This window comes from Neptuniibacter sp. CAU 1671 (assembly GCF_029222905.1).
Taxonomy (GTDB): domain Bacteria; phylum Pseudomonadota; class Gammaproteobacteria; order Pseudomonadales; family Balneatricaceae; genus Neptuniibacter.
Genome location: NZ_JARHUE010000003.1, coordinates 288,358 through 345,220, shown reverse-complemented (window position 1 = coordinate 345,220; position 56,863 = coordinate 288,358). Strand labels below are relative to the sequence as shown.

Genomic DNA, 56,863 nt, shown 5'->3' with positions numbered 1-56,863 from the left:
TGGGGCCAGAGCAGGCTGGTCTGATCATCTCTCACTACGGTAAGCAGGTAGATATTGAACCGGAACAGCCAGAATTTCCGGGTGAGATCATTCGCTGTCACCTGCGAACCAATCTGGGACAACTGGTTACCGGTGATCGGATAATCTGGCGTCGCGGCAAGGAAACCGGCGTGGTCGTGGCCGCGCTGCCCCGTAGCAGCGAGCTGCTGCGACCCAACCCCTACGGTGAGATGAAACCGGTGGCCGCCAATATCGATTCCATCATTATTACGGTGGCTGTCGAACCAACGCCCCACGCCAATCTGATCGACCGGTATCTGGTAGCAGCTGAACTCAGCCAGATTGAACCGGTTATCCTGCTCAACAAAACAGATCTGCTGAATGATAACAATCGAGAGGTGATCGACGCGCTGCTGGACCAGTACCGTGTGATTGGTTATCAGGTCCTGACCGCCTCATCCTCGACCGAAGAGGGCCTGGAACCTCTCAAAAACTACCTGCACAACCGAATCAATGTTTTTGTCGGCCAATCCGGGGTCGGCAAATCATCTCTGATCAACGCCCTTCTCCCGGGAGTTGATTTAAAAACCGGCGAACTCTCAACTCAGAGCCGAAAAGGCCGACATACTACGACAACTGCGCGATTGTTCCACTTCCCTGATGGCGGCGATCTGATCGACTCTCCCGGGATTCGCGAGTTTGGACTCTGGCATATCAAAGCCGAAGACGTCATTGACGGCTTCCGCGAACTGCGCCCGCTGGCAGGGCTATGTCGGTTCAGGGACTGCAAACATGAGCAGGAACCCAATTGCGCACTGCTTGAAGCCGTTGAAAAAGGCGATGTGAGCGTTGCCCGCTGGAACAGTTATCGCAATATACTGGGATCAATCGAGATGAATGGTTAATTTGTGTCTGAGCAGCAGCTGATCACCATTGAGGCCCCGCACGGCAGACGTGAATGGGTCGAATTTCTGCAGGAGCGATCGTTACCGATCCGCAACAGCGTACTGCTCCGCCTGCAGAAACAGCTGCATGATCCCAACAGCTCACTGAATCAGATTACCCAGATCGTCAGAGGCGACCCGGCACTCTGCCTCGCTGTTGTCCAGACCGCAGGTCTGCGCCATCAGGCAATCAACTCCCGGGTCACCAGTCTCGACCATGCCATCAACTCCCTCGGTATGGACCAGTTATCCGCCCTGCGCTACCAGCTCACACCGCATAAGCTGAACCCGAACAGCGTAGGGCAAAAGATGTATTTCCGTTCCATGGCTACCAGCTATCACGCTATGACCCAGTGTCATCAGTGGCTTAGTCAGCGCAAATCTCCGTTTCTTGAAGAGTCCAGCCTGGCCAGCCTGTTTTACGGCGTGGGGTACTGGTTCCTGTGGCAACATGCCACCCGGCACATGTGCGAAATTCAGATCCGCATTCGAGAGCAACACCGTGAACCACAGTTGGCCGAAAGCGACGTACTGGGCTGCGCGGTTGACCAGATCAGTCAGGGACTGCTGGAAGCCTGGGGTATCTCCGAACTGGCCCAGCAGGGACTGGAGCATGACGAGGTCAGCAACCGACAGTTTATGCGCCAACTGCATCGCCGGGTGCTGGATGAGAACAGCCTGAATAAAGACGCCCGCCGAGAAGTCAGCCTGTTAATTCAGGAAAAATTTTTCCCGGTTAAGCTCTCCAACTGGCTGGCGCAGAGTGTTGATTTTGGCTGGCAACGTCCGGCATCTCTGCAGGTCATCGACGTGGTTAATGATTACCTCAAAGGCGAAATTTCAGCCACCCAGACCCAGCTGCACATTAACTGTGTCAACGCTTCACGGCAGTATCATGTCAGAGGCACGCTGGCGCTGGCAGCCGAGTTGCTGATGTTGCCCTCTGCAACCACAATCAACTACCGGCTGGAGCAGACAGAGGCCGACAATCTTGAGCTGCAACCACCGCTGACAGTAAACCAACCCACAGCAAACACAGGCAATGCGGCGTTTGATCAGCCACTGGATCACAAACCAATTGATCAGGCATTAATGGATCAGACCCTGACCAAACTGCAACAACCGGCAGAATACTTCAAACTGCCCAAGGATATCCTGCGGGAGCTGCTGCTGACCCTGAATCACAGCCTGAAATTCGAGCGTGCGGCACTGTTCCTGATCAATCCCAGACACCGTCAGTTAAAAACAGCCTTCAGTTTTGGCTTTCCTGACCAGCACCCCATCTCACGCTTCAACTTTGATTACCATATCGCCAGTCTGCTGAAACAACTGAGCGAACAGCCCAAAGTGGTTTGCATCCGCCCGGAGCATCGCCAGAAAGTGTTACGGTTTCTGCCGGAAAACTACCAGCAGTGGGCGCCTATCAACGGCTTTATGCTGTTGTCACTCTTCAACGGCGCACAACCGATCGCCATTATTCATGTCGATAACGGCATGGGTGGAGACAGCATCTCCGAGGCGCAACAGAAAGCCGCAACCAAACTTGCGCACCTCACCACCAAGGCTTTGACTCTGTTACAGAACACCAGCGCAGAGATGAAATAAGCGGTTGAACCCAGTATATTAGCCGCCTACTTATCTGTTGGAGTCTGTGATGTCACTGCCCGTGCTTATAGAACCGGATACACTGGTAAACCTGCTCGGACAATCCAATCTGATCATTGTTGATCTGTCCGGCTCAGAGGCCTATCAAAATGGCCATATTCCGGGTGCTCTGCATCTACCTTCAAGCCGACTGCTTCGGGGTGAAGGCGATATCCCCAACAAAGTACCCACTGAACAGCAGCTACAAACACTCTGCCAGGATCTGGGACTGACCCCGGAAGACCATGTCATTGCTTATGATGATCAGGGTGGCCCCTGGGCTGGCCGGCTTATGTGGACACTGAACCTGCTGGGACATGAGCGCTGCTCTGTACTGAACGGCCAACTGGCAGGCTGGAAAGCAGCATCGCTGCCACTGGAACAGACAGCCCAAAAAGCGAAAATAGCGGACCAATACCCCATCAGGCTCAAGCCTGAGCTGCTGGCCGATGCTGCCTACATTCTGGCGCACCTTGAAGATAAGAGTGTTCAGATCTGGGATGCCCGGGCAGCGGACGAGTACCGCGGCGAAAAAGTCATCAATGCCAAACGCGGTGGACACATCCCCGGTGCCATTAACCTCGAATGGACCGACTGTCTGGAAAGCACAGAGCTGCCTCGCCTTAAGAGTGTAGAGGCACTTCAGCAACTGCTGACCGAACACGGTATTGATGCCTCATGCGAAATCATTACCCACTGCCAGACACACCGGCGTTCCGGTCTGACCTATCTGGTCGCGAAGCACCTGGGGGTCAAAACAATCCGTTGTTATGACGGTTCCTGGTTTGAGTGGGGCAACCTGCCTGATACACCGATTGAGGCGTAACACCCGATGAAAGATCTGAAAACCCGTCTGTTTATTCTGTTACAGCATCTGCTGCCGCAGCATCTGCTGTCCCGCCTGGTGGGGCGATTAGCAGCCAGCCACACCCCGATGATCAAGAACCTGTTTATCAACTGGTTTGTACGCCAGTACCAGATCGATATGAGTCAGGCACTGGAAGAACGGCCCACCGCCTACCGTAGTTTTAATGCTTTTTTTACCCGCGAACTGAAGCCGGGCATTCGTCCCATTGATACAACACCAGGCAGTGTCGTCAGCCCGGCAGATGGTGCCATCTCTCAACTGGGCCAGATCGACTATGGCCGTATCTTTCAGGCCAAGGGCCGCAGCTACAGCCTGACCGCCCTACTGGGTGGCGATAATAAAGCCGCCGCTCCGTTTCTGAATGGCCGTTTTGCGACCATTTATCTGTCACCACGTGACTACCACCGGGTCCACATGCCGATTGACGGCACCCTAACCCGAACTGTTTATGTGCCGGGCGATCTGTTTTCCGTCAATCAGGCGACAGCAGAAGGGGTTGAGCACCTGTTTGCCCGCAATGAGCGTCTAGTGGCTTTTTTCGATACGCCGCTGGGACCCATGGCGATGGTGATGGTTGGTGCGATGATCGTGGCCGGAATTGAGACAGTCTGGTCCGGTGTCGAGGCGCCCCGTCTGCGTCAACCAATCACCCAGCATTTCAACAAACTTCCCGCGCCAGTCGTGCTGAAAAAAGGTGATGAGATGGGTCGCTTTTATCTGGGCTCCACTGTCATTCTGCTGTTCGGCCCGGACGTGATGGAGTGGGAAACTTCTCTGACTGCCAACAGCCCGGTCAGTCTCGGCAACAGAATTGGCATGGCGGAAGACTGAACCTGCGTTCAGTTCTCTGATCAGAGGTAATATCCTGAACAATAAGACTCACTGCAGAGGGTCTCAATCAGTGGCTTATTACCTCTTTAAAATATTGCTGACCAGCATTGTCATTGTTGTGATCTCCGAAATTGGTAAACGCAATACCCTGCTGGCAGCATTACTGGCTTCAGTACCGCTGATTTCTGTGCTGGCAATGCTCTGGCTGTATATTGAAACCGGGGATCTGGTTCAGGTTAAAAATCTGGCCAGCAATATTTTCTGGCTGGTTTTACCGTCACTGACACTGTTTATTTCTCTACCCTGGTTTATCACCAGAGGATGGGGATTTTACCCCGCCATGGCGGCAAGCCTGGCAATCATGCTGGTCTGTTATGGCCTGACGCTGTTACTTAAAGACTGGATCAGCCACTTAATCAACTAACGCCGCTTTTTGCGGCTGACTTTTAATCTGTTTCTACCTTGATTATTGCCAGCAGAGTCCCCATTTAAGATGATAATCTCTGCAGTATCCCCCAGAACAATCCAGATGGAAGTACCCCAGCCCGATGAGTACCTTTAGCGAACGTCTTACCCAGCAAGGTATCTGTTTCAGCCCAAGCGGTGATTGTGTTTCCGCGAACAGCCAGAAATCCACGCTGGCCATTCCACTCGAGCAGTACCGTATCTTCGCCATCAAAGGGCCTGATTGCTGGAAGTTCCTGCAGGGCCAGTTGACCTGCGATATGACTGAAGTGCAAAACCGCGGCAGCAGTCTGGGCGCACACTGTAATATCAAAGGCCATATGCTAAGTCTGTTCCGCCTGATGCGGGTAGCCGAACAGGAAGTCTGGCTGCGCATCCATGCCAGCATCGCGGACAGTGCGATCGCCAACCTGAAAAAATACATCATCTTTTCCAAAGCCGAACTCAGCGAGATCTCGGATCAGGTGACTGGACTGGGGCTGATTGGTCCCGGCACAACGGCTGCCATCGACAAGCTGTTTGAGCGCGTACCCAGTGAAGATAACGGCATTATTGGACTGAATTATGGTGTAGTAATCCGCGTACCCGGCGACCGGTTTGAACTCTGGCTGCCAGAGGAAAAGCTGCTGGAGCAACTCAGCCATCTGCCTGATCGCGTGGGTATCGGTAGCGAAGAAGCCTGGACCCTGAGCGAAATTCAGGCCGGTATTCCTGACCTGCGCCCCGAGATTCAGGAAGCGTTTATTCCACAGATGACCAACCTGCAGGCTGTGGCTGGCGTCAGCTTCCGTAAAGGCTGTTACACCGGTCAGGAGATTGTGACCCGCCTGCAGCACCGGGGGCAGCTGAAGAAATCGATGTATCACCTCAGCGTTGCCACTGCTAACCGCCCGGAGCCGGGACAGCCGCTGTTTACGGCTGAACAACAATCCTGCGGCCAGGTGGTCGTGGCCGCCGCTGACTGCAACCCTGAGCAGTTCAGTCTGCTGGCGGTCATCACCAAAAAAGCCGCTGACGAAGGGCAGGTATTTCTTGAAGACGGCACACCGGTCGTCTTTAACGCGCTGCCCTACACCCTAGATCCGGCGATGTTTCTGCCTAAAAATTAATTCAGTTCCGGCAACCGCCAGTCGATTGGCTGGCGGCCATGCTCACTCAAATAGGCATTCGCCTGACTGAAATGCCCGCAGCCAAGAAAACCCCGATGGGCCGATAAAGGCGAAGGGTGCGGCGCCTGCAATACCAAATGTCGCTGTCGGTCGATTACAGCTCCTTTTTTCTGGGCATAGCTGCCCCAGAGCAAGAACACTACGTGCTCACATTGAGCATTCACCGCAGCGATAACGGCATCGGTGAACTGTTCCCAGCCTTTGCCCTGATGCGAGGCTGCACTACTGTCCTCCACTGTTAGCACACTGTTCAGCAGCAACACCCCCTGATTGGCCCAGCTCTCCAGAAATCCATGTTGTGCGGGCGGTATACCCAGATCTCGCTGCAGCTCTTTGTAGATATTGACCAGTGAAGGCGGTGTTTTCACCCCGGCCTGCACGGAAAAACAGAGACCATGGGCCTGACCCGGCTGGTGATAAGGATCCTGCCCCAGAATTACCACTTTCACCTCACTCAGCGGTGTGGTTTCCAGTGCTTTGAACCAGTGATCGGAATGGGGATAGATCACCTTTTTCAGATTTTTCTGCTCGCGCAAAAACGCTTTCAGCTGCTGCATGTAGGGTTGCTGAAACTGATCTTCAAGGACCGCCTGCCAACTCGGCGCCTGCTCCAGTGCCATAGGATACCTATATGTCCAAACTCATTTGGAACAGCATCATACCTTAAATAAAGACAGGCTGTTGCTGCAGCTGCGGTTGACAGTCTGATCTCAGGATTCTAGGGTGAAAAGCTCCTCTCTGATGGAGCCCGATGTGATCGCAACTTTCTTTTCCCTCCTCGCACTCTATGTCAGCTGTTTTATTCTGATGCTGGGTTTTGGCCTGATCGGCCTGCTGTTGCCTGTGAGGATGGGACTGGATGGCGTCAGTACCGACACCATCGGCCTGGTGCTCTCCATGTACGCTGCCGGCATGTTATTAGGCGGACTTTACAGTCGTAAACTGATTATTCGCGTGGGCCATATCCGCGTATTTACTGCCTGTGCGGCGCTCAGCGCGGTGGCAATCCTGATCTGCGGCCTGAAAACCGACCCCTGGACCTGGGGCGCCATGCGTCTGCTGATGGGTTTCTGTCTGGCCTGTAATTTTGCGGTGTTTGATGGCTGGCTGAGTGATACCGCGACTGAAAAAACCCGTGGCCGGATTATGGCCACCAGCCAGATCACCATTATGGGCGCTGTAGTGGTGGGGCAATTTCTGTTCAATCTGGCACCGATCTCAGAACCCACCCTGTTTATCCTTGCTGCCATTCTGCTCTGTCTGGGGCTGGTGCCCCTGGCACTGAGCCGACGCAGCGGGCCACCGATTACAGAAACCCAGAATATGACTCTGAAAAACCTGCTGCACCACGCCCCATTCGGGGCCGTGATCTGCCTGTTTTCCGGGGTACTCTATGGCGCCTTGATGAACCTGATGCCGGTTTACGCGGGCGAGCGCGGCATTGCCGACTTCCAGCTTTCACTGTTTATGGGCTGTGCGGTGCTGGGGGCATTTTTGCTGCAATTCCCCATCGGCATGTTGTCAGACCGTTTCGACCGACGTCAGGTACTGGCCGGCCTGTTGGGGGTTAATCTGGCAGTGACCCTGTTGCTACCAGGCGTTGGCCACAGTGGGCTGTTTATGCTGATGCTACCGCTGGTAGGCATCCTGACTGGACTGCTCTCCTGTATTTACCCGATGAGCATTGCCGAAACCTTTGACCGAATCCGCAAAGCCGAGATGGCCGCGGCCATGGGGCGAATGCTGACACTCTATGCCGCTGGCAGTATCGCCGGACCCGCCCTCTCCTCGAAAGCAATGTCCTGGTTTGGCAGTGACGCCCTGTTTTTCTTTCTGGCACTGTTTCAGCTACTGCTGCTTGGCTTCTGCATCTACCAAATGCGCCATGGCCGCAAGGCACTGCCGGTGGAAGAGCAGGAGCAGTATGTTATTCACACAGAAGTGGGTTCTACCCTGTATGATCTTGACCCACGTTTGCCGGGTGATGACACAGAAACACCCAACAGTCTGGAAACCCGGGTTGCCATCCGTATTGCCGAAAGCAATCCCGCGGCGGCGGTTAAAATGGCACGCGAACTGGTGCTGGCGAACCCGGATAAAGCGATGGAACTCTCCGCCGCACTGGTACAGGTCGAGCAGATCGATATTGGCCGCCTGTATGCTTCCATTACCCGCGCAGCTCCAGACCTGAGTCTGGACATTGCCAAGATGCTGGTCAGCAATGCGCCTGATCAGGCCAACCGACTGGTCAGCTGGCTGGCTGAACATCAACCGGAAACCCTGAGTCGCATCACTCAGGCCATCAGTGAACAGTATCATGTTGAACAGGAGTTCGAGACACCTGAAGCCAGTGCCGAGGTACCCCTGCGGCGAGCTGACCGGGATGCCATGCATGAGTCAGCGTCCGAGCTGGTCAGTCACTTCTCTGAACACTATCCGGATCAGGCAATGGAGATTGCTACAGCCGTAGTGGAAACCCTGCCGGAGTATGCATCAGAGGTGGTGAATATCCTGCAGGAATCAGAACACTTTGATCAGGAGCTGATGGATCAGGTGCCCCAACAGAAACCTGAGCAGACACCCAAAGAGACTGGGTGACAGGCGTCGCCTGCCACCCAAGCGCGATTAGCCGCGTGGGCGCATCGCCGGGAACAGAATGACGTCACGGATCGACGGTGAGTCGGTAAACAACATCACCAGACGGTCAATACCAATGCCTTCACCAGCGGTTGGCGGCAGACCATATTCCAGTGCGTTGATGTAATCCGCATCGTAGTGCATCGCTTCATCATCACCGGCTTCTTTCTCCGCCACCTGGGCCTGGAAACGTTCCGCCTGGTCTTCAGAGTCATTCAACTCGGAGAAACCATTCGCCAGCTCACGGCCACCGACAAAGAATTCAAAGCGGTCGGTCACAAACGGGTTGCTGTCACTGCGACGTGCCAGCGGAGACACTTCCGTTGGGTATTCAGTAATGAAGGTTGGCTGATCCAGACGGTGTTCGACGGTTTTCTCGAAGATCTCGATCTGAACCTTGCCCAGACCCCAACCGTCTTTGACATCAATGTCCATGCGCTGCGCAATCTGGCGCGCCGCATGATCATCTGCCAGTGCTTCAGCGGTGATCTCCGGGTTGTAATGCAGAATGGAATCAAACACGCTGAGACGCTGGAACGGTTTAGCCAGATCGTATTCAAAGGTTTCCAGCACTTCACCGTCTTCATTACGCACGGTGTTCACCAGCGTGGTAGTACCCAGAACATTCTGCGCCAGGGTACGCAGCATATCTTCGGTCAGGTCCATCAGGTCATGGTAATCCGCATAGGCCTGATAGAACTCGATCATGGTGAATTCCGGATTGTGACGGGTGGACAACCCTTCGTTACGGAAGTTACGGTTGATCTCGAACACGCGCTCAAAACCGCCGACCACCAGCCGCTTCAGATACAGCTCAGGCGCGATACGCAGGTACATATCACGGTCCAGCGAGTTGTGATGGGTAATAAACGGACGCGCACTGGCACCGCCCGGAATCACCTGCAGCATCGGTGTTTCGGCTTCAATAAAACGACGTTCGGTCAGGTACTGACGGATGCCGGCAACGATTTTGGAGCGAATCTCAAACACCTTGCGTGAATGATCATTGGTGATCAGGTCAACGTAACGCTGACGGTAACGCATCTCGGTGTCCTGCAGACCCTTGTGTTTGTCGGGCAGCGGACGCAGGTTTTTGGTCAGCAGCTGATATTCCGCCATATCAACATACAGATCGCCCTTGCCGGACTTATGCAGTTCACCGGTGACACCGATGATGTCACCCAGATCCAGACCTTTGGCAAAGGTACGGGCTTCTTTGTTGACATAAAACTGGATACGACCGGTCATATCCTGCACTACACCAAAGGCGCCACGGTTCAGCATGACACGGCCCGCGATGCTGACGCGGATGCCTGCAGTTTCAAGCTCTTCCTTGCTCTTGTCGCCATACTGAGCCTGCAGATCCGCCGCATAGCTGTCACGACGGAAAGTATTCGGGAAGGCATTGCCTGTTTCACGCAGGCCATTCAGTTTGGCGCGACGTTCAGCGATCAGGCGGTTTTCATCTTGCTGTATATTGTCAGACATCGGCGTGATAGATCCGTAGTAATTCGTTACTTATAAACCAGCCTTCAGGCTGGCCTCGATAAACATATCCAGATCACCGTCCAGTACTTTGTCGCAGTTGGAGGTCTGAACATTGGTACGCAGGTCCTTGATGCGCTGATCATCCAGCACATAGGAGCGAATCTGGCTGCCCCAGCCGATATCGGCTTTGGAATCTTCCAGTTCCTGGGCTTTTTCGCTGCGCTTGAGCATCTCCATCTCATACAACTTGGCACGCAGCTGTTTCATACAGGTGTCTTTGTTCTGGTGCTGTGAGCGCTGGCTCTGGGACTGCACCACAATACCTGAAGGTTCGTGGGTAATACGCACCGCGGACTCGGTCCGGTTAACGTGCTGACCACCTGCACCGGAAGCCCGGTACACATCTACACGCAGATCAGCAGGATTGATCTCAATTTCGATATTGTCATCAATTTCTGGCGAGACAAACACGGAACAGAATGAGGTATGACGACGGCCACCGGAGTCAAACGGTGATTTACGCACCAGACGGTGCACACCGGTTTCGGTTCGGAGCCAGCCAAAGGCATACTCACCCATAAAACTGATAGTAGCGGATTTAATACCCGCCACTTCACCCGGGGACACCTCAATCAGCTCGGTTTTAAAGCCACGGCTTTCACCCCAGCGCAGGTACATGCGCAGGACCATATTGGCCCAATCCTGGGCCTCGGTACCGCCGGAGCCCGCCTGAATATCCAGATAGGCATTGTTGGGGTCGGCTTCACCAGAGAACATACGACGGAATTCCAGCTGCTGCAGTTTTTCCATCAGTGCGTTGACATCATCTTCAACCACAGCAACGGTTTCTTCGTCGTTTTCTTCTACCGCCATATCCAGCAGATCGCGCGTATCCGACACACCCGCCGTCAGTTCTTCGATGGTTTCAACCACGGTTTCCAGCGCTGCACGCTCTTTTCCCAACTGCTGGGCGTATTCAGGTTTCTCCCATACCGCAGCATCTTCCAGCTCACGGCTGACCTCTTCCAGGCGCTCTTTCTTACCCTCATAGTCCAGAAAGCCACGTAAAGCGCGGGTGCGCTCGGCTATATCTTTCAGGTCATTTAGAATTGGGTTAATTTCCATGCTATGCGTCACTACCGGCGGTGATGAAAAAGGGGCGTTATTTTAGCCAAAAAGCAGACTAAACACTACCGCCCCGGATGGCTGGCTTTTAAATACACCCGACCTTTAGAATAGTAGGCTCAATTGCCGCATAGGACGTCTTCAGGACAATGAAAGCGCTACTGTTCAGCCTCGCTTCTCTGACAGCTCTGCTTCTGGCGACCTCCGTATCAGCGGCCGAATCCGCCCTGCCCCTGCAGGATTTCACCACCAGCGCCTATGGCGTGCTGGCGCTGATGATTTTTGTACTGGGTTACATCCTGGTTCTTAGTGAAGAGTTTATTCATCTGCGTAAATCCAAACCGATCATGGTTTCGGCCGGTCTGATCTGGATTCTGGTGGGCATTGCCTACGCCACCACCGGGGATACGGAAACCGCTGGGCTGGCAGCACGGCAGAATATTCTTGAATACGCCGAGCTGTTTCTGTTCCTGCTGGCCGCCATGACTTTTATCACCACCATGGAGGAGCGACTGGTATTTGCCTCCCTGCGGGCCTGGCTGGTCGCTCAGGGTTACAGCCTGAGGCAAATCTACTGGATCACAGGCCTGCTGGCATTTTTTATCTCCCCGGTGGCCGACAACCTGTCCACAGCGCTGTTGATGGGTGCCGTGGTGCTGGCGGTCGGTAACTCCTATCGGTGTTTTATCACAGTGAGCTGTATCAACATTGTGATCGCCGCCAATGCCGGCGGAGCTTTCAGTCCGTTTGGCGACATCACCACCCTGATGGTCTGGCAGCGTGGTCTGGTAGAGATAGAACAATTCCTGTTGCTGATGCCTCCGGCACTGGTCACCTGGCTGGTCCCCGCTATATTGATGAGTTTTACCATCGAACGAGAGCCCCCCACCGGCGACGGTGAACTGCAACCGATGAAAAAAGGCGGCATCACCATCATCTTCCTGTTTCTGGCAACCATTGCCCTGAGCATCAGTATTCACAGTACCCTGCACCTGCCGCCGCTGCTGGGCATGATGACGGGATTAGGGGTTTTGAAGCTGTACGGGTATTACCTCAGCCATTATGAACCAATTGAGGGTGAGCATGGCCATATCAGCCACCATCATGCAGAAACCATGCAGACCCATCAGCAGACACAGGGGGACAACATAGAGGTGGTGCGCCGCTTTAATATTTTTAAAGTGGTTGAGCGCTCGTCCTGGGATACGCTGATGTTTTTTTATGGTGTGGTCTTGTGTGTGGGAGGACTGGCCAGCCTGGGTTATCTGGCGCTGATGGCAGAGTGGCTCTATGTGGATCTGGGCGCGGTACCGGCCAATATTTTGATCGGCATGATGTCTGCCCTGATCGACAATATTCCGGTGATGTACGCCGTCATCACTATGAATCCGGAGATGGCTGTCAGCGACTGGTTGCTGGCAACCCTGACCATCGGCATTGGTGGTTCGTTACTGTCGATCGGATCGGCAGCGGGCATCGCCCTGATGGGGCAGGCTCAGGGCACATACACCTTTGCCAGCCACCTGCGTTGGAGTTGGGCTATTGCCCTCGGGTATGCCGCCGGAGTGGCAACACACCTGTTGATAGAACACTTTGTCTGAGATCAGTCAGGCAGACCAAATTCCGCCAGCACCTGCTGACACCAGCGGGTGACGCGCTCTTCAGTTTCGTAGCTCTGACTATCCTCATCGAGTGCCAAACCGACAAACTGAGTACCATCGGCAGTCAGCGCCCTGGACGCTTCGAAGTTGTAACCTTCATTAGGCCAATAGCCTGAAAAAAGCGCACCACGCTGCTGCAGGCATTCATGCAACATGCCCATCGCATCGAGAAACCATTCGCCATAACCGATCTGATCACCCAACCCGAACAGCGCACATCGCTTGCCGGAAAAATCGATGTTTTCCAGTTCAGTCCAGAGATCCTGCCAGTCTTCCTGTAACTGCCCAAAGTCCCAGGTTGGAATCCCCAGAATCAGATAGTCATACTCGGCAATGGCAGTCAGCCCATCAGTGGCAATGTTCAACCGGTGCACCCGGTTAAAACCGATTTTTTCCGCAATGAGTTCAGCAACACTTTCGGTATTGCCGGTGGTGGAACCGTAAAGCAAAGCGATCGCATGCGTCATATCACGCGTCGCCCTGTGCAATAGAGGTCACTGGGGTCAATCTGAATAACATCACTTGTTGAATACATCAAACGTAGACTGAGTCATCTGCTCAATTTCGGATCGAGCTTCCTGCAACACTTTCATATTGCTTTCACTTGCCAGACGCAGGGTATTTTCCAGGTCCTTGGCATAAGTACGCTGCAGATCAAGCAGATCTGTCGGTGAATCACATTTCTGCAATTCACGGGTCTGCTGAATCGTCGCTTCAATACACAACTTGGTGCATTCCATCTGCTGGCGGGTCAGTTCCTCCAGCATACGCGTCTGAATGTTTACCAGCTCTTTAAAAGGAGCCATGGAATCTTCGATTTTTTTGTTTAGATCCTGGAACATACCGCTATCCATCCTGATCAGATACTGAACCAACCGTATAACGCCATTATCAATCACAGCCTGATATACTGAGTAGATCACTGATAACCTGGTCGGGCGAACGGTTGTACCTGTGATAATACCAAAATCAAACGATAAGGGGATGAGTTAAAGTGCGTATGTTACATACCATGCTGCGGGTCACTGATCTGGAGCAGTCAATTGAGTTCTACTGCGATGTGATGGGCATGAAACTTCTGCGTCGCAAGGATTACCCTGAAGGAAAATTCACACTGGCGTTTGTCGGCTATGGTGATGAAACCGATCACACCGTGCTGGAGCTGACCCACAACTGGGATACCAACCAATACGATATGGGCAACGCCTATGGCCACATCGCCATTGAGGTTGAGGACGTTTATGCCGCCTGTGATGCTATCAAAGCCAAGGGCGGTAACGTGGTGCGTGAAGCCGGTCCGATGAAAGGCGGCAACAGCATTCTGGCCTTTGTAAAGGACCCTGACGGTTATATGGTTGAACTGCTAAGCCCCGACCGTAAGGACTGATCATCGTGGCGGGCACCTCGGGTGCCTGCCATGTTTCATAGCGCAGAGTTGATCTGGCGCAACAAAAGCCGGATTCTCATTCTGGCACGCTGGCCTCACCCACAGCCTCACTTTAGCATTAGCAACCTCTGATTTATCGGACACACAACAATCACCTCTATCGTGCACTCACCTTTGTGATGATCAACATTTATGCATGATTCTGGTTATAATGTGCGGCCTCAGACCTTATTTCGTTTCAAGTACGGGTTGAATCCATGAAAAAACAGCTCATCTACGCTCTGGTGCTCTCCTGCAGTTTAGGTTCAGGTATGGCCTTGGCTGCCAGCCTTGCCAAGGGCACACGCGCCTTCGAAAAGCAGGACTACGAAACCGCACTGGCTGAACTCAAGCCTCTGGCACAGGACGGAGATCCTGAAGCACTCAACATGCTGGGGCAGATGTACGAACACGGCTGGGGCGTTGAGCAGAACGAAAAAACCGCCAAGCGTTATTATCTGCGCGGGGTCTCTCAGGGCCATTTGGGCAGTGTTAACAGCCTGCGGGCACTGAAAAACAAAGCCTATGTGGTCGAGTTCGCCAAAATCGAACCCGACGCTGAAAACGGCAACGCTTCTGCCCAGAATCGTCTGGGTGAGATGTATGAATTTGGCTACGGCACAAACCGCAATGCAGATATGGCATACAGCTGGTACCGTAAAGCCGCTGAGCAGGACTACCTGCCGGCGCTGCATAATCTCGGCCGCTGCTATAACTTCGGCACTGGCGTGGAACAGAATTTCGAACAAGCCGAAATCTGGTACCGCAAAGCTGCTGAACGTGGACACACCGATGCCATGTTCTTCCTGGGTACACTGTATTCAAACCACCACGGCAGCCATTCCGAACAGGACAGTGATATTCAGGCCTATGCCTGGATGCACAACGCCGCTGAACTGGGTAATCAGACCGCTAAAGCAATTGAAAGACGCCTGATCATGAAGCTGGACCCTCAACAGCAGGAATCAGCCACTGCGTTATCTGAAGAGTACCGTCAGCAGTACGTGCTGCCGTACAAATAATCAAACCCGGCATCGGGGCTTAGCCGCCCCGATCGCCCATCGACCCTCACTTCCTGTTATCAGTAAGGAAACATCTCCATGCCCCGGCACTTCCGCCAAGCCTATTCTGATGTCACCACCGCGTCGCCTCTGAAGCGTCTGTTGTCACTGGTCTACGATGGCATGATTCTGATTGCATTGTGGATGGTGATCGGCATGATTGCCGTGTCACTGAACGATGGTGAAGCGGTACAGGGGCCGTTGTTTAAATCGGTCCTGCTGGTAATCACCTATTTCTTTTTGAGTTTTTTCTGGATGCGCTCCGGACAGACACTGGGCATGCTGGCCTGGCGACTGCGTATACAGACACTGGCGGGGGAACCGCTGAATCCCACCCAGACCCTGCTGCGGTTTTTCACCGGCATGTTGTCGATTGCATGTTTTGGTCTGGGATTTATCTGGATGTTTATCAACCGCGACCGTCAGGCCTGGCATGATCTGGCGTCAGGCAGTTGCGTGGTGCAACTACCCAAGCAGAAAAAGGATTAATGAGCTCGGCGTAGTAGCAAGGCTCCGGCGCCGAGACAGATCAGAATCGGTAACAGAACCGCCAGCAGCGGCGCAATGCCAAACACACTGCTGGCCGGTTCCAGCAGATCGCGACTCAATTTAAATGTCAGTCCAACAATAATACCGGTCATCAGCCGCTGCCCCAGTGTCACACTGCGCAATGGCCCAAACACAAACGACACCGCAATCAGCACCAGCGCCATCACCTCCAGCGGCAACATCAGCTTGCCCCAGAACGCTACCTTATAATTTTCAGATGCCAGCCCCTGCGACACCAGATACTCAATGTAGGTGCTCAATTCAGTCAGTGACAGGGTTCCAGCATCCACGGCAGCCGCACTGAGCAGCTCTGGTGTCAGCTGGCTGGGCCAGACATCCAGTGCCTGCTTACTGATCTGTAATGCGGCTGGCGGCTGATCAGCTACAGCATCCGGGAACAGCGTTGACTTCACACCGGTCAGATACCACTTACCGTCACGATACTCCCCCTGCTGGGCAAAACTGGCCCGATGCAGACTGAGATCCGGATTGAATTCATAACGGGTCACACCACGGATCTGCCCACCCGGCACCACAGCATTGATATGCACAAAGGTCATCTGGTCACGGTGCCAGACCCGGCTGGCCTCGCGCACCACATCCGAACCATCCAGCTTAAGCTGGCGGTAACTCTGCGCATGCTGCTCACTTTGCGGCACGACAAGCTCACCCAGCGCCATGGTCATTACAATCAGCAGCAACACTGGTTTGGATACCGCAAGAATAATGCGCCAGGTCGAAATGCCAGCGGCGCGCATCACGGTCAGTTCAGAGCTGGAAGCCAGCATCCCCAACCCCAGCAGGCAGCCAATCAGGCTCGCCATCGGCACAAAATCATAGATGCTCTGCGGCATCGTCATCAGGACATACCAAATCGCCGACCAGAAGGTGTATTCCGGAGTCAGATCCGGCAGCTCTTCAATCACTGCAAACAGGGTGTCCAGCCCCAGGATCACCAGCAGAGTAACACCTACAGCCGCCAGCACCTGACGGGCAATATAACGATCCAGTACGTTCATCAGCGCCCCTTGCCGAAACCAAAAGAAGGCAGCGCGACCTGATCAAACAGGTGTCGCCAGAAACGCCCAAACATCAACATGTTCAGCGCCAGCATGATAAATACACCATGGGCCAGCCATAACAGGGCGGCCGGAGCACCATCCGCCACCAGGCTTTTCACATTGCTCAGCGCCGCCAGATAGATCAGATACACCACGATAGACGGCACCAGACGACCATAACGCCCCTGCCTTGGGTTGACCCGACTCAGAGGCACCGCCAGCATGGTCACCACAATTGCCAGAATCGGCAGGGACAGACGCCAGTGCAGTTGGGCACGCTCTTTCGGTTTATTCGACTGCAGCAACACCGAGGTGGGCAGCGCCTCCGCCCTAGGATATTTCAGGGTTTGGGTTTTGACCGGCAACAGCGTGCCGTATTCAGCAAACTGCAGTTCAGTGAAGTCGCCCGCCCCCGGCACACCTTCATAACGATGCCCCTGCTCCAGCACCAGAAAACGCTCGTCCAGATCCTCTAACACACGGGTTTCCCCTGCCTGCGCCAGTGTTACCTGCAGCCGGTTAGTCTGAGGATTACGTTCAGCGGTAAACACCAGACCGAGGCGGCCGTCATCGTCCATGCTTTCGGTATAGACCACCCGCGGTGACCGGGCGGGTTGCTGGAATCGTCCCGGTACCAGGGCATCCAGCTCGCTACGCTGTTTCTGCTGATCAAAAATAAGATTGGTATGCTGTGCGCCCAGCGGGGCCAGCCAGAGAGAAAGCAAAGCGACAATAACGGCTACCAGCAACGCCGGACCCATTGCATAAGCCAGCAGGCGTTTACGGCTCATGCCGCAGGCTTCCAGCACGGTCATTTCACTTTCAAGATAAAGTCGACCGTAACCCAGCAGAAAACCGAGAAACAGGCCCAGCGGCAAAATCAGCTGCAGAAAATCAGGCAGTCGGAACAGAATGATCTGCAGTAGTACATCCGCATCCAGTGCACCACTGGCCACCTGCGCCAGGTAGCTGACCAGACGACCGCTCATGATGATCACCAGCAGCACAGCGCTCACTGCCAGCATGCTCAGTAAAACTTCACGGGCCAGATAGCGAAATACGATCAATGCGGAAACCTGTTACCTAGAATAAAATCGTTTATAGTAGTGATCTTTCCAAGCGGTCTGTAAACCAAGCGCCTGAATTGTAACCGGCATTATCCTTGAAACCGCTTTTAATGTCTTGTCTGGAGTCAGCATGGATTTTGAGATTATCAATGGCGACATCGCCGCACTGGAAACCGAATGTTTAGTGGTGGCTGTTGCACCTGAGGGGCAACTTTCTCCTGCCGCCAGCGCCGCAGACAGTGCCAGCAACGGTTACCTGCAGGAGATTCTCGCAGGCGGTGATATCAGCGGTAAAACTGCGCAGACCCTGTTATTGCACAAAGTACCGGGCCTGACCGCCAGGCGCGTCTTGTTGCTGGGTGTCGGCAAAGAGGAAGAACGCAATAACCGCAACTACCGCAAAGCGATCACCGCAGCGATGGGCGTGGTTAAAAGCACCGGAATCAGTCATGTCATCTTTGCGCTGGACGGCGTGCTGACCGACGACACTGACCAGTACCGTCAACTGCGTCATCTGGTGGAATGGAGCGGTCAGGAGCTCTACCTCTACGATGAAACCAAGAGCAAAAAAGCTGACCCGCTGAAGCTGGAAAAATTCAGCATCCTCTGCGCTGAAGAGGATACCGATCTGGCTGAGCAGGCACTGCTGGATGGTACTGCCATCGTTAACGGCACCAGCATTGCCCGTGATCTGGGTAACCTGCCGCCGAACATCTGTACCCCTACCTATCTGGCTGAACGCGCGCTGGAACTGGAAGCGGAATTTGAAGCCCTGACCACCACCATTCTTGATGAAGACGAGATGGCCGAGTTGGGCATGCACTGCCTGCTGTCTGTCGGTAAAGGCAGCGAACAGCCGTCTAAACTGGTGGTTATGCAGTACAACGGTGGCGTCGAAGGCGAAGCACCACATGTACTGGTAGGCAAAGGCATCACCTTTGATACCGGTGGTATCTCCCTGAAGCCGGGCGATTCCATGGACGAGATGAAATACGACATGTGCGGTGCCGCCAGCGTATTCGGCGCGATCAACGCCGTCTGCGAAATGGCCCTGCCAATCAACGTGGTAGGCATTGTTGCGGCCGCAGAAAACATGCCAAGCGGCCATGCCAGCAAACCGGGTGACATCGTCACCACCATGTCTGGCCAGACCGTCGAAATTCTGAACACCGATGCCGAAGGCCGTCTGGTGCTGTGTGATGCCCTGACCTACGCGGGTCGTTTCAATCCTGCGTCCGTTGTCGACATTGCCACCCTGACCGGCGCCTGCATTATCGCGCTGGGCCACCAGGCCAGTGGTTTGATGTCAAATGATGACCAGCTGGCTCAGCAGTTGCTGGAAGCCGGTGTTCAGGCAGGTGACCGCGCCTGGCAGCTGCCATTGTGGGACGAATATCAGGAACAGCTCGACAGCAACTTTGCCGATATGCAAAACATCGGCGGTCGTCCTGCGGGTTCCATCACTGCGGCGTGTTTCTTGTCCCGCTTCACCAAGGAATACCGCTGGGCACATCTGGATATCGCCGGCGTGGCCTGGAACAGCGGCAAGAACAAAGGTGCCACCGGCCGCTGCGTACCGCTGCTGACTCAGTACCTGCTGAACCAGTCAGCCACTGAGGAATAATCCTTGGCCAGCAAAGCTGATTTCTATCTGCTGCCGAATGACGACCCCGAAGACCGGGGTCGTTTTCTCTGCCGTCTGCTGGAAAAAGTCTGTGCCATGGGGCATCAGGCGTATATCTATACCGAAGATGCCCGGGCCGCACAGCAGCTTGACCAACTGCTCTGGGAGTTCAAACCGGAAGCGTTTATTCCCCATGGCCTTAGTGGTGAAGCCCATCATTCAGCCGTAGAAATCGGCTGGGATACACAGCGCCCGCAGCATCGCGACCTGTTTATCAATCTGGCACTGGAAGCCCCGGAAGATATCACTCAGTTTGAGCGCATTCTGGAGATCGTCGTACAAAGCCCGCCGGTTCTGGAAGCTACCCGTCAGAACTTTCGTCGTTACAAAGAACTGGGGATTCCCGCCGAAATGCACGACCTGCGGCAAAGCTGAGCAAATCCGCCTGCTCTGCCACAGTTAAGACAGCCAATCACTACTTTCCTGTGCCCCTAACCGGTATAATGCCGCGTTTATTCCGGTGCGCAGCCGCGTACCCCAGAAATTCACACGATTGCAGAAGAACCCGAGCGCCATGGACACTACTTACCAGCCGCAAGAGATCGAAAAATCCTGGTACAAGACCTGGGAAGATAACAACTATTTCGCCCCGTCTGGTGAAGGCGACTCCTACTGCATCATGATCCCGCCGCCGAATGTCACCGGCAGCCTGCACATGGGCCACGCCTTCCAGCACACCATCATGGATGCGCTGACCCGCTACAAGCGGATGCAGGGCAAGAACACCCTGTGGCAGGTTGGTACCGACCACGCCGGTATCGCCACCCAGATGGTGGTGGAGCGCAAGCTAGCGGCGGAAAGCCAGCAGTCCCGCCATGATCTGGGCCGTGATGCCTTTATCGAAAAGATCTGGGAATGGAAGGAAGAATCCGGCGGTACCATCACCCGCCAGATGCGCCGTCTCGGCAACTCCGTGGACTGGAACCATGAGCGTTTCACCATGGACTCCGGTTTCTACCACGCGGTGCAGGAAGTGTTTATCCGTCTGTATGACGACGGCCTGATCTACCGTGGCAAGCGTCTGGTGAACTGGGACCCGAAACTGCACACCGCCATCTCCGACCTGGAAGTGGAGAACAAGCAGGTCAAGGGCAAGATGTGGTACCTGCGTTACCCGCTGGCCGACGGTGTTAAAACCGATGCCGGCGACGACTTTATTGTGGTGGGCACCACCCGTCCGGAAACCATGCTGGGCGATACCGGCGTAGCAGTAAACCCGGACGATGAGCGTTACCAGAGCCTGATCGGCAAGTTTATCGAACTGCCGCTGGTCGGCCGCCGTATTCCAATCGTTGCTGACGAACACGCCGATATGGAAAAAGGCACCGGCTGCGTAAAAATCACCCCCGCGCACGATTTCAACGACTACGAAGTGGGCAAGCGCTGCGGTCTGCCAATGATCAACGTGCTGACCTTCAACGCGGATATCCGTGATGAAGCCCAGACCTTCAACACCGATGGCAGTGTGAACAACGAACTCAGCGGCTATATTCCGGAAAAATACCGGGGTATGGAGCGCTTTGCCGCCCGCCGCGAGATTGTTGCCGATCTGGAAGCACTGGGCCTGCTGGTCAAGATCGACGAAAACGACATGACTATCCCCTACGGCGACCGTGGTGGCGTGGTTATCGAACCGATGCTGACCGACCAGTGGTTTGCCGATGCCAAAACCCTGGCCAAACCGGCCATCGAGGCGGTGGAAAACGGCGATATCAAATTTGTGCCCAAGCAGTACGAAAACATGTACTTCGCCTGGATGCGCGACATTCAGGACTGGTGTATCTCCCGTCAGCTGTGGTGGGGCCACCGCATTCCGGCGTTCTACGATAACGACGGCAATGTCTATGTTGCTAACGATAAGGACGCGGCCCGCGCCAAATACGGCCTCAGCCCCGAGCTGGAACTGCGTCAGGACGATGACGTGCTGGACACCTGGTTCAGCTCCGCCCTGTGGACCTTCGGTACTCTGGGCTGGCCGGAAGCCAATGAACGACTGAACACCTTCCATCCGACCGATGTGCTGGTCACCGGTTTTGACATCATCTTCTTCTGGGTGGCGCGCATGATCATGATGACCATGCATTTCATGAAAGATGAAGACGGCAAACCGCAGGTACCCTTCCACACCGTTTACGTCACCGGTCTGATCCGTGACGAGAGCGGCGACAAGATGTCCAAGTCCAAGGGCAACGTGCTTGACCCGCTGGATATGATCGACGGCATCAGCCTGCCGGACCTGCTGGAAAAACGCACCGGTAACATGATGCAGCCGCAGCTGGCAGAGAAGATCGGCAAGCGTACCGAAAAAGAGTTTCCGGAAGGGATCTCCGCCCACGGTACCGACGCCCTGCGTTTCACTCTGGCGGCGTTGGCCTCCACCGGCCGTGATATCAACTGGGATATGAAACGCTTGGAAGGTTACCGCAACTTCTGTAACAAGCTGTGGAACGCCGCCCGTTACGTGAAGATGAACACCGAAGGCGAAGACTGCGGCCAAGCTGGCGGCGATGTCAGCCTGTCACTGGCGGACCGCTGGATCATCAGCCGCCTGCAGAAGGTGGAAGCCGAAGTGAGCAAACACTTCGACGAATACCGCTTTGATATGGCGTCCAAGGCCCTGTACGACTTTATCTGGAACGACTACTGCGCCTGGTATCTGGAACTGTCCAAGCCGGTACTGTGGGACGACAATGCCAGCGCCGAAGCCAAACGCGGCACCCGCCGCACGCTGGTCCGGGTACTGGAAGCGGTACTGCGTCTGACTCACCCGATCATGCCGTACATCACTGAAGAGATCTGGCAGCAGATTAAACACTTGGCGGGAAAAACAGGCGACACCATCATGCTGCAGCCTTACCCGGTGGCCGATGACAGCAAGATCGACAGCGATGCCGAAGCCGAAATCAAATGGCTGCAGGGCGTCATCACCGGCGTGCGTAATATCCGCGGCGAGATGGGTATCTCCCCGGCCAAGGAACTGGATGTACTGTTCCAGAACGGTGGCGAACTGGATAAAACACGTCTGGAAAGCAACCGCGCCTTCCTCAGCAAACTGGCTTCTCTCAGCAGCATCACCTGGCTCAATGCCGGTGACGAAGCACCGATGTCAGCCACCCAGCTGGTAGGCGATATGGAAGTACTGGTGCCGATGGCTGGCCTGATCGACAAAACTGCCGAACTGGCCCGCCTGCAGAAAGAACTGGATAAACTGCAGAAAGAAACCGGCCGCCTGAAAGGAAAACTGACCAACGAAAAATTCGTCAGCAACGCCCCGGCGGATGTGGTTGCCAAAGAGCAGGAAAAACTGGCCGAAGCGGAAAAAGCGCTGCTCAAACTGCAGGAGCAGTACGGCAAAATCGAAGCGCTTTGACGGTCTCGCAGATAACAAAAAGCCCGGACAACTGTCTGGGCTTTTTACTAATACAGCAGTCTTTTTTAACTATTAGGCTCAAGCACAAAGCGTGCATTTAACTCACGAAGAAACTGGAATGTATTTAAACAAGGCACTTCAAACAGCTGACATATATTTGGAACCTTAACTTTTTTTGCATTTGGTGCCACTGTTGCTTCATGTGTAACCACAGTCGCGCCAATTACTTTTGCTTTAGCAATTATCCAAGGATCAGCCTTTGCTAAGAAACCATCTCGGTTTCCTGAATTATAATCACCACCCATAACTGATTGAACAAGATTCCCAAAAACCTCTTGAGTTTCAGCATCATCGTTTTTGATAAAATGCTCCGGTCTTGCTTTAACCCATTCTGCAAGCTCATCATTACCATCTTTAAGCTCACGCCCAATCATTTCTACACTTGCAATTACACCGTTCTTAAATTGCCTATCTAACCAATCCCAATAAGCAGGACAAATATCCATACCATAATATTGATTCTTAGCTTGAATATAAGTATTTGCATCCAACAAATATCTCAAATGCCTAACTCCTTAGCAAAAACAGAAATTTTACTGGGCTTTATACCACCGAGGAGCTCACTAGCTTCTCTCAATAAAAGCTGTCCATTCAAAGCTTCTCCAACAACAGCCTTAGAAAAGGTCTGGCTTATTTGTGCCTTTTTAGCTTTATAGTAAGTAGGCCCAGAGCCTGATTTATCCCTATTTTTATATTCTTCTTTTAGCTTAGAAATGTAACCAACGTAGTCTTTTTCATCTATAAAACCTAAAGTTAAAGCCCTGCGAGCCAGAACCCATTTACTTACATGAAAGTGTGCTTCCAAAGCAGGTAAATTATCTTGCCAGTCAACTAAGTCCTGTAACCATTTATCACGAAACTCATTGGCAGGCACCAAAAATTCGGCAGCAACTGCATTACAGAAGACTTCTTCTTGCCGTTGAGAATGAGTACTCCCATCAGAGACACCAGATTGCCCTATCCATATATGACAAAGCTCATGTATTAATGTAAATAACCTTGCACCTGGAGCGTCGGCATGATTCACAAACAAGATAGGTGCGTACTCATCTACAATAGCAAACCCTCGAAACTCTTTAACTTGCAACGGGCGTGTATGATGACCAAGGTTACTTTGTCGCATCACTAAAATCCCTAGACTTTCAACACGTTTAACCAAATCTCGGTAATAATCTTCCCACTTGCCACGAACAGGATGCTCTGCAACTTGCAGTTGAGATCTCATATCAGCTACAACGGCCTGAACACTATCACGCGCTGAGAATTTCCCCACGACTGAGATTGGGTCAGCGAGATGAAGTTTCAAATACTCTTTAAACCAGGCCTGACGCTGAAGCATAAGTTTCAGCAGATCCATAAGCTCAGCACTTGGACGGTCCACACCATTACTATCAACAGTCCGCAAATCCGGTATTGGTAGGCTTTCCTCTGGGGGCTCTTCCAGAAATAAAAAACCAAATGGGATATATGCCTTCTCGGAAAATCGCATTGCCTGATTAAAAGTTATTGGTTTCTTTCCAGACTCCCATTCTTGGAGGCGCTCCAAAGAAACTCCGCATTTTTTGGCAAACTGTGGCGCAATGATGCCGGAGCGCTCACGCGCCCAACTGAGCATAGCAGTATTAATGTTTGCCGTAGACATAACTTATCCTCATTCTTCCTTGAATTATAACCAAAAAGCCACAGTGACACAGATACCAAATAATAGAAGGAGAATTAATTGTTTGAAGGTCAGAGTACATGTATCACCTAACCGTTTCACGGATCTTTTCCACCTGAAGCTCTGTACTTTCAGCCGTTAAACTTTCAGACAATTTTTGATATTTAGACACCTGTTCTGGACTAGCTTTTCCTAGCAGTTGCGGAGCGACGTTCTCGCCACCTGCAAGCACGGCCTCCCCAGCTCCGAAGTGCCCTGAAAGCGCTGCGTTCACCTCTTTCAAATGGTAAGCACGTTTCGCAGGAATACGAATTAACGGTAATCCCGCATCTACACAAACACTATCCAGCAACTCATCCCTTTGCTGCCGATGTTTCTGGTTATGGCTCTTATCATCCAGTTCAATCACACAAACGGGGCTCAGGGTATCTGCGGTACAGATCACAAAATCGAAGTGTTTGGCGCTGATGGCATTAAAGGCTTTCTGCCACTGGCTGCGATTACAGGAGGGGTTGGGTTCTATCAGGTCGGCTACCCGAACTTTACCGAAAACACGATACTGCTGTTTGTCGATCACCTGATCCAGCACACCCAGAAAAGAACGTTCGGCGGGAGTAAACAGGGTTTGTTTCTGTCGGTATCCTAACCCTCTAATACTGCTGGTTTTCCCTGCATTGAGTTTGAGAGCCAGCAGTTTCAGCGCCACCAAAAACAGTAGACCAGCGATCACCAGTTTCAGAATCCCTTCCATTTATCACGTCCTTAGTCGATGGCGTTACACACCTGATCACGTTGCTGAATCACATACGGGTCTTTGTTGCGCAGGGCTTCCATGCGCAGGATAGAGCACTGTTGGCGCTGCGCCTGACTGGCATCACTGGTAGCGTTAGGGTTACTTCTGCGCACCTCTGCAATCGTCGGCTTATATTGACTGGCAGCATTACAGTAGAGCTGTGTCTGGCGAGTATGCGCCCAGTGCGAGCTTGGGTTTTGAGTCAGGTAGCGGCAGGTTTCATGAAAGAACTGTTGCGCAGACTGACCACATTTTGAAAAGGCTAGAAGGTCCTGCTTCAGATGTGCGCAGACACTGTTGGGTCGCAAGCGCCATAGCTGATACTCATAGGTCACCCGTTGGCCATTAAACTCAACCTGTTTGCTTTCAATACGGGTGTTCATTCGCTCTGTGGCATGTTCAACAAAGCTGTCTGAGAGTGTGAGGATAAAACTGCTGTAGGCTTCGGCAACCGGATTGCCTGCATAACTCAGGTCAGTTGACACAGAAAAGAGTAAAACCAACAAGGCCGCTGGTTTGATTAACCAAGATCGATACAACCGCTTAAATTCCAGCGCCGTACAATTGCGCAGGTGAATACAATCCCTGTTTTCCAACACGCCCAGCCCCTTCCATATCCCTGCAGACGTAAATTACCAATAGATGGCTTTTTCTCAGTGTGCCCTGCACATGCCGCTAAGGCAACAGATGTGAGACTAAGGACTGAAGAGGGGCGGAAGCAGGTTCTGTTTTACCGGGCAAGGCAGGACGTGGGAGTCTTACGCCGCCCGCCAGAATTTCAGAATATCGCCTTTGAATGCCTGCTCCAGATACTCAGTATCATCTGGTTTGAGGTATTGATGCGCAAAACCCTGCGCTGCAAGACGATCGCCGAGTTTGCTTTTGCGGCCACGGCCCGGGTCCACCAGCACTATTTCACAGGCTGGCCGTGCATGGCGCTGAATAAAATCCGCCAGCAGTTTGATGTGCTGATCTTCGTAAAGCAGATCACTGCCGATAATCAGATCAAACACGCCCAGCTCGTCAGCATCATCTGCCCAGTCAACGCGCTCATAGGCAATCGGTTGATCGCCGTTCAGTCGGGTATTGCGCAGCAGAAAACCGCCTACCTCCGGGTGATAGTCAGTGGCCGTAATATCGTCCTGGCGCTTATTGAGCAGCAAACTGGAAAGCGCCATGCCACAGCCAATTTCGAGAATACGTTTTCCCTGCGTGTCGAAGTCAGCCATGTAATGTGCCAGCACCAGACTGGAGGGCCAGACCACACCAAAGATCGGCCAGGATGCGGAGGAGATACCCAGTGCTTCGGCTTCGCCCGACGGGTCATGAAATTGCTGGTTATCACGCAGGGTACAAAGATGGATATCGGTTTTACCAAGCTCAATGGTCTGGTAACGAATACGTAGCGATGTTGTCATGCCTATCCCAATAGTTGGTCAGCTATCGGAGATAAGTGACAAATTATGAATATTCCTAGGGTAGAGAGATTTAGGTCAATGCACAAACCTTTCTCGCGGCCGACACTCTGAAGAGCACTGTTTTTTACCGGCACACGACTGCCAAAACGATAACCAGTGATACACTTTCAGAAAACCTGTGAGAGCACAGATCAATCATGCAGATGGTTTATATTTTCCTGATCAACTCCCTCGTGGTGGCCATTACGGTCATGGTGCATTACGAATTTCTCTATCGGGTCACACTGTATATCCCGAAAATGAATATCCGTCACCGCTACCGCATCGTGTATGGCGTTTTCAGTGCGCTGATTGCCCACTCCATCGAGATCTGGATCTTCGGGCTGGTGTATTACTTTATGAACATGGTGCAGGTCTGGGGCAGTCTCACCGGCAATATTGACGGCAGCCTGATGGATTGCGCCTACTTCTCTTTCACGGTGTTTACCACACTGGGGTTCGGTGACATTGAGCCAATAGGCCATATTCGCTATCTGACCGGCATTGAATCACTGACCGGACTGGTGCTGATTACCTGGACCGCTTCCTTCCTGTTTGTCGAGATGCAGAAGCACTGGAATAGCCGGGAGTAAACTGCCAAACACTCTGTAAAACCTTAATCCATTCAGAATATTGAGGTTTGTAACGATGAAACAGATCCGCATCAGTGCTGTGACTTTGTGCTTCATGCTGTTTTTAAATGGCTGTGCGGTGGTCACCACCGATTTTTATCAGCCGTCAGGTGACCAGATTGAATTGACGGGCGCAGCCTGCAGCAATGGCATCAATAACACTGCGCTGCTGAAACGGGACGAGGTGTTTGTTTACCTGAAAATTGTTTTTGCTGAGACCGGTGAAAAACTGATTCTGACGATTGAGGTGCCAGAAAATCAGACGGTTGAGCTGCTGACAAACAGCCTGCAGATCAATCAGCAGTCGGTGCCGCTGCCAACAGTGCAGGTGTATGACCACTTTAAACTGATCGAATATCCTGACACTCACCTCTTTGAAGGTGCCGGTATACGCAAGTGGCGCCTGGTTGTTTCAACTGACACCCCTATTCCACGGGTGTTTGTCTATATACATCCTATGCCGCAGCATCAATCGCACTACTCCGTGCAACTACCCGCGATGAAGATCAATGGCGCTGACACGCACATTCCACTCATCCAATTTGAGCAGCGCCATAAAACCCATGTCAGCCCAATCAACTGCTGATTTTGGCTGCCTTCCGCTTTAACACAGCGGATCGCATCGGCAACGACTGGTGGTTTTCTGAGTTTTAGGGCTATACCTGTATTAACAACCTGTGGCCAGATGGAGCCTTAAATGAGAGCGCATACGTACCTCACAACAGCAGTTCTGACGTGTTGTTTATGTAGCCCCAGCCAGGCAGCCTCACTCAGTCTCGGCGCGGGAGCAGTCGGGGTGTTTAACAGCGAAGCCAACCTTGCCCTGCAGATCGGCTATAACGCTAACCCGATGCCTAAATGGTGGGGCATAGAACCGATTGCTAACCTGCTGCTGGCAGAGAAAAGCACCCACTACCTCAGTGCCGGCCTGCAAAAAAGTTTTGTTGTAAATCAGGATTGGGGCTGGGGAGTCAGTGCAGAAGCGGGTTATTACCATACCAATGATGCCGAGCAGGATCTGGGCTATGACACCATCTTCAAGACCCGCATATTTGTCGATTATGGCCAGTTCAGACTGGCGCTGAGCCATCTGTCTAATGCGGATCTGGGAGACCACAATCCCGGCAGTGAAACAGTGATTCTGAGCTGGAAAATACCGCTATGACTGCTGAGTACACGACATTCACCGCGTTGTTTTAGCGGCAGATCAGACGGCCACAGACCGATAGTCAGATTTATCTAAAATTATAACCCGGCAATATAATAGTCAGATCTAACCAGTGATCCCCACCGTGGGTGATGGCTAAGCTTTGGGCACACGCTACCCAACAACATCACCAAAACTAACGAGGGATCACCCCATGAAAACCATAAAAAACACCTTCTGCATCCTGATGCTGTTACTGCTGGCACCACTGACCATGGCAGCCGATGTGCCGGACTTTATTCAGAAAACCTTCCCTGAACATGCAATCAGCTCACGGATGGATGCTGACAATATCCTGATGGGCAAAGATGCCAAACTGGCTGCAAAAACCCGAGAATTGATCATGCTGGGTGTGTCTGCGCAGATTCCATGTGAATACTGTGTCTACGCACATTCACGTTTTGCCAAAGCGAATGGGGCCACTGAAGCAGAGATCAAAGAGGCGCTGGCAGCAGCAGCCTATGTACGTCACTGGAGTACCATTCTGAACGGTATGGAATATGACGTTGATCTGTTCAAGGCTGAAGTCGACAAGTTCCTGGCCAAATAAGCCCGAACCTGAACTATTCAGGAGCGGCTGGAGAGCGCCTCCACACCTGTATCAGACGGCTCAGAGTCGCTCTGAGCTCCCCAGCCAATGTAACCTGTTGCCTGAGCGGTTTTCGCTCAGGCTTTTTTGACAAATTCCGATTTAAGCTGCATTGCGCCAATGCCGGGGATCTTGCAGTCGATGTTGTGATCGCCGTCCACCAGCCGAATGCTTTTGACCTTGGTACCAACTTTAACCACAGAAGAAGAACCCTTCACTTTCAGATCTTTGATTACCGTCACGGCGTCGCCATCTACCAGGCGATTACCATTGGCGTCAATGACGACTAAGCCATCATCACTGCTGGTAGCAGAATCTTCGTTCCATTCGTGAGCACATTCCGGACAGACAAACTGAATACCGTCTTCGTAGGTATATTCTGAGCCGCAGGCCGGACAGGGAGGTAGTTGTGACATAGTGGTCTCCTGAATTTCAAGCGCGCCATTATGCCAGATCAGAGCCGCTTTAGGGGGCTTTTCCTTACACTAAACATGGATTAAACCATTCAGAATCCGGAACTACCCGTAACTAGGGACACACTGCAGTGTTAATGAAGCGATTAAATCAGGGATGGATTCACAACAGCGCGGCAACCGCCCATGGAAGAAGTAAAACAGAACAGCGTGCGTCAGTTACAGCACACTGCCCTGCCTGTTTGTAAAACGCCCTGATATCAAGAGGCCAGGACGATCTGACTATCCAGACGGATGCGCTCCATCACGGTTTCAAACACTCTGAACAGCGCTTGTGCGTGGGCCAGATTACCCGCTTTACAGCCCAGCTCCATTTCGAGGCAAAGTCGGCTGGCTTCATGCGCTGACAGGTTGCTGGAGATACCCTTCAGACTATGAATCAGCTCACGGGCCTGCGCCATGTCACCCGCAGCCAGGCTGTCCTGAATCATAGGGTGTTGCTTTTCATATTCATCCAGATAACCCTGTAATACACGCAAAAACAGGGATTGATTGTCCAGCATACGCTGCATGGCTTCCGCCACGTCTATACCTTCAATGTGCATCATGGATATGTGAATCCTGGCTTCATGTCCTTCGGTCTTAACTGATCAACCCGATTTAAAACCGGGTCAGGGCTTTTTCGCATTGTTTCACAAGTTGTAAATAAAAAACTGATTCAGGTCAAAAGCAGTTTAATTCAGGCATTCGAAGTCTATCTAAAACGCAAAACCGGCAGCCTGAGCTGCCGGTTTATATGCGGCTGTAATCTGTTATTTAACAGCTGGTTTTACGTGGATTACACTTGCCGCCGCCAGTGCCACCGCCATCGGTGGCGCCATCACGGGTGATACTGATATTGACGATACCGGTCGCAGTACCGCCGTTACCATCGCTGATGGTGTAGGTAAAGGTATCACCACCGCGTTTACTGCCGCTGGTGTATTCGAGCTGATCACCCACAATGCTGACTGAGCCTTTACCACCTTGCGTGACGCTGAGGATCGACAATGTATCGCCCTCGGGATCACTGTCGTTGGCCAGCACATCAATCAAGACTGCGCTGCTCATGGCGACAGTAGCACTATCATCCACGGCCACCGGTGCCTGATTGGCTGCAGTCACCTCATTCACGGTAATCGTCACTGTAGCGGCTACGCTTTGGTCAAAGCCATCACTCACCGTATAGGTAAAACTGTCAATACCAAAGAAACCAGCATTTGGCGTGTAGGTTAAGGCACTACCTGACAGGGTAACACTGCCATTCGCACCCTGAGTGTAGGTGGCAATACTCAGCGCATCGCCGTCTGCATCAGTGTCGTTCGTCAGTACAGTGATGGTGATTGCAGTATCCTGATCCAGCACTGCGTTGTCGGCATCGGCGACCGGAATCTGGTTAGGATCTGTGGTGGCACTGGCCATGGTTGACCAGGTGGTTTCATTGCCATACTGATCACGCGCCTGCACCGAGAAGGTATAGGAAGCCCCCGGTTTCAAACCTGTGGCCACATAACTGGAACCTGACTGCCAGCCACTGAAGGTGCAACCGGTATCACCCGCGGTGCAGAGGAACATGTACTCCACAACACCTGAGTCATCAGTCGCCGTTTGCGAGGTCATACTGATACTGGTGCGGCTGGTCGCCGCTGGCAGCGCTGCCCAGCCCAGAGGGTTTGGAGTTGGCGGATCAAGATCGGTCACCGTCACTACAGGCTGAACAGTACCGGAAATGTAGTACATACCCAGACTGCCATAATCAGAATATGGCGTCACCGCATTGCCCACACCACGCACTTCAAGGTAATAACGACCCGCCGCAAGGCTCAGATTGAACTGAGCGATGGTTTCATCTTCCGGCTCAGCCGTGGCTACCCAGTTACCGAATTCATCATAAACGGTCGCTTCGATATCCAGATTAGCGCCACGACGATAGTCGTCGTAAAACGCTTCCCAGGCGGGAATCACATTCAGGGTTACACCACCGGCTGCAGTATCAAACCAGAACATGTCGGTATCAACGGATGTTTCTATCACGCCCTTGTTATTCGGTTCCGCATTGGTCGCGTCAAATTCAGGCGTGGTCACGTAAAGGACACCATTCGCATCCACCTGCAATGGCGTCGCACCTGTCAGGTCACCCGCATGGTCATCTGGCCGGTAGTTCAATTGGGAGCTCAGGATCGCAATATCATCCTGCAGGTTATTGGCATTGGGGTATTCACCTTTACTCCATTGGGTGACATGACTGTAATAGCCCACACCCATGATCGGACCCCATTTCACATAACCCGCACCCTGCCCTGAGTAATAGCTTGCGCCGCCGTTTACACCATCATGTCCCAGGCCCATATTGTGGCCAAACTCATGACTGGCGGCTTCGGCAACATAGTGCGGGTAGCCGTTCCCGAGGCGATTGAAATACACCAGCGCTGGCTGATAAGTGGTGTAATAGGATGCGCCCCATACGCCCACATAGGCAACGCCACCAGCACCCTGAGAAGGCATCGCCTGCCCTGTTCCATCCGTATCTTCGGTAATCAACACATGACCGACGGTTGGGCCGAAAGCACCCGGATCTTCGGTCGTGACATCAATATCAAACGGCGCCAGATCCTCGGCAACGCGATGCCAGATCGCTGCAATCGCCGCCCGTTCACTCTCACTGAAACTGCCCGGCAGACCATCGGTATCATAGGGCAGCGCATTAAAACTGCTAACACCGTAGGCGTTATTCCAGGCTTTGCCGGAAATCACATGGCCATCAAAGTCGAGGAACACCACCTTGCTGGCACCCGGACGGCTGTGCAGTTTAAACACCTGCTCCGGTGCACTGGCCACCACCGTTGACGCTTCACTTGCAACTGGGGCCTCTGCAGGTACTTCAGTATCGGCATAATAAATACCGCCTTCAGGATCGGCCCGCAGGTATTCATAATCCTCAGTCGGAATCTCAAACCGAGCCAGCCATTCCAGCGCCTGCTGTTGTGCGGCGGCGGGCAACTTTTCGATTTGTGACTTAAGACGTCCGGGCGGTAACTGCTCCACATCGCCCGCAAAACCGGCCGCAAACGGCCCCGCTCCGCCGGGTTGTGCTGATACAGAGTGCGCGCCAAGGCTTAAGGCGCACAGTCCTGATACGACAAGGTGGGATAGTTTCATTGTTGTTCTCCTGTTATCGCGCCCGCACTATGCATCCGGTCCACCGGCTGCATAGTCGTTTCCTTCCTTTTTTCGGGCTTGTCATCTGCCCGGCAATACATTGGGCTATCACAGTATTTGCCGAACAATAAATTCTGGTATGCAGGCTAGAATAAACCCACACAAAAAATACGTAAAGCATTATTTTATAAGGAAATTTTTACAACAATTTTACGTTTTTTTGATAAAAACAATTACCTGTTGTAAAAAATACAGCCGACATAATGTCGGCTGTAGGGTTAGGGGTCGAGCAGAGGATTGTCTGTAGTTAGTACACCGCCTCGCTTGAGCAGACTTGGGTTCCGGCATTGCACACCTTATAGCTGTATTTGGTGTAGCCGTATGAGGTCAGTGTATGGTTGCCATCGTTGGCAGTGGTTGCAGCGATTGAACCGTTTCGATAGATATCAACCTTACTGGCGGTACTGCCACTCCATTTCACATAGGTGGTTTTCACAATCCAGGATTGCTTGCCCGACAGGCTGATAGTCAGTTTATCCTGCACCGGCGCTGTCACAGTGACACTGGATGTTTTGGTATGCGTAGCACCCTTGTCATCGGTCACGGTCAGACTGACATTGTAATTACCCGCTGCAGCATAACTGTGTGATGCGGAAACGCCGGATGATTTAGCGCTATCACCAAAGTTCCAGTTATAGCTGACCACTGAGCCATCCGCATCAGTAGAGCCACTGCCGTTAAAGCTACAGGCCAGTTTGTTACAGCTAAAACTGAAGCTGGCGACAGGCGCAGTATTTTCAGCCGCTGGTGCAGGTACCGTCCACTCAGCCAGAGTCGTCAGCGCATCCGCTGCCTGAATCAGGCCATAACCATAGACACTGTCATACCCCGCCGCGCCCAGATCAACACTGCTGATTTTGATCAGGTCACGCACTTCAGCCGGGCTCAGATCAACATCCCGCTCCAGCAACATGGCCGCCAGGGCCGAGACATGCGGTGTTGCCATGGAGGTACCCTGATAAAAGAAGTAGCTCCAGCGACCGTCACGCACGGTTTCCTGCAATACACCATCGGTGTAGCCGTCACCATCCGCATCGACATTCACATCACCACCCGGCGCCATCACATCCAGATACTTACCGTAGTTGGAATAAGGTGCCCGCTTGTCGTTGTAATCCGTTGCGCCCACAGCAAGGGTGGTTTTGTAACTCGCTGGATACGCTACATTGGCTGAGTAATTGTCATTACCCGCCGCTGCCGCCACCACTACACCATGTGTTTCGGCATAATCGAGCGCCGGTGCCAGAACACTGTCAGTGGTCATACCGGAAGAAGCCTTGGCACCCAGACTCAGGTTTATGACTTTAGCGCCGTGATCCACTGCATGGTAAATACCGGCAGCGATGTCAACAAAGGTACCGGTACCACTGTCATTTAACACTTTGACCGGCATTACACAGGCACCAAACGCCATACCGGCAACACCACGACCGTTATCGGTGATCTGGGCTACCGTGCCACTCACGTGGGTACCGTGCCCGTTACCGTCAATCCAGCCATTACTGTTGCCGGTAAAGTCTTTGGCATTCGCCAGACAAGTGTTTACGCCATCACGACCGGTGGTATCAAACCCACTGTCGAGCACGGCAACAACCACACCCGATCCGGTCGCCATATCCCAGGCCTGATTGGCCTGTACGGCATCAAGATGCCACTGAAAACCGCGGTAGGTATCATTTACAACCTCTGATGCCTCGGCAATCAGGTTGTAGTCCGCTGAAACACCTTCATCACGAAAGGATTCAATAAATGCTTTTTCCAGCCCCGGCGGCACCGACAGCAGGACCTGTCCAGACTGGGGCAGGTGTTTGAGTACCCGATAAGGCTGAAAATCGTCCGGCTGCCCTGCCACAACAATCTGAGCAGGCATAAAAGCAACTGGAGGTTCTGCATCCTGCTTTGCCCCGGCATCATTTCGACTTGCGTCGGTTCCCTTCAGGACACGCACTGACAGACCGAAGTCAATGTCAGACGCTACCTGCGCCGAGGAACGATTGTTGTTTACAGTTCCAGCTGCCAGCACTGATCCCGAAACCATTAATCCGATGGTTATCGAGAGTGTACACACAGCGGCCAGAACCCGCTTAGGACAAGGCATGTTCGATCTCCTCTGCCATTGATTGGATGCTGCTCAAGCACCACTGAAGGAGGAGATCGGCGCAAAAAACAGGCACTAAAGTGCCACTAAGTGCCTTTTTTTAGGGATAATTTTATTAATTTTTTGTATTTGTACAGAGGCCCGTATTCGCAGCACGGGGCCGTACATTAGCGTTTGAAAATATTTTGACCCAGATCAATAAATCAGGTCGCAGAAAGGGGCTCAAAGGAGACTTTACGGGCATCAGCCAGCGCTGAAACCTGCTGCAACTCATTTTCAGACATACTGGCAACGGTGTTTTCAAACCGCTCAATCAGCTCCGTCAGGTTGTAACCTTTCTGAACGGGTACCCGCAGGATCGGCAGGGCCACCTGATAACAGAACCCTTCCAGTTCCAGATCACGGCGATAGTCTTTGTTGCTTTCATAGCGGTGATCATCCAGCTCTACCAGACAGATGATCTCACCGTCGGTCGCATTACAGACGACATAATCGATAATCTTGCCCGACACCGCTCTCAGGGCCCGTTTCACCTGTCCCGGTGATTTCGCCTGTGAGGGTTCAATCAATTGGGTGATTGGCACCTTGCAGTGCACGCGGTAACGATCACCCACGGCTTTTTCCAGAATCGATCTGAAAGTCATTTCGACCGGGGTGAGTTTGGGGATAACCGGGATTGCTGCAGCAGCACGACGCCAGCGTATGAGCAGCCAGAGTAGCAACAAAACCACCAGCAGCCCAAGCAAACCATAGCCTGTTTCCATGCTTAACGACACGCGTCCGATCCCCGTAAAATAAAGGCTAAATTGTAGCGATTCAGCCTTTCGCTTGCACCAGAAAATCGTTGTCTAATCCGGTGAAACAGCAATTAATAGAGCGGCCCTATTAATTCGCACTGCACCATATAGAGCCTGAGATCAAGCTCAAGCTGATGATAGTCAGGCTCCATATAACAGCACAGATTATAAAAAGCCCGGTTGTGATCCTGTTCACGCAGGTGCGCCAACTCATGTACCAGAATCATCCGCAGAAAAGCTTCAGGCATCTGCCGAAAACGCGCATCAATTTTGATTTCGCGTTTTGCCTTAAGACGGCCGCCCTGCACCCGCGAAGCCCGGCTGTGCGCCCCCAGCGCATGCAGCAGCACACTGATTTTTTCATCGTAAGCCACTTTACTCAGTGGTGGCGTTTGTTTCAGATAACGATTTTTTATCCCCTGAGTATAGTCATATAACGCCTGTGAGCTGCGGATATCATGCGCCGTCGGATAGCGCTGCAGTAACCAGTTGCCAAGCCGCTCCTGCGCAATCAACTGGCGCGCCTGGGATTGAATGGTGTCGCCATAACCGGCGATATATCGGAATGGATCTGCTTTTTGCATAAGACTGTTCTGAACCGCAGCATAGGGCCACAGCTATGATAAAATCAGCATTTTACCGCGGATCTGATTTATGCAAACCCTCTCTGTGCCTCAGGGCAGTTTTCAGCTCAGTCTTTTCCCGCGCCGCCCCAAAGAAACCCTGAGGGCCTGGGATGCAGCCGACGAGTATCTGCTCAATCACCTGAGTGAGTTGGGTTTGCTGGCAGATTCGCCGCGTATTTTGATTATCAATGACGCCTTTGGCAGTCTGATGACCGCTTTACATGTCTGGCAGCCCACCCTGATTTCCGACTCCTGGCTGGCCCATGAGGCAACCCGGGCCAACTTCATTGATAACGGACTTGATCAGGACTCTGTTCACCTGAACACCAGCCTGGACTGGCCGACGGTGTCGCAGGATCTGATTATTCTGAAAATACCAAAAAGCCTGGCCATGCTTGAGGATCAACTGATTCGAATTCGGGCTTTGATGGGACCCGATACACGTCTGATCGCCGGTGGCATGGTCAAACAGATCCACAGTTCCACCCTGCAGCTGTTTGAGAAACATATCGGCCCCACCCAGACGTCACTGGCGCAGAAGAAGGCACGCCTGATTCTGCCTGAGCTTGATCCAACGCTGCCCGCTCACAGTTCACCCTATCCCTCACGTTATACCCTCGAGGGCTCTGATCTGGAGCTGATGAATCATGCCGGTGTATTTTCCCGTGACTCACTGGATATCGGCACCCGTTTTATGCTGGAACATCTGCCGGTAAATCCGCGCTTTAAACAGATTCTCGATCTGGGCTGTGGCAATGGTGTTCTTGGCATTGTCAGTGCCCAACAGCACCCTGAAGCCGAACTGACCTTTGTCGATGAATCATTTATGGCCACAGCGTCTGCCCGGGACAATTTTCAGCGCGCGTTTGAAAACCAGCGACAGGCCCGGTTTATCAATACCGACTGTCTGAGTGGAATAGCGCCGGAGAGTACAGATTTGATCCTGAATAACCCACCGTTCCATCAGCAGAATGTGGTGGGGGACTTTATTGCACGTCAGATGTTTAAACAGGCCCGGCAGGTACTGCGCTCAAGAGGAGAACTCTGGGTAGTCGGCAACCGGCACCTGGGATATCACCTGATGCTGAAAAAACTGTTTGGCCAATGCCAGACGGTGGCCGCGAATCGCAAATTTGTTATTCTGCGGGCTATTAAGCGCTAACTTATCGGAGGAGTTGCATGTCTATCGCACTGTCTTTACATCTGTTGTCTGCGGTTATCTGGGTAGGCGGCATGTTTTTCGCCTATTTCGCGTTACGACCCGCCGCCGTGGAAACATTGGAGCCGCCCGCAAGACTGACGCTGTGGGTTGCAGTGTTTAACCGATTTTTTAAATGGGTGTGGCTGGCGGTTGCCCTGCTGATTCTGACCGGACATGGCATGATCGCCCTCTACGGCGGTTTTGGCCATGTCGGTACCCATGTGCACATTATGCTAGGGACCGGCTATCTGATGATGGCTATATTCGCACACCTGTTTTTTGCCCCGTTCAAACGACTGAAACTAGCCGTCAGCGAGTCACGCTGGCCGGATGCTGGCGCACAGCTCAACCTGATCCGCAAAATTGTTGCGATTAACCTGACACTCGGCATTATCACGGTGCTGATTGCATCGGGTGGACGTTATCTACTCTAGCGCGGAATAACAGACAAAAAACTCTCACCTGTAGAGACAGTGACATCCGGATTGCCACTTAAGATTAAAGCCCTGCTTGATTGAGGCGGGGCTTTTTCATTTTCAGACCAGAAAAAATTCACATTACGCCGAATTACAATAACGGCACGTCCGAACTCTATACAGCCGCATAATTTGATTTGGGTAAAAACAGGAACCTACCGGCTGAGTGAACTTGGTCGAACGACATCAGGATGTTGTTATATTATTTCTGCCGGACCCCTTAGAGAGGTAAAGCGCTTGATCTGCAAGGCGATATAGCTCATTTAACGAAATTGATTGTACGGAAAAATCGCAGAATGATACGCCTATTGATATCGTTACGATGCCGTAGTCTGCGTTAAATTTATGAGGTATCTCACTATTCGACACAACTCGCAGCAATTTATCCGCCAGTTGCATCACTTCTTCTAAACTGCCCCCTGCCGTAAGAACGCAAAACTCCTCTCCGCCAATACGAAACAGGTAATCATTGCCTCTTCTGAAACAGCTGGCCAGCAATTCAGACACTTTCTTAAGCACCAAATCGCCAGCGTCGTGACCGTAATTGTCGTTATAGGTCTTGAAGTTATCGATATCGATAATGATAAAACCGAGGCGACTATCAAGGCGGCTCAAAGTACTCCACAAGCTTTTTGAAATATCATTGAACGAGCGGCGATTTTTCAGTCCAGTTAAGTCATCAACAACAGCCTGTCTTTTCAGCTCCCGATTTCTTTTTTCCAGGAGTTTTTCTAATGAGCGTTGAGCGGTCATATCCTGCATAAGGCCAATGGTCTTGAGGGGGATTCCACTGTTCGCTATGAAGGTTTGACAAAAATGTCGCACTATTCTGACGTCTGAACCACCAAGCACGATGCGGTGTTCAATCTGGAAGGGTTCTGCATTGATTTGCGATTGCTCATACCGCTTACTGAAATCCGGAAGATCTTCAGGATGTATCAGTTGATATAGGTCGGATAATTGTGGAGTGGCCCCCGCTGGAAGAGAAATAGCCTCCATCATTTCAGCTGAGCATTTCATTCGCCCCGTCAGTGACGCAACTTCCCAACTGAATATTTTTGCGAGGCTTTGCATAATCGCAAGCTTTTCATCATTCGCATTTACGACTGACAATCTCTGCATTAAGCGATTATTCTCAATCTCCAACTGGATCTTTTCCATCTCAAGAGATTCGATTTTCTCTTCTAACGCTTTAACGAGATCGCTATTCATTTACCAACCAATTCGGCCAGTTTCACTTCCGCCAATTTGCCCCCTAATATCCGCGACTTGATCTTGCCAAAAGCGACCTCTCTTGACGTACTTTCATCATCAGCAAAAGGGGAAAAACCACAATCATCGCAAATCCCCAACTGCAAAAGAGGAATATATTTTGCTGCTTCTAAAACCCGTTCACAGACAAGTTCGGGTGTTTCAATCTCAGGATCTACCGGATTAATGACTCCGATATAAACTCTTAAACCGGGTCGCAGACAGGTACGAATCAGACGTAAAGCCGGTGTCGGATCAGCCTCACCCGCCATAGCAATGTAAAAATTGCCTGCGCGAATGGTGAAGAGTTTTGGCAGCAGGTACTTATAATCGATATCAGCGCTATGCGCTGAATCAAGGTCACTGCCCGGACAGGTGTGCACACCAATGCGAGACCTTTCTTCATCCGTAAAGGTATCTAATACACTATTGATCAAATCGACCATGTTCTGAAGCAGCTCTCCGGACGGATCTATCTTCAGGGATAAACGTGCTTCGGTAAAATCGATCTGAACCTTATCCGCGCCCAGGTTCAGGCAACGCTGGATTTCGCGGGTATGCTGTTCTAAGACATCCCGGGTAAATTGCATTCGACTATAGCCCTCTAGCCCGTTGGCCGGATAGAGCAAACTCACCAATGAGGGCGATATGACCGCCTGCTTTACCTTAGATGCGGTGTGCTGAAGTGTGTATTCGAGAAACTGATCAGCCGTATATTGATATTTGAAGGGGCCCGATGTGAGTCGCGGTAGATGCCTAAAGTGCCCATCTGAAAAATCGATGCGAAGACCGTCTGGAGCGATGTTAGGAGCACAATGAGTGCAATAGCCAGCAAAACTATTGAATTTCTGCTGTTCACCATCCGTAACGATTTCTGCGCCCAGGTCCTCTAAAGATTTAATCGTTTCTCGGCTGGCCTGTTTTGCTAACTCGTCAAGCTGCGCTGCGGATAAGTTTCCTGCATTGAATGCATTGTAGGCCTCTATTAAATATTTCGGGCGCGGAATAGATCCAATGTTTTCCGAGGGTAACCTGATCATCGCCAGCAGTTCCAAATCACAATAGGAATTATTACGTATCAATACTCATAAGCAGATCTTATATCCCGTTGCTGCAGGCTCAAAGCCTTTAGCATTAGCTGTATAGTATGATAGTAAAGGAAGGTCCCCAGGCCGTTTCAAGGAATGATTTAAAACGGTTTTTTAAACTTTCCCAATACCGGCGAACTGCTAACAAAAAAAAGACCACTCAACTGTGGTCTTTTTTACTCCTGATGCCAATCCCGCAGAGGGCTCAAACTCACTTGGTTTTATCCTGATAAATCAGGCTGCGTACTTTAAAAAACGCCCAAGTCATTGTCGCACTCATCGCAACGATCATTACCACGCTGGGTACCAGTACTTCCAGGCTGTAAGAGTCAATCATGGTCTTGTCCTCGCTCATCTTCTTGAAACATGCTTGATGGTGAGAAGAGTACGCTGATCCTGACTCAACAACATTGATATAGCTCAACAAAGCAATCGCCTGTTTTTCATACAACAGGAAACAGGTCAAATCTTGCAAAAAAAGGGTTTATCACCCATACCTGAATGTGTCGGCAGCAGCATGTTGAGATCTGTTGTCAGCTGAAGTTGGCCACCAGAGGAGTGCGCCCTATGCCCCAAAAAATAAAATCCTGGACCCCTGATCAACTGAAGAAGATGAACCAGTCCGGCTTTATGGTTGATATGCTGGACACATTTAAATTCTCTCCTGAAATCAGAGATGATGACACGGCCATTGATACGATGGTGGAAACACTGACCCGGGTTGAAAGCGATATAGGCAAAAGTGAGTAACCTGAGGTCACAAAAAAGGGCATCTTTCGATACCCTTTTTTATTACCCGAATCCACCTTAACGGTCGATCATGGCCTGTCTGATTTTTGCGTCTGTTTTGTACTGACTTAACGCATACACCGACCAGATAGCGGCCGGAATCCAACCAATCAGAGTCAGCTGAAGAATCAGACAGATAATGCCGGCAATCGGCCGTCCAATGGTGAAAAACTGCAGCCAGGGAATCAGCAACGCCAAAATTAACCGCATGGGCATCTCCTTAAGCGGGTTCAATTCGTCCTGCCGCCAGCTCGGACTCAGTAGCCTCACGCACAGCGACAACTTCCACATCAAAATTGAGCACTTGACCCGCGTAGGGATGGTTGCCATCCACGGTTACTTCTTCGTCATTGATATCAACAACGGTAACGTATTCCGGCTGCCCTTCGGGGTCTTCCATCTGACAGAGCATACCTGTTTCCAGCGTATCGAATCCAGCAAATGAAGCACGGTCTACCACATAGACTTTGTCTTCATCACGCAGGCCGTAACCCTCTTCAGGCTGTAACTGAATAGTAAACTTATCTCCCACCGAACGGCCCGTCAGTGCCTTTTCCAGGCCCGGCACAATGTTGCGGTGGCCATGCAGATAGGGCAGCGGATCACCCCCTCGGGAACCCTCTATCACTTCACCCTGTTCATTCACCAGAGAATAATGGAACAGCACAACGCTGTTATCTGCAATCTGCATACTTCACCTATATTGATACGCACTGAAAATCCGCGCCAGTATACCTGCTACCTTTCGCCTGAACGAGCCAGAGACGGTGCAGTTACGCCTGCAGGCAGGCCACAATCCATTTGCCAAGGGCCTGAATCTCTTCCAGACAGACCTCATGGGCCATCATGTATTCCTGCCATGTGGGTGCATAACCCAGCGATTGCAGGTCTGCCAATGCCTGTTTACCCAGTGCGAGTGGCACCACAGGATCGCCGACACCGTGGGCTATCCAGATCGGCAGATCAGCTTTTTCGGTTGCAGGCTCAAGCAGATCCAGCGTCCCCAGATAGGTGGACAAACCGGCCACCCCCGCAACGCGCCCGCTATAGCTCAGCGCTGTGTGATAAGCCACTGCGCCGCCCTGGGAAAAACCGATCAGCAGAATACGTTCTGCCGGAATACCGGCCACCACCTGAGACTCAATCAATTCGATGATCCGACGACTGGAATCCACCATGCCCGACACATCAATCTTGCGACCGATATCCATCTCCAGAATGTCATACCAGGCAGGCATCACCATGCCACCATTCACCGTGACTGGCTGCATTGGCGCATGGGGAAACAGGAATCGCACGGCAGAGTCAGCGGGCAGCTCCAGATAGGGGACGATGGGTTCAAAATCATGTCCACTGGCACCCAGTCCATGTAACCAGATCACACAGGCATCCGCTGGTGATGCGGGTTCAAGGGTAACCAGCGTCTGTTCAGTTTCACTCATGGCTGCAACCTCTCAACACACCATTCGCCGTTGTCCTGCAGACTGTAACGGAACCGGTCATGTAACCGGTTTTCCCGACCCTGCCAGAACTCATAACGTTGCGGGATCAGAATATAACCACCCCACAACGATGGCCGGGGAACATCACCCTGCGGATAACGTGCCTGTAACTTTTTTACTGTGTTCTCCAGCGCCTCCCGATTTTCGATCGGATGACTCTGACAGGAAGCCGCCGCACTCATGCGGCTACCCACCGGTCTTTGCTGAAAATATTCATCCGCCTGTGCTGCCGTGAGTTGCTCCACGCGGCCACAGATACGCACTTGCCGCTCCAGGCCATACCAGTAAAACAGCAGCTCAGCCTGCGGGTTCTCCTGCAGCTGGCGACCTTTATCACTGCGATAGTCGGTATACCAGGCAAAACCCTCGGGACCAAAATGTTTCAGCAGGACAATTCGGGCTGCCGGCATGCCTTCAGCATCGGCGGTTGCCAGCACCATTGAGGTGGCATCATCGGGACTGACACTCAGCGCCGTCTCCATCCATAGGGAAAATTGCTTTACCGGATCATCGCAAAGATCTTTACGGCGCAGGCTCTCTGCCTGATATTCCCGCCGAGTTGAACTCAGATCAGCACTTTCTTTCATGTCGCTTAACTATCCTCTGTTCCCCGCCTGCTGACGGAGATGATTGAACGGCCCATCATATAAGCCCTGCTCTTAACTGCAAGCTTCGGACGATCAATGCTTATTCCCAGCGCCAGTATAGACAACTGACACTGTTAAACGGCGATTAGCCGTCAGATATGTATTCAGCTTGCTTCACGTGCGCTTTTATAGTTCGATTATCTCAACTTCAGTGATGATCTGGCTCAAATGCAATGCGTGTAATTGGTCTGATGTGTGTGATTCTGTTGCTGGGTGGCTGTATGGAACCCGGTAAGCGTCCCTTTCAGCTCAAGAACCTGGCAAAAAGCGACATCGACATGGTGGCCGATGCGCATATCCGTGAAACTCAGCGTCTGGCCCGTCTGCTCGCCATAAAACTCTACAAGCGCAATCCACGCGAACTGAAAAAAGTCCCGGGCATGACCCTGGACCGCCGTCTGGATCAACTCTTCCCCCCAACCCGTCTAGTCCGAGGCTTCGATGAACTGGGCTACAAGGACGGCTATGAAGCAGCGCCACTGGCTTTTTCAGAAAATTTTGAGGGAGATCGGGTCTTTGCGCTGATGGCGGGCGTGACCGGCATGCTGCACCGCGCCTACAACGGTCAGAAAGAGGTGTTTCTGCTGGATGAGCTGGATCATCAGAAACTCTACAACTCAGCCCGCAATCTGGAATCCATCGCCTGGCATCTGAATAACCGGCACAGACCGGATGGACAGCTTTACCTGCTCAGCAACGGCATCAGTGACGACGGGGTTACCAACTACAGTTATGAGCGAATTCTGAGCAAGCTGATCAGCCTGCAGGATATGATGGCAAACATCATTGCTGACAGCACCAACCGCACCATCACCCGGGTGGTGCACAGTGCGGCATCCATGACCCTGTTGCCAATCTGAAGCGTCTATTTACAATAATCGCCGCGCTGATTAACCCGAATATCGTAGATTTTATGGTTGTTATTGAGGCAGAGCACCACGTCCGCCCGTGACGGCATATCCTCCAGCATCTGCTGGGTCAGTCTTTCATAGTGCTGAATAAACCGACGTATCTCTGCTTCATCCATGATTTTCAGATGCTGTGTCGGCTGTTGCGTGTTGTAGATATAGCGCACCCGCTCCGCCAGTTTTTTCTCCTGCAGCGAGCGCCACTCATAAACCGCCTCCATACTGGGCACCTTCAGCATGATCAACATATCCAGCATGGAAAACAGCAACTGATAGCGGTCAGATAACTGCGCATTCACATAATTACGCCAGGCACCGTCAGGATCCATCTCCCGTTCAAGCTCATTGATCGGCTGTTCCAGTTGCTGCTCATCCTGCGGTAACGCGCCGACACACCAGCCTTCCAGCACAATCACATCCACCGGCCCGGTCCATTCCTGCCAGACCGCCTCTTCACAGCGCTCATCCGTGGATTTATCAAACACAGGAATTTTGGTGACGCTGTCCGGGCCGCTGTTTTTCAGCGCGTGGAGGATCTCAATGCCCAATTCCACATCATGGGTGCCAGGCACGCCCCGGGTCTTCAACAGAGGATGCACAGACTCAGCCAGTTGTTGGCGCTGTTGCCGGGTTTTATAGAGGTCATCAATACTGAAACCAACGACCTTGAGGCCAAACCCCTCGGTCAGGATCACTTCCAGCAGATTGAATAATGTAGATTTACCGGCGCCCTGAGCACCATTGATGCCCAGCACCAACGGTCCGTTTTTTTCTGACTTACGACAGGCCACCCAGGCGCCCAGTGGCACATAGATCGCCTCCAGCATCTCAACCAGACCAATATCGACGCGCAGTGACTCCAGCGTCGAGGCAAATGCCTCTTCAACCGCGGTCACCGCAGCAGCACGTTTACGTGCGGTGAAGCAGAGCTCGTTCTGGGGCCAGCGGGTTATAACTGACATCAATTCACCTCAGTTGGCAGCTGGATTTCCGGTCAGGGCACTGTGCTGTCGGAGCCAGTGCTGAATATGATAGATCTGCTCCGCTTCCATCAGAGAGGGGGCATGTTCGATCTCAGGCAAAGATAACAGACTCAGTTGGGGGTTGGCCTGCATTCTGCGGACGGTTGGCTCCTGCAGAACATCTGACGCTTCCCCCCAGATCAAAAGCTGCGGCAGCTGTAATGTTTCCCACAGTGCCCAAAGGTCCACATCAGCCCCGGCATTCTGTCGGGTTGCCGTGGCGATCGCCGGGTCATAATGCAGATAGTAGCTGCCCTCGACTTCACGCACACCACAGCGGACAAGGTGCTGCCACTGGGTATCGGTCAGATTTCTGAGTGCCGGGTAACGACCACGCATAAACTGCTCGGCCTCAGCCAGGGTTGCGAAACGGTGTTCACCCAGATAATCAGAGATGCGTTGCAGCGCACTGGAAGGCACAAACGGGCCGATATCATTCAGCACCAGGGTTTTGATGGGTGAATTTGGCAGCGCCGCCAGACACATGCCAATCAGCCCCCCCATTGAGGTGCCCACCCAATCCACCGCATCAACCCCCAGTCGGGCGATCAATGCTGTCATATCCTGCATATACTGGCCGATCTGATACATCTGTGGTTGTGGCAACCAGTCACTGTCACCCCGTCCCACCACATCCGGACAGATCACCCGGTAATCACGTGACATCGCCTGGGCCAGTTCATCAAAATCGCGACTGTTTCGGGCCAGCCCGTGCACACAGAGCAATACGCGATCATTCTGATTGCTCCCCCACTGACGATACACCATCCGGTGAAAACCGTTTTCATGTAAACATCGTACTTCTGCTGTATGCATGATGTGCCCTGTGTTCAGAGAACCTCTATTATTCAGTACGTTAGCATGGCCAGCATAATTGTAAAGAAATGCAATGGCTGCTGACCTGGCAGACAAGTTTCGGCTACCATGGCCAAAGTGATGTTTTTAACGGTTTTTTTCAGGATCAGAATCCATGTCGCAATCTGTCTTGAGTCGATACAAATCCAGTCTGCGCTGGGGGCTGCCCATCGCCCTGCTGGCGCTGGCGGTTCTGGCGTTTATGGGTTTAACCGGCAGTAAACCTCAGGCCCCCTCTAAACCCGCCACCGAAAAGGTTTGGAGTGTGCAGTCGATTAAAGCCGAAACCAGACAACACCAGCCGGTGCTGGAGCTGTATGGCCAGATTGAAGCACCCCGCCTGACCACCCTGACCTCTGCTGTGAATGCCTATGTTGAACAGATAGCAACAGATGCCGGACGATCTGTTGCAAAGGATGAACTGCTACTGCAACTGGACCCGCGCGATGCCATGCTGGTTTTGCAACAACGGGAATCTGCCGTCACTCAGGCACAGGCGCAGCTGGAGGCAGAACAGGTCCGGCACGCCGCCGACCTTAAGTCACTTAAAATCCAGCAGAATCTGCTGCAGCTCAGTGCCCGCTCCGTTAAACGGTATGAAGACCTGGAACAGCGCAAAGTCGCCAGCGTTGACCAGCTTGATACCGCCCGCAGTGCCTACCAGCAGCAGGCGCTGGCACTGGCGACCCTTGAAGAATCCATCGCCGACCATCCGAACCGCCTGAAACAACAGCAGGCCCAGTTGGATAGCGCCATTGCCGCCCGGGATACCGCACAACTTGATCTGGACCGAACCCGCATCACTGCGCCCTACGATGCCCGTATTGTCAGTGTCAATGCAGGCCCCGGTGACCGGATCAAAATCGGCGACCAACTGATCACCCTCTACAATCAAAACCGGCTGGAAGTCCGGGCACAGATTCCTAATCGTACGCTGAGCATGCTCAGACAATCCTCCCAGACAAAACCGATCACTGCCGTAGCGCCATTGGATGGTCAGGCCCTGCAACTGGAACTGGACCGTTTTGCCGCCACGGTTAATGCAGGACAGGCGGGTATCGATAGTTTTTTTGCCATTAAAGACAGTACGCTTCCTGTAGAAGCGGGGCGTTCATTGTCGCTTTATGTCGACCTGCCGCCGCTTGATAACAGCATTGCCCTGCCCGCCACCGCACTCTACGGACTGGACCGGGTTTATAAAGTGGTCGACGAACGGCTTGTGGCCGTCAGTGTGACACGACTGGGCGACACTCGAATGCCAAACGGTGAACTCTACATTCTGGTTCACAGCGAACAGATCCAGAACGGTGATGCGATCCTGATCACGCAACTACCCAATGCGATTTCTGGCCTGAAAGTCAAAGAGGTGGCCATTGATGGCTGAGCATATCGGCGGCCTGAAACAGCTGGTTTCCACCTTTACCCAGCACCGGGTTGCCGCCAATCTGCTGATGGTGTTGATGCTGATGGCCGGCTTTTTTGGCCTCAACCGACTCAATACCCAGTTTTTTCCCAGCTTTGAACTGGATGTGATCACCATCAGCGTGCCCTGGAGCGGCGCTGCTGCTGAGGATGTAGAAACATCGGTGATTCTGCCAATTGAAGAGGAGTTAAAATCCCTTACCGGCATCGACACGGTGTATGCCACCGCCCGACAGGGTTCAGCATCATTCCGCCTCGAACTCGATGAAGACAGCGATATCGACTTTCTGCTGGATGAGGTCAAACAGAAGGTTGCCAATGTCCGCAGCGAACTACCCTCAGACATAGAAGAACCATTGGTACAGCGGGTGATTCGTTATGAGCAGATCGCCAGTCTGATCATCAGCAGCCCTCAGGGTTCTCTGGAAGAGCTGCGCCCTCTGGCTTTGCGCTTTGAGCAGGAACTGCTGTCTCTGGGCATCAACAAAATAGACTTCGTCGGCATGCCGGATCAGCAACTCAGCATTGAGCTGCCCTCGGCACAGTTGCATGAACTTGGCCAGACCATGGCGCAACTGGCGGACAATATCCAGCAGCGCAGTATCGACCTGCCCGCGGGTACCGCGGCACGCGGCGAAGGCTCACGCCAGATTCGCAGTCTGAGCCAGCAGCGAGATGCAGAAGGGTTTCGCCAGTTACCAGTCTATACCGACAATCAGGGACGTCTGATTCGGTTGGGTGACATCGCCAGTATCCAGCTGAGGGAAAAAGATAACCAGGTCACCCTGAGCTATCAGGATGCACCTGCTGTCATGTTAAGACTGCGCCGGACAGAAAATCAGGACACGCTGGACTCGGCCCGCACCCTGCAAACCTGGCTCGATCAAACCCGGTCCAGCCTGCCCCAGAGCATCAGCCTGACCACCTACGATGAACGCTGGCAGCCCCTTAAGCAGCGTATTGATCTGCTGCTCAAGAACGCCCTCAGTGGTCTGGTACTGGTGATTGCCATTCTGTTCCTGTTCCTCAATGCCCGGGTGGCCTTCTGGGTCACTGTCGGTATCCCGGTGTCTTTTATGGCGACGCTGGCCGTGCTCTATGCCATCGGCGGTACCATTAATATGATCAGCGTGTTCGGCCTGATCATGGCGCTGGGGATCATCGTCGACGATGCGATTGTGGTAGGTGAAGATACCCTGACTCACGTCCAGCGCGGCGAGCCCGGCTTACAGGCGGCCATTGGTGGCGCCCACCGGATGATGGCCCCGGTATTTGCCTCATCACTCACCACCATCGCCGCTTTTTTACCACTGCTGCTGGTGGGCGGCACCATCGGCAATATCATGATCGATATTCCCACCGTGGTGATCTGTGTCATTCTGGCATCACTGGTGGAGTGTTTCCTGATTCTGCCCGGCCATCTGCACCACAGCATTCACCGGGCGGCCGATCTGCATCCTTCCAAGCTCCGATTACGTCTGGATGCCGCATTTAATCAGTTCCGAGATTACCGTTTCCGGCGCTGGGTCGAACAGGCAATCGACCTGCGCTGGGCCACCATTGCCGGCTGTCTGGCGCTGCTGATTATCGCCTTTGGCTTGGTCATGGGTGGCCGGGTCAAATTCTCTTTTTTCCCGGCAGTCGAGCGCGACACTCTCACTGCCAATGTCCAGTTCAGCGCAGGCACCGACCGGGCAACCGTGCAGGCGTTCCTCAGTCACCTGGATCACACACTGGCTGATGCCGACCAGAGCCTGGGGGGCGGCAACGTAAAAGTCGCATTTCAACAACTCGGCAGTAACGAAGCTCCGCGCAGCTCCTCTTCCAGCAGCAGTGGTGACGAGTTTGGCGCGCTGATTGTAGAACTGACTCCGGGGGACCACCGCACTGTCACCACACGTGAGCTGAACAAGGCCTGGCGTGACCGGATCATTAAACCGGCCGGGCTGGAGCAGTTCACCATTGATGTGGCAATCAGCGGCCCGCAGGGCAAACCGATCGAGATCAAACTCAGCGGCACCGACATCAACGTGTTGAAACAGGCGTCGCTAGATGTGCAAACCCTGCTGAAAGGTTATGTGGGTTTATCCAACGTGGGGGATGATATGCCCTACGGTAAGGCTCAGCTGATCTATGACCTGACGCCGGCCGGCAAAAGTGCCGGTCTGACACTGGAAGCGGTGGGACGCCAATTACGTTCGGCGTTTGATGGCATCAAAGTACAAAGTTATTACCTTAATCGGGAAGAGATCGAGGTGCGCATCCAGCTACCGGAAGCCGAGCGTGACCGCCTCAGCCTGCTGGAACAGCTGCCGATTATTCTGCCCAACGGCACCACCACCCCGCTGGTTAATGTCGTCGAGTTCCGGCCCCGTCAGGGTCTGGATACCCTGACCCGCATTAACGGCCAGCTGTCGATCAATGTCAGTGCCGATCTGGATGAAGCCGCCGCTAATGCTGATCAGATCATCGCCGACCTGCAGACTGGCAAACTGGATCCGATTCTGAGTCAGTACGGTGTCAGCGCCAGTTTTGAGGGAAAAAACAAAGACCAGCGCGAAACCCTGGCGGATATGAAAATGGGCCTGATACTGGCATTGGGTCTGATCTTTATCATTCTGGCCTGGGTGTTTGCCTCCTATAGCTGGCCCCTGGCCGTGATGATGGCCATCCCACTTGGACTCACCGGCGCGATATTTGGCCACTGGTTGTTGGGTATGAGCCTGACGGTCCTTTCGCTGTTTGGTCTGTTTGGTTTATCCGGCATTGTGATCAACGACTCTATCGTCCTAATCACTTTCTACAAACAGCTTCGGGCGCAGGGCATGGCAATACGGGAAGCGATTATTGAAGCCACCTGCCAGCGCCTGCGGGCTGTACTGCTGACGTCTCTCACCACCATTGCGGGGCTGTCGCCGATTCTTTTCGAAACCTCATTACAGGCCCAGTTCCTGATTCCAATGGCAACCTCAATTGTCTTTGGTCTGGCCTACGGTACGGTGCTGATCCTGTTCTTTGTGCCAGCGCTGCTGACCATTATTGAAACTGCAAAAGAACGTCAAAAGACCTCCCCAGAGGTCCTGGTGAATTAAGTCGACGAGAATCAGGGCATCAGATAAAGGAATGCTCAGTGATAAAGTCCTGTAATCTGGCAGAGGAAATTGGATCTGCGCTGAGTATTCTTAACCCCAGACGGCTGCGATTTTCCGCCAGTGCCTGACGGTACATGGCCCGACAGTGAAAATGCACCGGATGACCCGACAGACCAAAATGCACTGACATCTCTATCGGGGTGCCCTGTATCGCCGGTTTCAGTTCCGCCAACTGGCCATTGCCTTCAATCTGCAACCCATCACGACTTATATTTGTGATTGTGACATCCGGTGATGGACCGAATGCACACTCCGCTTCAGCAGGAATTTCGCTGCCAATACGGTCATTGATTCGACGTTCAATCGTCATTACTGCCTCCTGCCAAATGGCTGAAGCACTGCCGCACACCTCGACCGGCGACATGGTCTCGCTCACTACAGCTTGGCCCAAAATCAGGACTTAATCCAATTTCACTAATCCGCTATACTTTGCGCCCTTCAACCGCTTCAATTTGTGACTTACGGTAGCCAGGCAGCATGAATCGCGATCTTGATCTGTTACAACCTTATCCATTCGAAAAATTGGCTGAATTGAAGGCAGGCATTACGCCACCCGCAGAACTTCAGCATATCGCGTTGTCGATTGGTGAACCCAAACATACGTCACCCGCCTTCGTTGCTCAGTCACTGATCGATAATATTGGCTGTCTGGCAAATTACCCGACCACCAAGGGTCTGCCCGAGTTGCGTCAGGCGATTGCTGACTGGTGTACCCGCCGTTTCAATCTGAGTCCGGGCAGCCTGACAGCCGACGCCCATGTTTTGCCGGTCAACGGTACCCGTGAAGCGATCTTTGCATTTACCCAGGCCGCCATTAACCGTGACGGCAATCCTCTGGTTGTGTCACCCAATCCGTTCTATCAGATCTATGAGGGTGCGGCTTATCTGGCGGGCGCTGAACCTTACTATCTGAACTGTCTGGCAGAGAATAACTTCATTCCGGATTATGACGCTGTACCCGAAGCGGTCTGGCAGCGCTGTCAGTTACTGTTCCTGTGTTCGCCTGGCAATCCAACCGGCTCAGTGACCGATCTGGACACGCTGAAAAAACTGATCGCCCTGTCTGACAAGTATGACTTCATCATCGCTTCAGACGAGTGTTATTCAGAGATCTACCTGCAACCCGATCAGAAACCGGTTGGCCTGTTACAGGCCTGTGCCGAACTGGGCCGGGACGATTATCACAACTGTATCGTGATGCACAGTCTGTCCAAGCGTTCCAACCTGCCGGGCCTGCGTTCCGGTTTTGTGGCGGGTGATGCCAAATTACTGGGACCGTTCCTGTCGTACCGGACCTATCACGGTTGCTCCATGCCAATCCAGCATCAGCTGGCATCCATCGTGGCCTGGAATGATGAAGCCCATGTCGAGGAAAACCGCGCCCTGTACCGGGAAAAGTTCAAAGCGGTGATCGACATACTGTCACCGGTGATGGACGTTCAGTACCCGGATGCCAGCTTCTACCTCTGGGCAAAAACACCCATCGCCGATGACATCTTTGCCCGTGACCTGTTTGCCACCCAGAACCTGACGGTATTGCCTGGTCGCTACCTGTCTCGCGAAACCGATGGCATACTGCCGGGTGCTGGTTATGTTCGGATGGCGTTGGTCGCCACACTGGACGAGTGTGTTGAAGGTGCCCAGCGTATCCGCCGTTACGTCGAAAGTCTGTCAGCATAAGGATCAGTCAATGATTACCCTGTACGGCATCAGCAACTGCGATACGGTAAAAAAAGCCAAAAAGTGGCTGGATGACAATCAGCTTGAATACCGTTTTCATGACTTCAGAAAAGATGGGCTGGACAGTGCCCTGCTGAATAACTGGTGTGAGCAGATTGGCTGGGAAACACTGCTGAATAAACGCGGTACCACCTGGCGCCAGCAACCGGATGATGTCAAAGAGAATGTAAATGCCGCCAATATTGAAGCCCTGCTGCTGGCTCAACCGGCGATGATTAAACGGCCGGTGCTTGAACATAACGGCACTGTCCGGGTCGGCTTTAAAGCCGATGAGTATGCAGCCCAGCTGCTATAACACTGTTAGACAGAATAATTAAATGACTATTACTGGAGAGAAACATGACTAATTTTGCATTTGGTCTGGGTGTAGGGACTAAATCGTCCTCCGGCACTCTGCTGGAGGTCTACTACCACGCTCCCTTGCTGAACGCTGATCAGTCCCTGATCGACGCAGTGGCTGCCGTTGTGGGTTATGAGGGTGGCAACGAGTGTATCGAACTGGAAAACTCCCAGCTGAAAGCTCTGGAAGAAGCCTTCCTGTCGGTTGATGCTGAAGCTCAGGCGGAAGTGGTTGAGATCCTCAGCGGCACTTCTCAGACCGTACTGGTCACCATTCTGGAGAGTGATGCAGAACCAACCAGCACAGCAGAAGCCTATCTGAAGCTGACCCTGCTGTCCCAGCGTCTGGTCAAACCCCACGGTATCAATCTGAGTGGCATCTTTGGCCTGCTGCCGAACGTCGCCTGGACCGACGAAGGTGCCATCGCGCTGGAAGACCTGCCAAAACGCCAGCTGGCTGCCCGTGCTCAGGGCCGTATTCTGGGTGTTAACTCTGTCGATAAATTTCCGAAAATGTCTGATTACGTGGTACCTACCGGTATCCGTATTGGTGATGCGTCCCGTATCCGTCTGGGTGCGCATGTGGGCGAAGGCACCACCGTGATGCATGAAGGCTTTATCAACTTCAATGCCGGCACTATGGGTGTCAGCATGGTTGAAGGCCGTATCTCTGCCGGTGTAATCGTCGGTGACGGTTCCGATCTGGGTGGCGGCTGCTCCACTATGGGTACCCTGTCCGGTGGCAACAAGCAGATCATCTCTGTGGGTGAAAACTGCCTGATCGGCGCCAACGCAGGTCTTGGCCTGCCACTGGGTGATCGCTGTACGCTGGAAGCGGGTCTTTATGTGACCGCCGGTTCGAAAGTCACCCTGCTGGATGACCAGGGCAAAACCGTCGGCACCATCAAAGCGGCTGACCTGGCCGGCAAGCCTGATCTGCTGTTCCGTCGTAACTCCCAGACCGGTCGGATTGAGGTGAAAACCAACAAAACCGCGATCGAACTGAACAGCGAACTGCACAAACACAACTAAGTCCCTCACCGCGCGGCTCAGCCGTGCGGTGTCCTCTCCCCCGGCAGAACCCTAAAGGAAACCGCGCATGACACATCCCCATTCCGCCACCATTGAACTGGCCATGGACCTGATCAATCGTCGCTCGGTGACCCCGGAGGATGACGGCTGTCAGGAGCTGATGATTGAACGGCTGGAAGCGCTGGGTTTTAAAATTGAGCGTCTGCCGTTTGAAGAGGTCAGCAACTTCTGGGCGCGCCGTGGTGACAGCGGCCCGCTGTTCTGTTTTGCCGGCCATACCGATGTCGTCCCCACAGGCCCGGAAAAAAACTGGCAGTTCCCGCCCTTTGAAGCGGTGATTGAGCAGGGCATGCTTTGCGGCCGCGGCGCGGCCGACATGAAAGGCAGTCTGGCGGCATTCATTACCGCCCTGGAACGTTTTATTGCTAACCACCCGGATCACGAAGGCTCGATCGCTTTGCTGATTACCAGTGATGAAGAGGGCCCCTGGGTGAATGGTACCGTGCGTGTGGTTGAGCATCTGGAAGCCCGCGACGAAAAAATCACCTGGTGTGTCGTAGGCGAGCCTTCCAGTACCGCTCAGGTAGGCGACGTGATCAAGAATGGTCGCCGTGGCTCTCTGGGTGGCAAACTGGTAATCCATGGTGTGCAGGGACATGTTGCCTATCCACATCTGGTAAAAAACCCGATCCATCTGGCAACACCGGCACTGGCCGAACTGGCAGCCGAGGTGTGGGATGAAGGCAATGAATTCTTCCCGCCCACCAGCTTTCAGATCTCCAATATCAACGCCGGTACAGGCGCCACCAATGTGGTCCCGGGCCACATCGATGTGCTGTTTAACTTCCGCTTCTCCACCGAAGTAACCGCGGACGAACTGAAAGACCGGGTGCGCGTGATTCTGGATAAACACGGTCTTGACTGGGGTATCGACTGGACCCTGTCCGGCAACCCTTTCCTCACTGATCGGGGTGATCTGGTTGAGGCCTGTCAGGACGCTATCCGCGCCATCACCGGACTGGAAACAGAACTCTCAACCTCCGGCGGCACATCTGATGGGCGTTTTATAGCACCCACTGGTGCTCAGGTGGTCGAGCTTGGCCCCATCAACGCCACCATTCATAAAGTGGATGAGCGTGTGCGCTGTGATGATCTGGATACACTCTCCAATCTGTATGAGAACATCATGGCCCGGTTGCTGACCCGGTCAGAATAAGATGCAACTCTGCTGCCCCGTCTGTCAGGCCAATCTGCTGGAAGATAACCGGCAGTTACGTTGTGCACAGGGGCATAGTTTTGATGCCGCCCGGCAAGGTTACTACAACCTGTTACTGGTCCAGCGCAAGCGCAGCCTTGATCCCGGTGATAATCCGGAGATGGTCCAGGCCCGCCGACAGTTTCTTAATCGCGGCCAATACGAGCCGCTGTCAGATGCCATCAACCAGCTTTGTGCAAACGCACTGGGCGATGCACAGACCCCTGACATCCTGGATGTCGGCTGCGGTGAAGGCTATTACACAACGCGACTGCGAGAGCACTTGCTGACCACCGGTCTGGCACCGGATATAGTCGGACTCGATATTTCCAAACATGCCATCAAAGCCGCCACCCAACGAAATCGGGATATTCAGTGGCTGGTGGCATCCGCTGCAGATATGCCACTGCCAGATCAGCAGCTCGATCTGGCTGTTTTGCTGTTCAGCCGGATTTTGCCTGAACCCCTCAGCAGGGTATTGAAACCGGGCGGCACATTACTGGTGGCCTGGTCCGGCCGTGATCACCTGCGTCAGCTACGTGAGCTAATCTATGCCGAGGTCCATGACAGCGTGATGGACGTAACTGAATTGCTCCAAACCCACTTCACGCCGTCTGAAATAACCACCGTTCATTATGATTTCACCCTCAGCGGAGCTGATGCGATTGGTGATCTGCTGGCAATGACCCCCCACGGCCAGCGACTGAAAAGTGAAGCCCGTGAGCGTATCCTCAACCTCAACAGCCTGACCCTGACGCTGGACGTCAATCTGGGCATATTTAAGCGTTTATGAAGCGGGAGATCTGGCAGCGCTGGCTGCAAAAACGGGTGCAGGACCCCCGGCGTAATCTGGCACTGCTGGGTATAGGTTTTGCCATTTTTGCACTAGGCATGACCGCTTTGGTGGTTGCTGAATTCGCATTGCTCAGCTCTGTCAGTCAGGAGCTGATCGCCCTGATCGGCTTGATCGTGGCCGCTATCGGCAGCATACTGGCGGCCATCGGCTACCTGAGCCTGAGTGTGCTGCGCCTTCTCCATTTTCTGAGTGATAAAGATGACCGACACCCGCCATCCTGATATCGAAATCTATATCAAAAACTGTTCACTGCAGCAGATCGAGGACTGGCTTAACAGCTGTGCTGATGCGTTGATAGTCGGCAAAAAAAGCGGCGAGATCAGCCATTATACAGCGGTGTTTGCTGAAGCTAAGATTCCGGTAATGATCCATGAGAAAGTGGTTGGTAAAGCCTGGTGCAGCGTCTGGTTTGATGGTGACGCCACCCCATGGGCTACAGATCTGGAGTGTGCCAGAGCCGCCTCAGCAGCGCTTAATACGCAGATCCGCTGCATCGCCAGTGGCTGGCAGGAAGGCGATGATCCGGACGAGTGGTGGAAGGTCGAAAACGGTGAAACCTCACAGATACAGTGGCACACCCAGTAATTCACTGATGCCTCAGGCAGCCGCCACCAGACGCTGCCGAGAGGTTTCAATTTCAGCCGTCATCAGTTGTCCGGCCTGAAACAACCCTTCACTGTTCTGCATG

Annotated in this window: 60 protein-coding genes (2 of these 60 running past the window's edge); 31 read left to right on the top strand and 29 right to left on the bottom strand. The window is 52.9% G+C overall.

Translation table 11 applies throughout. The annotated features are described in order from the left end of the window. The 6 genes from rsgA to P2G53_RS07570 all read left to right on the top strand — a co-directional run. Positions 1-905 carry the 3' portion of a small ribosomal subunit biogenesis GTPase RsgA gene (gene rsgA / locus P2G53_RS07595; protein WP_275815828.1) on the top strand. The gene continues 121 nt to the left of window position 1, outside the view, so only the last 905 of its 1,026 coding nucleotides appear in the window; its start codon lies beyond the left edge, outside the window; its stop codon occupies positions 903-905. Positions 906-908: 3 nt separating this feature from the next. Next, complete coding sequence (locus tag P2G53_RS07590; protein ID WP_275815826.1) at positions 909-2,549, top strand: HDOD domain-containing protein; 1,641 nt, start codon at positions 909-911, stop codon at positions 2,547-2,549. A gap of 49 nt (positions 2,550-2,598) precedes the next feature. Then, positions 2,599-3,414, top strand: coding sequence for a sulfurtransferase (locus P2G53_RS07585; protein WP_275815824.1), 816 nt, complete (start codon positions 2,599-2,601; stop codon positions 3,412-3,414). Between the two features lie 6 nt (positions 3,415-3,420). Further along, on the top strand, positions 3,421-4,287 hold the full coding sequence (gene asd / locus P2G53_RS07580) for an archaetidylserine decarboxylase (protein ID WP_275815822.1): 867 nt from the start codon (positions 3,421-3,423) through the stop codon (positions 4,285-4,287). A 70-nt stretch (positions 4,288-4,357) separates the two neighbouring features. Beyond that, positions 4,358-4,711 carry a DUF3147 family protein gene (locus tag P2G53_RS07575; protein ID WP_275815820.1) on the top strand — a complete coding sequence of 118 codons (354 nt, stop codon included), beginning with the start codon at positions 4,358-4,360 and terminating at the stop codon, positions 4,709-4,711. A gap of 124 nt (positions 4,712-4,835) precedes the next feature. Further along, a complete protein-coding gene (locus P2G53_RS07570) occupies positions 4,836-5,861 on the top strand; it encodes a folate-binding protein (protein WP_275815818.1) in 1,026 nt (341 codons plus the stop codon). On the opposite strand, the gene ung is transcribed toward P2G53_RS07570, so the two are convergent. After that, the gene (gene ung, locus P2G53_RS07565; protein ID WP_275815816.1) at positions 5,858-6,541 is read right to left on the bottom strand and encodes a uracil-DNA glycosylase; all 684 of its coding nucleotides are present in this window, start codon (positions 6,539-6,541) and stop codon (positions 5,858-5,860) included. The genes P2G53_RS07570 and ung overlap by 4 nt on opposite strands. A 103-nt stretch (positions 6,542-6,644) precedes the next feature. Here ung and P2G53_RS07560 point away from each other — a divergent pair, with 103 nt between their 5' ends. After that, on the top strand, positions 6,645-8,519 hold the full coding sequence (locus P2G53_RS07560; protein ID WP_275815814.1) for an MFS transporter: 1,875 nt from the start codon (positions 6,645-6,647) through the stop codon (positions 8,517-8,519). 27 nt (positions 8,520-8,546) lie between these two features. Here P2G53_RS07560 and lysS read toward each other — a convergent pair whose 3' ends face one another. Both lysS and prfB read right to left on the bottom strand, forming a co-directional pair. Then, complete coding sequence (gene lysS / locus P2G53_RS07555; protein ID WP_275815812.1) at positions 8,547-10,046, bottom strand: lysine--tRNA ligase; 1,500 nt, start codon at positions 10,044-10,046, stop codon at positions 8,547-8,549. A 30-nt stretch (positions 10,047-10,076) separates the two neighbouring features. Beyond that, the gene (gene prfB, locus P2G53_RS07550) at positions 10,077-11,171 is read right to left on the bottom strand and encodes a peptide chain release factor 2 (protein ID WP_275815810.1); all 1,095 of its coding nucleotides are present in this window, start codon (positions 11,169-11,171) and stop codon (positions 10,077-10,079) included. A gap of 149 nt (positions 11,172-11,320) precedes the next feature. Here prfB and nhaD point away from each other — a divergent pair, with 149 nt between their 5' ends. After that, complete coding sequence (nhaD, locus tag P2G53_RS07545; RefSeq protein WP_275815808.1) at positions 11,321-12,772, top strand: sodium:proton antiporter NhaD; 1,452 nt, start codon at positions 11,321-11,323, stop codon at positions 12,770-12,772. A 2-nt stretch (positions 12,773-12,774) separates the two neighbouring features. Here the strand turns inward: nhaD and fldB are convergent, their stop codons facing one another. Beyond that, positions 12,775-13,299 carry a flavodoxin FldB gene (gene fldB, locus P2G53_RS07540; RefSeq protein WP_275815806.1) on the bottom strand — a complete coding sequence of 175 codons (525 nt, stop codon included), beginning with the start codon at positions 13,297-13,299 and terminating at the stop codon, positions 12,775-12,777. Between the two features lie 51 nt (positions 13,300-13,350). Next, positions 13,351-13,674 (bottom strand): phasin family protein, encoded by a 324-nt coding sequence (locus tag P2G53_RS07535; protein ID WP_275815804.1) that lies wholly within the window; start codon positions 13,672-13,674, stop codon positions 13,351-13,353. Positions 13,675-13,826: 152 nt separating this feature from the next. On the opposite strand from P2G53_RS07535, the gene gloA reads away from it, so the two are divergent. From gloA to P2G53_RS07520, 3 genes are all read left to right on the top strand, one after another. Then, positions 13,827-14,219 carry a lactoylglutathione lyase gene (gloA, locus tag P2G53_RS07530; RefSeq protein ID WP_275815803.1) on the top strand — a complete coding sequence of 131 codons (393 nt, stop codon included), beginning with the start codon at positions 13,827-13,829 and terminating at the stop codon, positions 14,217-14,219. Positions 14,220-14,476: 257 nt separating this feature from the next. Then, positions 14,477-15,280, top strand: coding sequence for a tetratricopeptide repeat protein (locus P2G53_RS07525; RefSeq protein ID WP_275815801.1), 804 nt, complete (start codon positions 14,477-14,479; stop codon positions 15,278-15,280). A gap of 78 nt (positions 15,281-15,358) precedes the next feature. Next, positions 15,359-15,808 carry an RDD family protein gene (locus P2G53_RS07520; RefSeq protein WP_275815799.1) on the top strand — a complete coding sequence of 150 codons (450 nt, stop codon included), beginning with the start codon at positions 15,359-15,361 and terminating at the stop codon, positions 15,806-15,808. On the opposite strand, the gene lptG is transcribed toward P2G53_RS07520, so the two are convergent. Further along, on the bottom strand, positions 15,805-16,887 hold the full coding sequence (lptG, locus tag P2G53_RS07515; RefSeq protein ID WP_275815797.1) for an LPS export ABC transporter permease LptG: 1,083 nt from the start codon (positions 16,885-16,887) through the stop codon (positions 15,805-15,807). The genes P2G53_RS07520 and lptG overlap by 4 nt on opposite strands. Continuing rightward, entirely contained in the window at positions 16,887-17,996 is a 1,110-nt protein-coding gene (lptF, locus tag P2G53_RS07510; RefSeq protein WP_275815795.1) for an LPS export ABC transporter permease LptF, read from the bottom strand. Before lptF ends, lptG begins: the two co-directional genes overlap by 1 nt. A gap of 130 nt (positions 17,997-18,126) precedes the next feature. On the opposite strand from lptF, the gene P2G53_RS07505 reads away from it, so the two are divergent. From P2G53_RS07505 to P2G53_RS07495, 3 genes are all read left to right on the top strand, one after another. Then, on the top strand, positions 18,127-19,620 hold the full coding sequence (locus tag P2G53_RS07505) for a leucyl aminopeptidase (protein WP_275815793.1): 1,494 nt from the start codon (positions 18,127-18,129) through the stop codon (positions 19,618-19,620). 3 nt (positions 19,621-19,623) lie between these two features. Next, positions 19,624-20,055, top strand: a complete 432-nt coding sequence (locus tag P2G53_RS07500; RefSeq protein ID WP_275815791.1) for a DNA polymerase III subunit chi — start codon at positions 19,624-19,626, stop codon at positions 20,053-20,055. A 139-nt stretch (positions 20,056-20,194) separates the two neighbouring features. Then, the gene (locus tag P2G53_RS07495) at positions 20,195-23,050 is read left to right on the top strand and encodes a valine--tRNA ligase (protein ID WP_275815789.1); all 2,856 of its coding nucleotides are present in this window, start codon (positions 20,195-20,197) and stop codon (positions 23,048-23,050) included. Positions 23,051-23,115: 65 nt separating this feature from the next. Here P2G53_RS07495 and P2G53_RS07490 read toward each other — a convergent pair whose 3' ends face one another. From P2G53_RS07490 to P2G53_RS07470, 5 genes are all read right to left on the bottom strand, one after another. Then, positions 23,116-23,613 carry a DUF4411 family protein gene (locus tag P2G53_RS07490; RefSeq protein ID WP_275815787.1) on the bottom strand — a complete coding sequence of 166 codons (498 nt, stop codon included), beginning with the start codon at positions 23,611-23,613 and terminating at the stop codon, positions 23,116-23,118. Then, complete coding sequence (locus P2G53_RS07485; RefSeq protein WP_275815786.1) at positions 23,610-24,752, bottom strand: XRE family transcriptional regulator; 1,143 nt, start codon at positions 24,750-24,752, stop codon at positions 23,610-23,612. Before P2G53_RS07485 ends, P2G53_RS07490 begins: the two co-directional genes overlap by 4 nt. A 103-nt stretch (positions 24,753-24,855) precedes the next feature. Beyond that, on the bottom strand, positions 24,856-25,521 hold the full coding sequence (locus P2G53_RS07480; protein ID WP_275815785.1) for a DUF2726 domain-containing protein: 666 nt from the start codon (positions 25,519-25,521) through the stop codon (positions 24,856-24,858). A gap of 11 nt (positions 25,522-25,532) precedes the next feature. Further along, positions 25,533-26,048 (bottom strand): hypothetical protein, encoded by a 516-nt coding sequence (locus tag P2G53_RS07475; RefSeq protein ID WP_275815784.1) that lies wholly within the window; start codon positions 26,046-26,048, stop codon positions 25,533-25,535. 273 nt (positions 26,049-26,321) lie between these two features. Then, the gene (locus tag P2G53_RS07470) at positions 26,322-26,981 is read right to left on the bottom strand and encodes a methyltransferase domain-containing protein (protein ID WP_275815782.1); all 660 of its coding nucleotides are present in this window, start codon (positions 26,979-26,981) and stop codon (positions 26,322-26,324) included. 197 nt (positions 26,982-27,178) lie between these two features. On the opposite strand from P2G53_RS07470, the gene P2G53_RS07465 reads away from it, so the two are divergent. The 4 genes from P2G53_RS07465 to P2G53_RS07450 all read left to right on the top strand — a co-directional run bounded on the left by P2G53_RS07465 (position 27,179) and on the right by P2G53_RS07450 (position 29,409). Then, entirely contained in the window at positions 27,179-27,613 is a 435-nt protein-coding gene (locus tag P2G53_RS07465; protein WP_275815780.1) for a potassium channel family protein, read from the top strand. Positions 27,614-27,668: 55 nt separating this feature from the next. Then, entirely contained in the window at positions 27,669-28,238 is a 570-nt protein-coding gene (locus P2G53_RS07460; protein ID WP_275815778.1) for a hypothetical protein, read from the top strand. 210 nt (positions 28,239-28,448) lie between these two features. Beyond that, entirely contained in the window at positions 28,449-28,817 is a 369-nt protein-coding gene (locus P2G53_RS07455) for an acyloxyacyl hydrolase (RefSeq protein WP_275815776.1), read from the top strand. A 196-nt stretch (positions 28,818-29,013) separates the two neighbouring features. Next, positions 29,014-29,409 carry a carboxymuconolactone decarboxylase family protein gene (locus P2G53_RS07450; protein WP_275815774.1) on the top strand — a complete coding sequence of 132 codons (396 nt, stop codon included), beginning with the start codon at positions 29,014-29,016 and terminating at the stop codon, positions 29,407-29,409. Between the two features lie 116 nt (positions 29,410-29,525). On the opposite strand, the gene P2G53_RS07445 is transcribed toward P2G53_RS07450, so the two are convergent. The 6 genes from P2G53_RS07445 to P2G53_RS07420 form a co-directional block, all read right to left on the bottom strand. Next, the gene (locus P2G53_RS07445) at positions 29,526-29,864 is read right to left on the bottom strand and encodes a zinc ribbon domain-containing protein YjdM (protein ID WP_275815772.1); all 339 of its coding nucleotides are present in this window, start codon (positions 29,862-29,864) and stop codon (positions 29,526-29,528) included. A gap of 257 nt (positions 29,865-30,121) precedes the next feature. After that, positions 30,122-30,469 (bottom strand): Hpt domain-containing protein, encoded by a 348-nt coding sequence (locus P2G53_RS07440; RefSeq protein WP_275815770.1) that lies wholly within the window; start codon positions 30,467-30,469, stop codon positions 30,122-30,124. 208 nt (positions 30,470-30,677) lie between these two features. Then, entirely contained in the window at positions 30,678-33,059 is a 2,382-nt protein-coding gene (locus P2G53_RS07435; RefSeq protein ID WP_275815768.1) for an Ig-like domain-containing protein, read from the bottom strand. Positions 33,060-33,366: 307 nt separating this feature from the next. Beyond that, complete coding sequence (locus tag P2G53_RS07430) at positions 33,367-35,217, bottom strand: S8 family serine peptidase (protein ID WP_275815766.1); 1,851 nt, start codon at positions 35,215-35,217, stop codon at positions 33,367-33,369. A gap of 203 nt (positions 35,218-35,420) precedes the next feature. Further along, the gene (locus P2G53_RS07425) at positions 35,421-35,993 is read right to left on the bottom strand and encodes a DUF2726 domain-containing protein (RefSeq protein WP_275815764.1); all 573 of its coding nucleotides are present in this window, start codon (positions 35,991-35,993) and stop codon (positions 35,421-35,423) included. 92 nt (positions 35,994-36,085) lie between these two features. Next, positions 36,086-36,598 carry a YgjP-like metallopeptidase domain-containing protein gene (locus P2G53_RS07420; protein ID WP_275815762.1) on the bottom strand — a complete coding sequence of 171 codons (513 nt, stop codon included), beginning with the start codon at positions 36,596-36,598 and terminating at the stop codon, positions 36,086-36,088. Positions 36,599-36,668: 70 nt separating this feature from the next. Between P2G53_RS07420 and P2G53_RS07415 the strand changes: the two genes are divergently transcribed. Then, on the top strand, positions 36,669-37,802 hold the full coding sequence (locus P2G53_RS07415) for a methyltransferase (RefSeq protein ID WP_275815760.1): 1,134 nt from the start codon (positions 36,669-36,671) through the stop codon (positions 37,800-37,802). A gap of 17 nt (positions 37,803-37,819) precedes the next feature. Then, positions 37,820-38,275: a CopD family protein gene (locus P2G53_RS07410; RefSeq protein ID WP_275815758.1), complete on the top strand. Its 456-nt coding sequence runs from the start codon at positions 37,820-37,822 to the stop codon at positions 38,273-38,275. A 228-nt stretch (positions 38,276-38,503) separates the two neighbouring features. Here the strand turns inward: P2G53_RS07410 and P2G53_RS07405 are convergent, their stop codons facing one another. The 3 genes from P2G53_RS07405 to P2G53_RS07395 form a co-directional block, all read right to left on the bottom strand. Then, on the bottom strand, positions 38,504-39,529 hold the full coding sequence (locus tag P2G53_RS07405) for a sensor domain-containing diguanylate cyclase (RefSeq protein ID WP_275815756.1): 1,026 nt from the start codon (positions 39,527-39,529) through the stop codon (positions 38,504-38,506). After that, positions 39,526-40,608, bottom strand: coding sequence for a hypothetical protein (locus P2G53_RS07400; RefSeq protein ID WP_275815754.1), 1,083 nt, complete (start codon positions 40,606-40,608; stop codon positions 39,526-39,528). Before P2G53_RS07400 ends, P2G53_RS07405 begins: the two co-directional genes overlap by 4 nt. A gap of 259 nt (positions 40,609-40,867) precedes the next feature. Further along, positions 40,868-41,011 (bottom strand): hypothetical protein, encoded by a 144-nt coding sequence (locus tag P2G53_RS07395; protein WP_275815752.1) that lies wholly within the window; start codon positions 41,009-41,011, stop codon positions 40,868-40,870. Between the two features lie 212 nt (positions 41,012-41,223). Here P2G53_RS07395 and P2G53_RS07390 point away from each other — a divergent pair, with 212 nt between their 5' ends. Further along, the gene (locus P2G53_RS07390; RefSeq protein ID WP_275815751.1) at positions 41,224-41,406 is read left to right on the top strand and encodes a hypothetical protein; all 183 of its coding nucleotides are present in this window, start codon (positions 41,224-41,226) and stop codon (positions 41,404-41,406) included. A 57-nt stretch (positions 41,407-41,463) separates the two neighbouring features. Here the strand turns inward: P2G53_RS07390 and P2G53_RS07385 are convergent, their stop codons facing one another. The 4 genes from P2G53_RS07385 to pdxH all read right to left on the bottom strand — a co-directional run bounded on the left by P2G53_RS07385 (position 41,464) and on the right by pdxH (position 43,534). Next, positions 41,464-41,655 (bottom strand): YqaE/Pmp3 family membrane protein, encoded by a 192-nt coding sequence (locus P2G53_RS07385; RefSeq protein ID WP_275815749.1) that lies wholly within the window; start codon positions 41,653-41,655, stop codon positions 41,464-41,466. A 10-nt stretch (positions 41,656-41,665) separates the two neighbouring features. After that, a complete protein-coding gene (locus P2G53_RS07380; protein ID WP_275815747.1) occupies positions 41,666-42,136 on the bottom strand; it encodes a peptidylprolyl isomerase in 471 nt (156 codons plus the stop codon). Between the two features lie 82 nt (positions 42,137-42,218). After that, positions 42,219-42,887 (bottom strand): carboxylesterase, encoded by a 669-nt coding sequence (locus tag P2G53_RS07375; RefSeq protein WP_275815746.1) that lies wholly within the window; start codon positions 42,885-42,887, stop codon positions 42,219-42,221. Continuing rightward, positions 42,884-43,534 (bottom strand): pyridoxamine 5'-phosphate oxidase, encoded by a 651-nt coding sequence (gene pdxH / locus P2G53_RS07370; RefSeq protein WP_275815744.1) that lies wholly within the window; start codon positions 43,532-43,534, stop codon positions 42,884-42,886. Before pdxH ends, P2G53_RS07375 begins: the two co-directional genes overlap by 4 nt. 233 nt (positions 43,535-43,767) lie before the next feature. Between pdxH and P2G53_RS07365 the strand changes: the two genes are divergently transcribed. Then, positions 43,768-44,454: a hypothetical protein gene (locus tag P2G53_RS07365; RefSeq protein ID WP_275815742.1), complete on the top strand. Its 687-nt coding sequence runs from the start codon at positions 43,768-43,770 to the stop codon at positions 44,452-44,454. A 5-nt stretch (positions 44,455-44,459) separates the two neighbouring features. On the opposite strand, the gene P2G53_RS07360 is transcribed toward P2G53_RS07365, so the two are convergent. Beyond that, positions 44,460-45,464 (bottom strand): hypothetical protein, encoded by a 1,005-nt coding sequence (locus tag P2G53_RS07360; protein ID WP_275815740.1) that lies wholly within the window; start codon positions 45,462-45,464, stop codon positions 44,460-44,462. A gap of 9 nt (positions 45,465-45,473) precedes the next feature. Next, complete coding sequence (locus P2G53_RS07355; protein ID WP_275815738.1) at positions 45,474-46,340, bottom strand: alpha/beta hydrolase; 867 nt, start codon at positions 46,338-46,340, stop codon at positions 45,474-45,476. 154 nt (positions 46,341-46,494) lie between these two features. Between P2G53_RS07355 and P2G53_RS07350 the strand changes: the two genes are divergently transcribed. Beyond that, positions 46,495-47,763 (top strand): HlyD family efflux transporter periplasmic adaptor subunit, encoded by a 1,269-nt coding sequence (locus P2G53_RS07350; RefSeq protein WP_275815736.1) that lies wholly within the window; start codon positions 46,495-46,497, stop codon positions 47,761-47,763. After that, positions 47,756-50,893, top strand: coding sequence for an efflux RND transporter permease subunit (locus P2G53_RS07345; protein WP_275815734.1), 3,138 nt, complete (start codon positions 47,756-47,758; stop codon positions 50,891-50,893). Before P2G53_RS07350 ends, P2G53_RS07345 begins: the two co-directional genes overlap by 8 nt. A gap of 19 nt (positions 50,894-50,912) precedes the next feature. Here the strand turns inward: P2G53_RS07345 and P2G53_RS07340 are convergent, their stop codons facing one another. Next, positions 50,913-51,263, bottom strand: a complete 351-nt coding sequence (locus P2G53_RS07340) for a PilZ domain-containing protein (protein WP_275815732.1) — start codon at positions 51,261-51,263, stop codon at positions 50,913-50,915. Positions 51,264-51,430: 167 nt separating this feature from the next. On the opposite strand from P2G53_RS07340, the gene dapC reads away from it, so the two are divergent. From dapC to P2G53_RS07305, 7 genes are all read left to right on the top strand, one after another. Next, the gene (gene dapC / locus P2G53_RS07335) at positions 51,431-52,633 is read left to right on the top strand and encodes a succinyldiaminopimelate transaminase (protein ID WP_275815730.1); all 1,203 of its coding nucleotides are present in this window, start codon (positions 51,431-51,433) and stop codon (positions 52,631-52,633) included. A 10-nt stretch (positions 52,634-52,643) separates the two neighbouring features. Continuing rightward, complete coding sequence (locus P2G53_RS07330) at positions 52,644-52,988, top strand: ArsC family reductase (protein WP_275815728.1); 345 nt, start codon at positions 52,644-52,646, stop codon at positions 52,986-52,988. A gap of 44 nt (positions 52,989-53,032) precedes the next feature. Continuing rightward, the gene (dapD, locus tag P2G53_RS07325; RefSeq protein ID WP_275815726.1) at positions 53,033-54,064 is read left to right on the top strand and encodes a 2,3,4,5-tetrahydropyridine-2,6-dicarboxylate N-succinyltransferase; all 1,032 of its coding nucleotides are present in this window, start codon (positions 53,033-53,035) and stop codon (positions 54,062-54,064) included. Between the two features lie 67 nt (positions 54,065-54,131). Further along, complete coding sequence (dapE, locus tag P2G53_RS07320) at positions 54,132-55,280, top strand: succinyl-diaminopimelate desuccinylase (RefSeq protein ID WP_275815724.1); 1,149 nt, start codon at positions 54,132-54,134, stop codon at positions 55,278-55,280. Position 55,281: 1 nt separating this feature from the next. Further along, on the top strand, positions 55,282-56,112 hold the full coding sequence (locus tag P2G53_RS07315; RefSeq protein WP_275815722.1) for a putative RNA methyltransferase: 831 nt from the start codon (positions 55,282-55,284) through the stop codon (positions 56,110-56,112). Further along, positions 56,109-56,396 carry a hypothetical protein gene (locus P2G53_RS07310; RefSeq protein ID WP_275815720.1) on the top strand — a complete coding sequence of 96 codons (288 nt, stop codon included), beginning with the start codon at positions 56,109-56,111 and terminating at the stop codon, positions 56,394-56,396. The genes P2G53_RS07315 and P2G53_RS07310 overlap by 4 nt, the downstream gene beginning before the upstream one ends. Further along, a complete protein-coding gene (locus tag P2G53_RS07305; RefSeq protein WP_275815718.1) occupies positions 56,374-56,760 on the top strand; it encodes a hypothetical protein in 387 nt (128 codons plus the stop codon). The genes P2G53_RS07310 and P2G53_RS07305 overlap by 23 nt, the downstream gene beginning before the upstream one ends. Before the next feature lie 12 nt (positions 56,761-56,772). Here the strand turns inward: P2G53_RS07305 and P2G53_RS07300 are convergent, their stop codons facing one another. Then, positions 56,773-56,863, bottom strand: the final stretch of a protein-coding gene (locus tag P2G53_RS07300) for a hypothetical protein (protein ID WP_275815716.1). The gene runs 353 nt beyond the window's last position; only the last 91 of its 444 coding nucleotides appear in the window; its start codon lies off the right edge, out of view — the gene reads right to left on this strand; its stop codon occupies positions 56,773-56,775.

Bases quoted from the DNA above. Each gene is read 5' to 3' on its own strand.
- P2G53_RS07585 (WP_275815824.1), top strand. From the start codon at position 2,599: ATGTCACTGCCCGTGCTTATAGAACCGGATACACTGGTAAACCTGCTC.
- asd (WP_275815822.1), top strand. From the start codon at position 3,421: ATGAAAGATCTGAAAACCCGTCTGTTTATTCTGTTACAGCATCTGCTG.
- P2G53_RS07570 (WP_275815818.1), top strand. From the start codon at position 4,836: ATGAGTACCTTTAGCGAACGTCTTACCCAGCAAGGTATCTGTTTCAGC.
- ung (WP_275815816.1), bottom strand. From the start codon at position 6,541: ATGGCACTGGAGCAGGCGCCGAGTTGGCAGGCGGTCCTTGAAGATCAG.
- lysS (WP_275815812.1), bottom strand. From the start codon at position 10,046: ATGTCTGACAATATACAGCAAGATGAAAACCGCCTGATCGCTGAACGT.
- prfB (WP_275815810.1), bottom strand. From the start codon at position 11,171: ATGGAAATTAACCCAATTCTAAATGACCTGAAAGATATAGCCGAGCGC.
- nhaD (WP_275815808.1), top strand. From the start codon at position 11,321: ATGAAAGCGCTACTGTTCAGCCTCGCTTCTCTGACAGCTCTGCTTCTG.
- fldB (WP_275815806.1), bottom strand. From the start codon at position 13,299: ATGACGCATGCGATCGCTTTGCTTTACGGTTCCACCACCGGCAATACC.
- P2G53_RS07535 (WP_275815804.1), bottom strand. From the start codon at position 13,674: ATGTTCCAGGATCTAAACAAAAAAATCGAAGATTCCATGGCTCCTTTT.
- P2G53_RS07525 (WP_275815801.1), top strand. From the start codon at position 14,477: ATGAAAAAACAGCTCATCTACGCTCTGGTGCTCTCCTGCAGTTTAGGT.
- P2G53_RS07520 (WP_275815799.1), top strand. From the start codon at position 15,359: ATGCCCCGGCACTTCCGCCAAGCCTATTCTGATGTCACCACCGCGTCG.
- lptG (WP_275815797.1), bottom strand. From the start codon at position 16,887: ATGAACGTACTGGATCGTTATATTGCCCGTCAGGTGCTGGCGGCTGTA.
- P2G53_RS07505 (WP_275815793.1), top strand. From the start codon at position 18,127: ATGGATTTTGAGATTATCAATGGCGACATCGCCGCACTGGAAACCGAA.
- P2G53_RS07495 (WP_275815789.1), top strand. From the start codon at position 20,195: ATGGACACTACTTACCAGCCGCAAGAGATCGAAAAATCCTGGTACAAG.
- P2G53_RS07485 (WP_275815786.1), bottom strand. From the start codon at position 24,752: ATGTCTACGGCAAACATTAATACTGCTATGCTCAGTTGGGCGCGTGAG.
- P2G53_RS07480 (WP_275815785.1), bottom strand. From the start codon at position 25,521: ATGGAAGGGATTCTGAAACTGGTGATCGCTGGTCTACTGTTTTTGGTG.
- P2G53_RS07470 (WP_275815782.1), bottom strand. From the start codon at position 26,981: ATGACAACATCGCTACGTATTCGTTACCAGACCATTGAGCTTGGTAAA.
- P2G53_RS07465 (WP_275815780.1), top strand. From the start codon at position 27,179: ATGCAGATGGTTTATATTTTCCTGATCAACTCCCTCGTGGTGGCCATT.
- P2G53_RS07460 (WP_275815778.1), top strand. From the start codon at position 27,669: ATGAAACAGATCCGCATCAGTGCTGTGACTTTGTGCTTCATGCTGTTT.
- P2G53_RS07450 (WP_275815774.1), top strand. From the start codon at position 29,014: ATGAAAACCATAAAAAACACCTTCTGCATCCTGATGCTGTTACTGCTG.
- P2G53_RS07445 (WP_275815772.1), bottom strand. From the start codon at position 29,864: ATGTCACAACTACCTCCCTGTCCGGCCTGCGGCTCAGAATATACCTAC.
- P2G53_RS07440 (WP_275815770.1), bottom strand. From the start codon at position 30,469: ATGATGCACATTGAAGGTATAGACGTGGCGGAAGCCATGCAGCGTATG.
- P2G53_RS07435 (WP_275815768.1), bottom strand. From the start codon at position 33,059: ATGAAACTATCCCACCTTGTCGTATCAGGACTGTGCGCCTTAAGCCTT.
- P2G53_RS07430 (WP_275815766.1), bottom strand. From the start codon at position 35,217: ATGCCTTGTCCTAAGCGGGTTCTGGCCGCTGTGTGTACACTCTCGATA.
- P2G53_RS07420 (WP_275815762.1), bottom strand. From the start codon at position 36,598: ATGCAAAAAGCAGATCCATTCCGATATATCGCCGGTTATGGCGACACC.
- P2G53_RS07415 (WP_275815760.1), top strand. From the start codon at position 36,669: ATGCAAACCCTCTCTGTGCCTCAGGGCAGTTTTCAGCTCAGTCTTTTC.
- P2G53_RS07410 (WP_275815758.1), top strand. From the start codon at position 37,820: ATGTCTATCGCACTGTCTTTACATCTGTTGTCTGCGGTTATCTGGGTA.
- P2G53_RS07405 (WP_275815756.1), bottom strand. From the start codon at position 39,529: ATGAATAGCGATCTCGTTAAAGCGTTAGAAGAGAAAATCGAATCTCTT.
- P2G53_RS07400 (WP_275815754.1), bottom strand. From the start codon at position 40,608: ATGATCAGGTTACCCTCGGAAAACATTGGATCTATTCCGCGCCCGAAA.
- P2G53_RS07395 (WP_275815752.1), bottom strand. From the start codon at position 41,011: ATGAGCGAGGACAAGACCATGATTGACTCTTACAGCCTGGAAGTACTG.
- P2G53_RS07390 (WP_275815751.1), top strand. From the start codon at position 41,224: ATGCCCCAAAAAATAAAATCCTGGACCCCTGATCAACTGAAGAAGATG.
- P2G53_RS07385 (WP_275815749.1), bottom strand. From the start codon at position 41,655: ATGCGGTTAATTTTGGCGTTGCTGATTCCCTGGCTGCAGTTTTTCACC.
- P2G53_RS07380 (WP_275815747.1), bottom strand. From the start codon at position 42,136: ATGCAGATTGCAGATAACAGCGTTGTGCTGTTCCATTATTCTCTGGTG.
- P2G53_RS07375 (WP_275815746.1), bottom strand. From the start codon at position 42,887: ATGAGTGAAACTGAACAGACGCTGGTTACCCTTGAACCCGCATCACCA.
- pdxH (WP_275815744.1), bottom strand. From the start codon at position 43,534: ATGAAAGAAAGTGCTGATCTGAGTTCAACTCGGCGGGAATATCAGGCA.
- P2G53_RS07365 (WP_275815742.1), top strand. From the start codon at position 43,768: ATGCGTGTAATTGGTCTGATGTGTGTGATTCTGTTGCTGGGTGGCTGT.
- P2G53_RS07360 (WP_275815740.1), bottom strand. From the start codon at position 45,464: ATGTCAGTTATAACCCGCTGGCCCCAGAACGAGCTCTGCTTCACCGCA.
- P2G53_RS07355 (WP_275815738.1), bottom strand. From the start codon at position 46,340: ATGCATACAGCAGAAGTACGATGTTTACATGAAAACGGTTTTCACCGG.
- P2G53_RS07350 (WP_275815736.1), top strand. From the start codon at position 46,495: ATGTCGCAATCTGTCTTGAGTCGATACAAATCCAGTCTGCGCTGGGGG.
- P2G53_RS07345 (WP_275815734.1), top strand. From the start codon at position 47,756: ATGGCTGAGCATATCGGCGGCCTGAAACAGCTGGTTTCCACCTTTACC.
- P2G53_RS07340 (WP_275815732.1), bottom strand. From the start codon at position 51,263: ATGACGATTGAACGTCGAATCAATGACCGTATTGGCAGCGAAATTCCT.
- dapC (WP_275815730.1), top strand. From the start codon at position 51,431: ATGAATCGCGATCTTGATCTGTTACAACCTTATCCATTCGAAAAATTG.
- P2G53_RS07330 (WP_275815728.1), top strand. From the start codon at position 52,644: ATGATTACCCTGTACGGCATCAGCAACTGCGATACGGTAAAAAAAGCC.
- dapD (WP_275815726.1), top strand. From the start codon at position 53,033: ATGACTAATTTTGCATTTGGTCTGGGTGTAGGGACTAAATCGTCCTCC.
- dapE (WP_275815724.1), top strand. From the start codon at position 54,132: ATGACACATCCCCATTCCGCCACCATTGAACTGGCCATGGACCTGATC.
- P2G53_RS07315 (WP_275815722.1), top strand. From the start codon at position 55,282: ATGCAACTCTGCTGCCCCGTCTGTCAGGCCAATCTGCTGGAAGATAAC.
- P2G53_RS07310 (WP_275815720.1), top strand. From the start codon at position 56,109: ATGAAGCGGGAGATCTGGCAGCGCTGGCTGCAAAAACGGGTGCAGGAC.
- P2G53_RS07305 (WP_275815718.1), top strand. From the start codon at position 56,374: ATGACCGACACCCGCCATCCTGATATCGAAATCTATATCAAAAACTGT.